General features: G+C 47.5%; 42 protein-coding genes, 1 tRNA gene and 7 pseudogenes (1 of these 50 running past the window's edge). 20 read left to right on the top strand and 30 right to left on the bottom strand.

The window, feature by feature from the left end; translation table 11 throughout:
- The 4 genes and pseudogenes from A2F46_RS05290 to hslU form a co-directional block, all read left to right on the top strand.
- On the top strand, nt 1-1283 hold the 3' portion of the coding sequence (locus A2F46_RS05290) for a M23 family metallopeptidase (protein ID WP_231867710.1). The gene continues 73 nt to the left of window position 1, outside the view; 1283 of the gene's 1356 nt are visible here — the last part of the coding sequence; its start codon lies off the left edge, out of view; the stop codon is at nt 1281-1283.
- Nucleotides 1284-1479: 196 nt separating this feature from the next.
- Nucleotides 1480-1761: a hypothetical protein gene (locus A2F46_RS05285; RefSeq protein WP_066567641.1), complete on the top strand. Its 282-nt coding sequence runs from the start codon at nt 1480-1482 to the stop codon at nt 1759-1761.
- 150 nt (nt 1762-1911) lie between these two features.
- On the top strand, nt 1912-2445 hold the full coding sequence (gene hslV / locus A2F46_RS05280; protein WP_066567638.1) for an ATP-dependent protease subunit HslV: 534 nt from the start codon (nt 1912-1914) through the stop codon (nt 2443-2445).
- A 77-nt stretch (nt 2446-2522) separates the two neighbouring features.
- Nucleotides 2523-3844: pseudogene (gene hslU / locus A2F46_RS05275) on the top strand (ATP-dependent protease ATPase subunit HslU).
- A gap of 49 nt (nt 3845-3893) precedes the next feature.
- Here hslU and A2F46_RS05270 read toward each other — a convergent pair.
- On the bottom strand, nt 3894-5096 hold the full coding sequence (locus A2F46_RS05270; protein ID WP_066567630.1) for a YadA-like family protein: 1203 nt from the start codon (nt 5094-5096) through the stop codon (nt 3894-3896).
- Between the two features lie 265 nt (nt 5097-5361).
- Here A2F46_RS05270 and nemA point away from each other — a divergent pair, with 265 nt between their 5' ends.
- Nucleotides 5362-6483 (top strand): N-ethylmaleimide reductase, encoded by a 1122-nt coding sequence (nemA, locus tag A2F46_RS05265; protein ID WP_066567628.1) that lies wholly within the window; start codon nt 5362-5364, stop codon nt 6481-6483.
- Between the two features lie 185 nt (nt 6484-6668).
- The gene (locus A2F46_RS05260) at nt 6669-8120 is read left to right on the top strand and encodes a YdiU family protein (protein ID WP_231867709.1); all 1452 of its coding nucleotides are present in this window, start codon (nt 6669-6671) and stop codon (nt 8118-8120) included.
- 124 nt (nt 8121-8244) lie between these two features.
- Here A2F46_RS05260 and A2F46_RS12290 read toward each other — a convergent pair whose 3' ends face one another.
- Nucleotides 8245-8421 (bottom strand): hypothetical protein, encoded by a 177-nt coding sequence (locus A2F46_RS12290; protein ID WP_156471567.1) that lies wholly within the window; start codon nt 8419-8421, stop codon nt 8245-8247.
- Nucleotides 8422-8431: 10 nt separating this feature from the next.
- Here A2F46_RS12290 and A2F46_RS05255 point away from each other — a divergent pair, with 10 nt between their 5' ends.
- Entirely contained in the window at nt 8432-9403 is a 972-nt protein-coding gene (locus tag A2F46_RS05255) for a bile acid:sodium symporter family protein (protein WP_066567626.1), read from the top strand.
- Nucleotides 9404-9461: 58 nt separating this feature from the next.
- Here the strand turns inward: A2F46_RS05255 and A2F46_RS05250 are convergent, their stop codons facing one another.
- The 4 genes from A2F46_RS05250 to A2F46_RS05235 all read right to left on the bottom strand — a co-directional run bounded on the left by A2F46_RS05250 (nt 9462) and on the right by A2F46_RS05235 (nt 13924).
- Nucleotides 9462-10772 (bottom strand): aspartate aminotransferase family protein, encoded by a 1311-nt coding sequence (locus A2F46_RS05250; protein WP_066567623.1) that lies wholly within the window; start codon nt 10770-10772, stop codon nt 9462-9464.
- A gap of 109 nt (nt 10773-10881) precedes the next feature.
- Nucleotides 10882-11928: an aromatic acid exporter family protein gene (locus A2F46_RS05245; protein WP_066567621.1), complete on the bottom strand. Its 1047-nt coding sequence runs from the start codon at nt 11926-11928 to the stop codon at nt 10882-10884.
- A 160-nt stretch (nt 11929-12088) separates the two neighbouring features.
- Nucleotides 12089-12553 (bottom strand): Spy/CpxP family protein refolding chaperone, encoded by a 465-nt coding sequence (locus A2F46_RS05240; protein WP_066567620.1) that lies wholly within the window; start codon nt 12551-12553, stop codon nt 12089-12091.
- A gap of 186 nt (nt 12554-12739) precedes the next feature.
- On the bottom strand, nt 12740-13924 hold the full coding sequence (locus tag A2F46_RS05235) for a phosphoglycerate kinase (RefSeq protein ID WP_066567617.1): 1185 nt from the start codon (nt 13922-13924) through the stop codon (nt 12740-12742).
- 261 nt (nt 13925-14185) lie between these two features.
- Between A2F46_RS05235 and A2F46_RS05225 the strand changes: the two genes are divergently transcribed.
- The gene (locus A2F46_RS05225; RefSeq protein ID WP_066567613.1) at nt 14186-14569 is read left to right on the top strand and encodes an MAPEG family protein; all 384 of its coding nucleotides are present in this window, start codon (nt 14186-14188) and stop codon (nt 14567-14569) included.
- Nucleotides 14570-14756: 187 nt separating this feature from the next.
- Here the strand turns inward: A2F46_RS05225 and A2F46_RS05220 are convergent, their stop codons facing one another.
- Both A2F46_RS05220 and A2F46_RS05215 read right to left on the bottom strand, forming a co-directional pair.
- Nucleotides 14757-15059 (bottom strand): helix-hairpin-helix domain-containing protein, encoded by a 303-nt coding sequence (locus tag A2F46_RS05220; protein WP_066567778.1) that lies wholly within the window; start codon nt 15057-15059, stop codon nt 14757-14759.
- A 141-nt stretch (nt 15060-15200) separates the two neighbouring features.
- Complete coding sequence (locus A2F46_RS05215; protein ID WP_066567611.1) at nt 15201-16616, bottom strand: PhoH family protein; 1416 nt, start codon at nt 16614-16616, stop codon at nt 15201-15203.
- 273 nt (nt 16617-16889) lie between these two features.
- Here A2F46_RS05215 and tkt point away from each other — a divergent pair, with 273 nt between their 5' ends.
- Nucleotides 16890-18872 (top strand): transketolase, encoded by a 1983-nt coding sequence (gene tkt / locus A2F46_RS05210; RefSeq protein WP_066567610.1) that lies wholly within the window; start codon nt 16890-16892, stop codon nt 18870-18872.
- Nucleotides 18873-18949: 77 nt separating this feature from the next.
- Here tkt and A2F46_RS05205 read toward each other — a convergent pair whose 3' ends face one another.
- Together A2F46_RS05205 and A2F46_RS05200 are read right to left on the bottom strand one after the other, a co-directional pair.
- Complete coding sequence (locus tag A2F46_RS05205) at nt 18950-19663, bottom strand: pirin family protein (RefSeq protein ID WP_066567607.1); 714 nt, start codon at nt 19661-19663, stop codon at nt 18950-18952.
- Nucleotides 19660-20547, bottom strand: coding sequence for a pirin family protein (locus A2F46_RS05200; RefSeq protein ID WP_082783583.1), 888 nt, complete (start codon nt 20545-20547; stop codon nt 19660-19662). Before A2F46_RS05200 ends, A2F46_RS05205 begins: the two co-directional genes overlap by 4 nt.
- A 160-nt stretch (nt 20548-20707) precedes the next feature.
- Here A2F46_RS05200 and A2F46_RS05195 point away from each other — a divergent pair, with 160 nt between their 5' ends.
- A complete protein-coding gene (locus A2F46_RS05195) occupies nt 20708-21106 on the top strand; it encodes a helix-turn-helix domain-containing protein (RefSeq protein ID WP_066567601.1) in 399 nt (132 codons plus the stop codon).
- 98 nt (nt 21107-21204) lie between these two features.
- Here A2F46_RS05195 and A2F46_RS05190 read toward each other — a convergent pair.
- The 4 genes and pseudogenes from A2F46_RS05190 to A2F46_RS05175 form a co-directional block, all read right to left on the bottom strand.
- Nucleotides 21205-22286, bottom strand: a pseudogene (locus tag A2F46_RS05190) (sulfate/molybdate ABC transporter ATP-binding protein).
- A 27-nt stretch (nt 22287-22313) separates the two neighbouring features.
- Nucleotides 22314-23177, bottom strand: a complete 864-nt coding sequence (gene cysW / locus A2F46_RS05185; RefSeq protein WP_066567598.1) for a sulfate ABC transporter permease subunit CysW — start codon at nt 23175-23177, stop codon at nt 22314-22316.
- Entirely contained in the window at nt 23177-24013 is an 837-nt protein-coding gene (gene cysT / locus A2F46_RS05180) for a sulfate ABC transporter permease subunit CysT (RefSeq protein WP_066567596.1), read from the bottom strand. Before cysT ends, cysW begins: the two co-directional genes overlap by 1 nt.
- A gap of 80 nt (nt 24014-24093) precedes the next feature.
- Nucleotides 24094-25166: pseudogene (locus tag A2F46_RS05175) on the bottom strand (sulfate ABC transporter substrate-binding protein).
- A gap of 252 nt (nt 25167-25418) precedes the next feature.
- On the opposite strand from A2F46_RS05175, the gene ppc reads away from it, so the two are divergent.
- Nucleotides 25419-28124: a phosphoenolpyruvate carboxylase gene (ppc, locus tag A2F46_RS05170; protein ID WP_066567594.1), complete on the top strand. Its 2706-nt coding sequence runs from the start codon at nt 25419-25421 to the stop codon at nt 28122-28124.
- 340 nt (nt 28125-28464) lie between these two features.
- Here the strand turns inward: ppc and aceK are convergent, their stop codons facing one another.
- Complete coding sequence (gene aceK, locus A2F46_RS05165; RefSeq protein ID WP_066567587.1) at nt 28465-30252, bottom strand: bifunctional isocitrate dehydrogenase kinase/phosphatase; 1788 nt, start codon at nt 30250-30252, stop codon at nt 28465-28467.
- A gap of 226 nt (nt 30253-30478) precedes the next feature.
- Here aceK and grpE point away from each other — a divergent pair, with 226 nt between their 5' ends.
- Complete coding sequence (gene grpE, locus A2F46_RS05160; RefSeq protein ID WP_066567772.1) at nt 30479-31036, top strand: nucleotide exchange factor GrpE; 558 nt, start codon at nt 30479-30481, stop codon at nt 31034-31036.
- A gap of 106 nt (nt 31037-31142) precedes the next feature.
- Here grpE and A2F46_RS05155 read toward each other — a convergent pair whose 3' ends face one another.
- From A2F46_RS05155 to cysS, 3 genes are all read right to left on the bottom strand, one after another.
- Nucleotides 31143-32117 (bottom strand): TerC family protein, encoded by a 975-nt coding sequence (locus A2F46_RS05155; protein ID WP_066567585.1) that lies wholly within the window; start codon nt 32115-32117, stop codon nt 31143-31145.
- A gap of 96 nt (nt 32118-32213) precedes the next feature.
- Nucleotides 32214-32429 (bottom strand): 50S ribosomal protein L31, encoded by a 216-nt coding sequence (gene rpmE, locus A2F46_RS05150; RefSeq protein WP_066567582.1) that lies wholly within the window; start codon nt 32427-32429, stop codon nt 32214-32216.
- A 120-nt stretch (nt 32430-32549) separates the two neighbouring features.
- Nucleotides 32550-33965: a cysteine--tRNA ligase gene (gene cysS, locus A2F46_RS05145; RefSeq protein ID WP_066567579.1), complete on the bottom strand. Its 1416-nt coding sequence runs from the start codon at nt 33963-33965 to the stop codon at nt 32550-32552.
- Between the two features lie 356 nt (nt 33966-34321).
- Here cysS and A2F46_RS05140 point away from each other — a divergent pair, with 356 nt between their 5' ends.
- Both A2F46_RS05140 and A2F46_RS13345 read left to right on the top strand, forming a co-directional pair.
- Nucleotides 34322-34939, top strand: coding sequence for a peroxiredoxin (locus A2F46_RS05140; protein ID WP_066567576.1), 618 nt, complete (start codon nt 34322-34324; stop codon nt 34937-34939).
- Between the two features lie 178 nt (nt 34940-35117).
- Nucleotides 35118-35776, top strand: a pseudogene (locus A2F46_RS13345) (OmpA family protein).
- A 192-nt stretch (nt 35777-35968) separates the two neighbouring features.
- Here the strand turns inward: A2F46_RS13345 and yidC are convergent.
- The 4 genes from yidC to rpmH are packed head-to-tail and all read right to left on the bottom strand — an operon-like array spanning nt 35969 to nt 38348.
- The gene (gene yidC / locus A2F46_RS05130; protein ID WP_066567574.1) at nt 35969-37639 is read right to left on the bottom strand and encodes a membrane protein insertase YidC; all 1671 of its coding nucleotides are present in this window, start codon (nt 37637-37639) and stop codon (nt 35969-35971) included.
- 19 nt (nt 37640-37658) lie between these two features.
- Entirely contained in the window at nt 37659-37871 is a 213-nt protein-coding gene (gene yidD, locus A2F46_RS05125; RefSeq protein ID WP_066567573.1) for a membrane protein insertion efficiency factor YidD, read from the bottom strand.
- A gap of 10 nt (nt 37872-37881) precedes the next feature.
- Nucleotides 37882-38214: a ribonuclease P protein component gene (gene rnpA / locus A2F46_RS05120; RefSeq protein ID WP_066567572.1), complete on the bottom strand. Its 333-nt coding sequence runs from the start codon at nt 38212-38214 to the stop codon at nt 37882-37884.
- Nucleotides 38214-38348 (bottom strand): 50S ribosomal protein L34, encoded by a 135-nt coding sequence (gene rpmH / locus A2F46_RS05115; RefSeq protein WP_004283944.1) that lies wholly within the window; start codon nt 38346-38348, stop codon nt 38214-38216. The genes rnpA and rpmH overlap by 1 nt, the downstream gene beginning before the upstream one ends.
- A 236-nt stretch (nt 38349-38584) precedes the next feature.
- Here rpmH and dnaA point away from each other — a divergent pair, with 236 nt between their 5' ends.
- From dnaA to gyrB, 3 genes and pseudogenes are all read left to right on the top strand, one after another.
- The gene (dnaA, locus tag A2F46_RS05110; protein ID WP_066567571.1) at nt 38585-40198 is read left to right on the top strand and encodes a chromosomal replication initiator protein DnaA; all 1614 of its coding nucleotides are present in this window, start codon (nt 38585-38587) and stop codon (nt 40196-40198) included.
- 22 nt (nt 40199-40220) lie between these two features.
- Entirely contained in the window at nt 40221-41324 is a 1104-nt protein-coding gene (dnaN, locus tag A2F46_RS05105; protein ID WP_066567569.1) for a DNA polymerase III subunit beta, read from the top strand.
- Nucleotides 41325-41533: 209 nt separating this feature from the next.
- Nucleotides 41534-43923: pseudogene (gyrB, locus tag A2F46_RS05100) on the top strand (DNA topoisomerase (ATP-hydrolyzing) subunit B).
- Between the two features lie 144 nt (nt 43924-44067).
- On the opposite strand, the gene galU reads toward gyrB, so the two are convergent.
- The 4 genes from galU to ampD form a co-directional block, all read right to left on the bottom strand.
- Nucleotides 44068-44937 carry a UTP--glucose-1-phosphate uridylyltransferase GalU gene (gene galU, locus A2F46_RS05095; protein ID WP_066567767.1) on the bottom strand — a complete coding sequence of 290 codons (870 nt, stop codon included), beginning with the start codon at nt 44935-44937 and terminating at the stop codon, nt 44068-44070.
- A complete protein-coding gene (gene ligA / locus A2F46_RS05090) occupies nt 44937-47333 on the bottom strand; it encodes an NAD-dependent DNA ligase LigA (RefSeq protein WP_066567567.1) in 2397 nt (798 codons plus the stop codon). Before ligA ends, galU begins: the two co-directional genes overlap by 1 nt.
- Before the next feature lie 147 nt (nt 47334-47480).
- The gene (locus A2F46_RS05085) at nt 47481-48791 is read right to left on the bottom strand and encodes a cell division protein ZipA C-terminal FtsZ-binding domain-containing protein (RefSeq protein ID WP_066567765.1); all 1311 of its coding nucleotides are present in this window, start codon (nt 48789-48791) and stop codon (nt 47481-47483) included.
- A gap of 115 nt (nt 48792-48906) precedes the next feature.
- Nucleotides 48907-49476: a 1,6-anhydro-N-acetylmuramyl-L-alanine amidase AmpD gene (gene ampD, locus A2F46_RS05080; RefSeq protein WP_066567565.1), complete on the bottom strand. Its 570-nt coding sequence runs from the start codon at nt 49474-49476 to the stop codon at nt 48907-48909.
- 270 nt (nt 49477-49746) lie between these two features.
- Here ampD and A2F46_RS05075 point away from each other — a divergent pair.
- Nucleotides 49747-49822: transfer RNA gene (locus A2F46_RS05075), tRNA-Phe, on the top strand.
- Between the two features lie 533 nt (nt 49823-50355).
- A complete protein-coding gene (locus A2F46_RS05070; RefSeq protein WP_066567562.1) occupies nt 50356-50550 on the top strand; it encodes a hypothetical protein in 195 nt (64 codons plus the stop codon).
- 811 nt (nt 50551-51361) lie between these two features.
- Here A2F46_RS05070 and A2F46_RS05065 read toward each other — a convergent pair.
- On the bottom strand, nt 51362-52135 hold the full coding sequence (locus A2F46_RS05065) for an exodeoxyribonuclease III (protein WP_066567560.1): 774 nt from the start codon (nt 52133-52135) through the stop codon (nt 51362-51364).
- A gap of 85 nt (nt 52136-52220) precedes the next feature.
- Between A2F46_RS05065 and pyrE the strand changes: the two genes are divergently transcribed.
- Nucleotides 52221-52859 carry an orotate phosphoribosyltransferase gene (gene pyrE, locus A2F46_RS05060; protein WP_066567558.1) on the top strand — a complete coding sequence of 213 codons (639 nt, stop codon included), beginning with the start codon at nt 52221-52223 and terminating at the stop codon, nt 52857-52859.
- A 237-nt stretch (nt 52860-53096) separates the two neighbouring features.
- Here pyrE and A2F46_RS05055 read toward each other — a convergent pair whose 3' ends face one another.
- The 3 genes and pseudogenes from A2F46_RS05055 to secA all read right to left on the bottom strand — a co-directional run.
- Nucleotides 53097-54257 (bottom strand): porin, encoded by a 1161-nt coding sequence (locus A2F46_RS05055; RefSeq protein WP_082783589.1) that lies wholly within the window; start codon nt 54255-54257, stop codon nt 53097-53099.
- Nucleotides 54258-54763: 506 nt separating this feature from the next.
- Nucleotides 54764-54904, bottom strand: a pseudogene (locus A2F46_RS13405) (SEC-C metal-binding domain-containing protein); the annotation flags it as partial.
- Between the two features lie 104 nt (nt 54905-55008).
- Nucleotides 55009-57517 (bottom strand): annotated as a pseudogene (gene secA / locus A2F46_RS05050) (preprotein translocase subunit SecA); the annotation flags it as partial.
- Nucleotides 57518-57671: the final 154 nt, after the last annotated feature.

The following is a 57671-nucleotide window of genomic DNA, read 5'->3' as shown; positions in this document are numbered from 1 at the left end:
ATTGGCATCGACGTCCTTGGCGCTGGTCGCTGCTGGTTATCGGCGTACCTGTGTGCAGCGTCATGACCGCTTATGCCGTCACTACACCCACACCGCAAAACGACGCTTATCAAGCCCGCAAAATGGTGCAAAATCTATCCCCTATTAACCTGGCAAAACAACAAATTGAAACCAGCTATTGGCAAGATGAAATGGTTCAGCCCGGCGACAGTTTGGCCAGCGTATTGGCACGCATGAATATAGACCCGAAACAAGTGCAAGCCGTGCTGCAAAACAACACCATCAGCCAACGCAACATGCAACTTAAAGCCAATCAAAATTTAAGCATCCGCGTCGACAGCGCTGGTCGCCTGAGTGACATCCAATTTTTCCGTGACGATGACAATGGCGAGCAAAATTTAGTGGCCTTCAAAAAAAATGGCGATCATTGGCGTGCCGATGTAGGCGCAGTAGACACGCAAACATGGCCCACATTTAAGGCTGTGGTCATCAAAACATCAGCCCGAGGTGCCATGGCTCAAGCAGGCATCCCCGTTGAAATTCGAGAATCACTGAATGAGATTTTCAAAGACAAATTGGATTTGGAAACCCTATCCTCGGGTGACAGCATCCGCTTAATTTACGATAGTCTCTATTATCGCGGTCAAGAGATCGCCACAGGCAATATTCAGGGAGCCGAGATCAGCCACAATGGCGTGCTCTATCAAGCCTATTATTATGATGACGATAATGAAGGCAATGGCCAATATTATGATGCTCAGGGCAAGCCTTTACGCAAAGGTTTTGCCGCTGTACCTGTGGACAATGCACGTATTTCCTCGCCATTTGGCATGCGCTATCATCCTGTCTTACACACCTTGCGCATGCACAGCGGCATCGATTATGCGGCGCCATCGGGCACGCCCATTCACGCACCTTCCGATGGCGTTGTCGAATTCATTGGTGTGAAGGGCGGTTATGGCAATGCGATCATGCTGCGCCATTCTGACAGCAAAGAAACCTTATATGGCCACATGAGTGCCTTTGCACCTTTACAAAACGGTGGCAATGTACGTGCTGGGGACATCATTGGCTATGTAGGGTCAACCGGCCGCTCTACCGGCCCTCATTTGCATTATGAAGTACGCATCAATGGGCAAGCCGTTAACCCCGCCAGTGTGGCCTTGCCCAACAAAACACTTAATGCTACTGAGTTGGCCAGTTTTAAGAAAAAACAACAACACTGGAATCATCTGCTGGCCGGCATACGCAATATCTCGGTCAACATTGCCCAAATGGATTAGGACACCACAACTCACCTGATTAACACGATGTCATGGCCGATACCTGTGTTATTGGTCACACCATTCAGGCAACCCATGAGCATAACAATGCTCTGCAAGCACGTTATACAAAGCGAGGAGCATGGCTTGGCTATGTTCAAATCCATCAACTAGATGACCTGAAAGCTGCATTTAAAACCAACCTAAGGAGTGTGTGATGCAATTATCTTCCTATCAAAGTCCATCACCTTTGGCGGGTGGCGACAATACCGCCATCATGCGTGTTCGCGACTGGGTATTGACGCTGATTGTGCTGGCCATCCCATTGGTCAACATCGTGATGCTATTTGTATGGGGTTTTGGCAGCGGCAACCCCAATCGCGCCAATTTCTGTAAGGCCTATCTGCTGCTGATATTGGTCATACTCGTCATTTATGGGGTCATTTTTGCACTGGTGGGTACGGCAGGCATGATGTCTCTGGCACCCCAAAACGGCTAAGCACTCTGTTTGCTTTGCCTGCAGCCGCCTTTGTGCGGCTGTATTTATATCACCCACGCTAACCATGCTTTACACTTGAAAGCATGAGCTGACGCCCTTATTTAATCAACAATTCGCTGTAACCACACAGCCAACCCTAAGGAATCTAGCATGCAACAATTCGACGGCACCACCATAGTGTCGGTGCGCCGCGGTGAAGCCGTTGCCATTGGTGGCGACGGCCAGGTCACTCTGGGCAATACCATCATCAAAGGTACAGCGCGCAAAGTACGCAAACTCTATAACAATCAAGTTCTGGCTGGTTTTGCCGGTGGCACCGCAGATGCATTCACCTTGATTGAGCTATTTGAAAGCAAACTGCAAAAGCACCAAGGCAAGCTGATGGTATCGGCCATTGAACTGGCCAAGGAATGGCGTACCGACCGGGCCTTACGCCGATTGGAAGCCATGCTGATTGTGGCTGACAAACACCACACGTTAGTGATCACCGGCAACGGCGATGTTTTAGAGCCGGAACACAGCATTGCGGCTATTGGTTCTGGCGGCCCTTATGCCCAATCGGCTGCGCGCGCCTTAATTGAAAACACCGAATTACCTTCAAGTGAAGTCGTCAAAAAAGCATTGGAAATTGCCGGTGACATCTGCATTTACACCAATCAAAACCACATCATTGAAACCTTATAATCTTTTCAGGCAGCCCATTGGGTTGTATTGGGCTGCCTGAAGCCCTTTGGGACATTATTTTTATGAGCACATCGGTCATGACCCCGCACGAAATCGTGCATGAATTAGACAAACACATTATTGGGCAACAACAAGCCAAGCGCGCCGTGCAGTGGCCTTGCGCAATCGCCACCGTCGCAATCGTGTCAACGAGCCACTGCAAAGCGAAATTGTCCCCAAAAACATTTTGATGATAGGCCCCACTGGCGTAGGTAAAACCGAAATTGCCCGTCGTTTGGCTCGCCTCGCCAATGCGCCATTTATCAAAATTGAAGCCACCAAGTTTACCGAAGTTGGCTATGTTGGGCGCGATGTAGACAGCATTGTGCGTGACCTGATTGAAATCGCGTTGAAAAATATCCGCCAGGAGTCCATTGGTAAAAACCGCGACCGTGCACAAGACGCAGCGGAAAACCGCATTTTAGATGCCCTATTACCTCCTCCGCGCCATGTGGGCTTTGCCGATGAACCCAGTGAAGCCCAACCGGAAAGCACCACTCGACAAAAATTTCGCCAAATGCTGCGCAAAGGCGAATTGGATGACAAAGAAATTGACATTGAAGTCAGCGCCGCCCCCAGCCCTACCATGTCCATCATGGGGCCGCCGGGCATGGAGGATTTCACCAACCAATTACAAGACATGTTTGCTGGCATGGGTAAAGGCAAAACCAAGCCCCAGAAACTGAAAGTGAGCGCGGCCATGAAGCTGCTTTTAGATGAGGAGGCTGCTAAATTGGTCAACGATGAAGAATTGCGCGAACAGGCCATCCATGCTGTAGAACAAAACGGCATCGTGTTTTTGGATGAAATCGACAAAATCGCCACCGACAGCAACCGCAGTGGTGGCGATGTATCACGCCAAGGCGTGCAGCGTGATTTACTGCCTTTGGTAGAAGGCACTACGGTACAAACCAAATACGGCATGATTAAAACTGACCATATTTTGTTTATTGCTTCTGGTGCATTCCATTTGAGCAAACCCAGCGATTTGATTCCGGAATTGCAAGGCCGCTTCCCCATCCGCGTCGAATTGGATAATTTGAGTGTAGATGACTTCAAAGCCATTCTGACCCGCACTAAGGCCAATCTCACTGAACAATACACCGCACTATTGGCCACAGATGAGGTTAACTTACATTTCACCGAAGATGGCATAGCCCGTATTGCCGAAATCGCATTTCAGGTGAATGAAAAAACCGAAAATATTGGGGCGCGGCGCTTGCACACAGTGATGGAAAAATTGCTGGAAGAAGTGTCGTTTGAAACCCCTGTAGGCGAAACCTTAATTGATGCAACCTATGTTAATCATCGCTTGGCTGACATTGCCGACAGTGAGGATTTGGCACGTTACGTCTTATAAAATGTACAAAAAAATCCGCTCAACAAAGTGAGCGGATTTTTTTAGTTTCTTAAAACTTAAAGCCCCAACTGATGCGGCCACCCTGTTTAGCATGCCCGCTTAACCCCGTACTGAGGGCTGCGCCAAATTTATATTTGCCTGAAGCAGATAAATAATGAGCACCCAAGGCCATTGCTGATTCACCATCATAAGTCCCCATGCCCACTCCGCCAGCCCAGCCATTGGGATCGGCTTCAGGCATGTCAATCTGCATAGCCATAGCTGCGGCGATCCCTTGAGAAGAAATTTTACGATTATCATCCACTTCATCAGCCAATCGATTGATGCGTTCATTATTGACAGCATTCACATTGCTGACTGCATCCTTCAATTGGCTAACATTCACAGCATCGGTATCTGCCTCGCCCGCAGCCACATTGGTAATTTTGCGCTCATTGCCCACGCTGCCCACAGATACCGTATTGTCTTCGGTGGCTACCGACCCGGCACCCAAAGCCACCGCATTGGCCGCTTTCACTTTAGCTCCGCTACCCAAAACCACGCCATTGTCTTGATAGCTATCAGCATCATTGCCAATCACCACCACATTATTGGCCTGAACACCAGCACTACTGCTCGTACCACCGTCCAAATGATCTGGATCAAAGGAGGTCACATCGGTTTGTGCAAAATTGCCCAACACCACATTGTTATTGCCTGAAGATTGGGCAGCGGCGGCCTTGCCAATGGAAATATTGCCATCACCCGTCATCTGGTTTGCCGAACCTAAACCTTGGCTAATGTTGTCATTTCCAGTCACCCCAATGCCAGATTTGCTACCTAAAGAAGTATTGTAGTTACCACTGGAAAAAGCACCGGCCCAATTACCGGTACCCACATTAGAATCGCCAGAGCTCCTATTTAATGCACTGGGCCCAATGGCCAAGCTATTATCACCCTGATACCATTGGCCCGCATAAGTACCAATAAACGCATTGCCATTGCCTACAGACTGATAGCCAGCCTGAACACCAAATGCGGCATTAGCAGTCCCATTCATTTCATAGCCAGTTTGAAAGCCATATAGACTATTGACATCACCCACCAGGCCACTGCCCGCTTGAGCGCCTGATGCGGTATTTAGATCCCCAGAAGCAATGGGACCCGCATTAAGTCCCAGTTCATTGGCCGCCCAAGCCAAGCTAGGCGCAAAAGCCAAACTGAGAAGAGAGGTCATCAAAAATAAATGCTGTTTTTTTGTTTTTACCAACATGAAAACTCCTTTTAAGTATCCGAGCTGTCTTCGCTCATCACTTCAAACATCATGAATCATGATGTTTTGAAAGGGGGCCATCATATCGAATGACGTTATCTTATACAAATTAAATTACCTCAAGTCTGGTAATAAGACCTGATTTTATGTAAAAATTTGATTTAATTTAGGTTTATTCAAAACAATGGTCATTATCATTTAAAGTCTTATCTGTCTTAAACATGCTATTTCAGCCCAATGGTCAGTTTTCCAAAGGATATCCCACATGCAACGTTTCTCTCACTTATTCAGCCCGTTAACCATGGGCAATGCCCACCTCAATAACCGCATTATTATGGCGCCATTAACGCGCTTGCGCGCCATCGAACCGGGCGACGTACCAGGCCCTTTTGCTGCTGAATACTATGCTCAAAGGGCCGAAGCAGGACTCATCATCACCGAAGCCACACAAATTTCATTCCAAGCCAAAGGCTATGCAGGCGCGCCCGGTTTGCATACCGACGAACAGCAAGCCGCATGGGCCAAGATCGTGGCGGCGGTTCATGCCAAAGGCGGCAAGATTGCGGTACAACTGTGGCATACGGGATTGGTGTCTCACTCCAGCCTGCAACCCGAAGAGCGAGCACCTATCTCGGCCTCCGCTGTCACTGGCTTACATGTACGTACCTCATTGCGTAATGCACAAGGCCAGACATACCGAGCAGAAACCACGCCGCCGCGCGAGGCCACTATCCAAGACATCAACAATGTGGTTGCTGATTATGCCGCCGCCACCCGCCGTGCTCGAGAGGCCGGTTTTGATTTTATTGAAATCCATGCGGCACACGGCTATTTACTCAGTCAATTTTGGGCTGAAGTCATCAATCATCGCACTGACGGCTATGGTGGCAATCGGGAAAAACGAGCAAAACTCATGCTGGAAGTCATTGATGCCTGCGTGGCCGCATGGGATAAAAATCACATTGGTATTCGAATCTCGCCTTTAGGCGCATTCAATGGTGTCGATTTTGGCTACCATGAAGACGATACCGTGTGGTTGGCGGCACAAATTAACCTACGAGGCATTGCGTATTTACATTTATCCGAACCGGACTGGGCAGGTGGCAAACCATTGACCCCAGCTTTTCGCCAACGCTTACGCGAGACATTTCAGCAAGCAATCATCACAGCGGGCGGCTATACCGCAGAAAAAGCCGAACAAGTGATTGAAGCAGGTTATGCTGATGCCGTGGCGTTTGGCCGCGCGTTTATTGGTAATCCGGATTTGGTTAACCGTTTCGCCATAGGAGCTCCGCTTCAACATTTCAACGAAGCTACCTGTTATGGAGGTGGCGCTGAAGGCTATACCGATTACCCTACATGGCCATCCAAGCAAACTGACCAATAAAGCCATACTGTATCGCCATGGCTGAGGCAACCTTTCATGCTGAATATTGCGGTTCCTGCCTAGATGGCATCTGCATGAAAGGTTCCTAAACAGCACGACCTTGATCATGGCTCTGTAAAGCCGCTGGCTGAAAAATAGGTGGGTGTTTAAGATGGAACCCATAAGAACCCATCAGGATAAAAGCCATGCACACACTACCACTGCAGCCGCCTCGTTTAACTACGCTGCCCGATGCCTATTATCATCCCGTTTTACCAACGCCACTCAACCACCCTTTTGTGATGGCGTACAACAGCGAATTGGCGCAACAACTGGGCTTGCCCGAACATTTTCTACAACAAGCCGATAATCTATTGGCGCTTTCAGGCAGCCTGACCCAATGGCCACACCCGCCATTAGCCACCGTATACAGTGGTCACCAATTTGGTGTGTATGTTCCCCAGTTGGGCGATGGTCGCGCGCTGATACTGGGTGAATCTACAGATACACAAGGTCACACTTGGGAATGGCAGCTTAAAGGCGCTGGACCCACACCATTTTCGCGGTTTGCAGATGGGCGTGCAGTGATGCGCTCCTCCATACGCGAATACCTTTGCTCTGAAGCCATGCAAGGCTTAGGCATTCCCACCACTCGCGCTTTGACACTCATTGGTAGCCCTGATCAAGCAAGACGCAAAGGGCTAGAACCCACCGCCATAGTCACCCGATTGGCACCAAGTTTTCTGCGCTTTGGTCATTTTGAGTATTTTTATCATCGGGGCGAGCATGCTTTGATACGGCCATTGGCCGATTACCTTATTGAGCATTATTTTGCCGATTGCGCCGAGGCGGATGAACCTTATTTGGCCTTATTTCAGGCCATCACTCAGCGCAGCGCAGCTCTGGTCGCATCGTGGCAAAGTGTGGGTTTTGTACATGGCGTCCTCAATACCGACAATATGTCGCTACTGGGTCTGACCATTGATTATGGCCCATTTGGCTTTATGGATCGCTACCAACCACGCTTTGAACCCAATAGTTCTGATGAGAATCGACGTTATGCTTATGACCAGCAACCTTATATTGTCCAGTGGAACTTATCCATGCTGGCTTCGGCCATGCAACCATTGGTGGCCACTGATGATTTACTCAGCACCCTCCAAGCTTATGTTGATTGGTATCTGGATGCATACCAACAGCGCATGCGCGCGAAGCTGGGCTTGACCACCACCCAAGCTGATGATGGTGCGTTCATTGAGGATTTATTGGATGAGATGCACACCAACCGCGTTGATTTCACCCTATTTTTCCGCTATCTCAGCGATTTCGACCCCACCCACCCCCATGTGATCCCGGCCCGTCTAGCACAATTGTGGCGCGACACTGCGACCTGCAAGCATGGTTACAACGCTATGTGCTGCGGTGGCAAGCAGAAAATTGCATACAGGCTGAGCGCAAGTGTGCAATGGACAGCGTCAACCCCTTATACGTACTGCGCAATTATTTGCTCGAGCAAGCAATTATCCAAGCACAGGAGCAACATGATTTTCGTGAAATTGAACGCTTACAAGCCTGCATGCGTACGCCGTTTACTGAGCAGCAACAATTTGCTGATTTTGCGGTTCCAGCTCCAGAATGGGCCCAACACCTGTGCCTGAGTTGCTCTAGTTGATGTTCGTGGCATGGTGCCATGCCCTCTTTATGATTGATGGTTGATGTTTTCAGGCAACTTAATTTGATGGTTGCCTGAAAACAGCTGGCTATCATTTCAACCAGCGTGCATCAATCCATCAGCAATGATGGCAACAAATACCCGGCAACAACATCAAAACCGCATACGGAAAAGCCGCTTTGGGTGATTTTAATCAAAATGAAATAGTCACACGCATTACTGATTACGATATGCGCTAAAATAGCCACTTCACCCAACGCAGCGTCAACCCTGGCGCCCACAGACATCGGAATTCGCATGAATGTACTGCAAAAATTACGCATCGATCCGTTTTTATTGATGATGTTGGCGGTAGTGGCTGTGGCCACTATTCTGCCCTGTGAAGGTGCCGCCAAAACCTTTTTTACCAACCTCACCACTGTGGCCATTGCCCTGCTCTTTTTCATGCACGGTGCTAAACTTTCGCGCGAAAACATCCGCGCCGGTATGGGCCACTGGCGCCTGCATTTACTGGTGTTTGCCAGTACCTTTGTGTTGTTCCCACTGATTGGTCTGTCCTTGCATTGGTTGGTACCACACTATTTGTCACCCACGCTGTATTTGGGCTTCTTGTACCTGTGTGCACTGCCTGCCACAGTCCAATCGGCCATAGCCTTTACTTCAGTGGCTGGCGGCAATGTGGCAGCCGCCGTTTGTAGCGCATCCGCATCCAGTATTTTAGGGGTATTTTTATCGCCCATTTTAGTCGGCATGATGATGCCCACCAGTGGCCAACACGTGGACACCGTGGCTGCCATTGAATCCATTTTATTGAAGCTGATGCTGCCCTTTGTCTTGGGCCATTTGGCGCGCCCTTTGCTGGCTAAGTGGATCAACCGACATAAAAATTTGGTCAATCGAACCGACCGTTCCTCAATTTTATTGGTGGTTTATGTGGCATTCAGCGATGCCGTCGTTGAAGGGTTGTGGCACAAAATTAATGGTACGGCCATCGCCACCATCGTGGCGTTGAGTTTGGTCATTTTGATGGTGGTACTCTTGATTAATATTTATGCAGCACGGTGGTTGGGATTTAGCAAAGAAGACGAAATCACCATTGTCTTTTGCGGCTCCAAAAAGAGCCTCGCCAATGGCGTACCCATGGCCAATGTGTTATTTGCACCTGCCATGGTCGGCGTCATGCTGTTGCCATTAATGATTTTTCATCAACTGCAATTGATGGTGTGTGCCATACTGGCGCAGCGATATGCGCGACGATTAACGCAATAAAATGTCCCCTAAAACACATTCAGGCAGCCCAAGGGCTGCCTGAAACGCATACAGGAGCTTATAAACTACTCAATGCCTTATCGTAAACAGCCAATGCCTCTTTAATTTCTTCTTCGCGCACAATACAAGGTGGCACCACATGGATGCGGTTTTCCGCCACAAAAGGCAGTAAGCCTTGCGACAACATACTGGCCTTTAATTGACCCATGGCAGCCGCCGACAACGGCGTTTTTTTACTGCGATCAGACACCAATTCCAGCGCCCAAAATACACCCAATCCACGCACGTCACCGATCACATCATGTTTGGCTGCCAAAGCACGCAACCCTTCTGCCAATACGCCATTACCCACATGTGCGGCGTTTTCAACGATTTTTTCTTCTCTCATCGCATCAATCGTAGCCACAATCGCCGCCATGGCCAGCGGGTGCCCAGAATACGTTAAGCCACCAGGGAACATTTTGTCGTCGAAGTAATCACAAAATTTTTCAGACACGATCACGCCACCGGCCGGTACATAGCCCGAATTCACCCCTTTAGCAAAGGTAATTAAATCCGGTATCACATCAAAATTTTGTAGTGCAAACCATTTGCCCGTGCGGCCAAAGCCAGCCATGACCTCATCCATAATCATGACAATCCCAAACTCATCACACAGCGCTCGCACGCCTTTCATATAGCCAGGAGGCGGCACCATAACACCTGCGGTACCGGGAATACTTTCGAGCAATACGGCTGCAATGGAGGCTGGCCCCTCGCTTTCAATCACTCGGCGTAAATGCTGCAATGCACGTTCACACTCTTCTTGCTCATTTTCAGCCCAAAACTCAGTTCGATACAAATAAGGGCTGAAAAAATGCACATGTCCGCGCGCATATTCATTCGGCCAGCGCCGCCAGTCACCCGTAGCCACCACTGCGGCGCCGGTATTGCCATGGTAAGAACGGTAAGAAGACAGAATTTTATCGCGACCAGTGTATAAACGCGCCATACGCATGGCGTTTTCGTCTGCATCGGCACCAGCATTGGTGAAAAAGACTTTTTTAAACCCAGCAGGTGCGAGCTCAACAATGCGTTTGGCCGCCTGATCGCGCGTCCAGTTGGCGGTTGCCGGCGCAATGGTGGTCAATACATCAGCCTGTGCTTTGATCGCCGCCACCACTTTAGGATGTTGGTGACCAATATTGGTATTGACCAGCTGGCTACTGAAATCCAAGTAACTTTTGCCATCATAATCCCACAAGCGACAGCCCTCGCCAGATTGAATCACCAGCGGCTTAACCTGGCCTTGCACTGACCAAGAATGAAAAACATATTCCCTGTCCATCAAAAACACATCACTGTTGTCGACTGTCTGCTGCTGAGCCATAAAACCACCTTTGCCTTGTCTAAGTTATCAATGAAAGTGCCCACGTTTCGTACAAGCTGTTTCAGACAGCCTGCATAAACAAAACATTAAGGTCTAAGCAATGGCTCTGTCAATGCGCATCGCTACCAGCAAAACGCTCAATGACGGCAATTGTGTCTTCAACCAAAGCCACACAATTTTGCCAAGCAGGCGCTGTAATAGGTGTTAAAGCCGCCAAGTGTTGCTGTATCTGCGCTATATCTGGCTGTTTCGAGGTATACAGCAACACCATGGCATTTTCACACACATCAGCCACATCACTAATGAGCTGAGGCATAGCGGCTGGCATGGGGGCGATTTCGTGATCCCATGATTTTCGGGTGGCATCGCTGATGGCTTCGGCCAACAATAATGTAGATGCATACAAACGAATACCTCGCCGATCAAATCGAGCGATTTTCTCATGCACGCTTTGTGCTTCCCACCGACCACGTATTGACCACTGCGCGGCCCGTCGAGCACTCACAATGGCTGTATCCAAGGCTTCTACCTGAACATGTGCGCCAGATATGCGTTGCACGCCTCGATGTAAAAGTGGGCTTTGCATCTCATTCATACCCGCGCAAATACTGCGCAATCCACCCGCCAATTGTGATAACAGACCTGTGGCTGCCTGATCCAATTGCCTCTTGGGGCTGGGCGTGAATACGATTTGGCTAAACAACAAACCCACTGCAGATCCCACCAACACATCCAGCAAACGGGCAAATCCAGCTGTTTCTGGCCCAAAAGCAATAATTAAAACGGCTGAAACGCCGGCTTGTATTGGCACCACGGCTGCAAAGCCCAAGCTGGCCGCCAAGATCATTGACACCACCGTGGCCAAACTAACCTTAATCAGCATCGGCTCAATCGGCAAGCGCAATACTACCTCACCCACCACCATGCCAATGGCCACCCCCACCACCACACTGATGCTCTGCAGACCATGGCTCGGCAAACCAGGCGCCAAACAAATAATGGCCGTAATGGCTGCAAACAAAGGCTTAGGTTGATCAAACCAGTATTGGGCCAATAACCACGCCACCGCTGCCGCCAGCGCAGAAACCAGTGCATCGGTACCGGCACTGCGTGCTCGCACCAACAATTGATCCAACCTAATGGCCTGTATCAGCATAATGCTCATCCTTATTCAATTCTGCGCTTCACATGAACATAAACCACCAATGTAACATGAACAGACCACCTTGTTTAACAACCAATAATGTGCATAAAAAAACCAAGCCTTAAGGCTTGGTTTTTAACAGAACCATTCATTCAATAATTGGTATTAAAAATTATTTATTTTCTGGTGCTGGTTTGGCACCATGTTTCATTGGTTGGTGTTTGCGATTGGCTTGCTCTTTAATCACTTGTTCTTGCTGTGCAGGTGTCAAAACCTGAAATACAGCATGTTCGCGTTCCAAATTTTTCAATTCGAATGCTTCGCGCTGTTGCTGTTGCTGCTGAATCAGAGCGCGAGCTTTGTTGGCATCAAATGTTTTATTTTTCAATAAAGCAGTACGGTCAGCTTGGAAATTTTTCCATGATTTTTCCATATCGGCATGATCTGGACGCTGTGCTGGACGATAAGACTCATTGATTTTTTTGATTTGTGCTTTTTGGGCATCGGTCAATTTCAATGATGCAAAAGCAGGATTAGGACCACGTGGGCCATCTTTCGGCTGTGCCATTGCGCTCATGGAAGCCATAGACAATGCAGCGGCAGTGGCTGCAACCAAAGTATGCTTCATCAATTTCATGATTTTGTTCCTCGCGTTGTGAAATTGCGCAGCTTTATTTATTTGTCTGCGCGATGAACGAATGTTAAGACGAAAAGCCGTTAATCATGGTCTATTATTCGTAAAAAATCCCGCCACAAATGTAAAGCGCATTAAAAACCGCGATTACACTCGCGGTTTCAGGCAACCTGCAACGCAGAAATTAATTTAAGCAGCGCACGCACACTGTGTTAATACTGCCACTGCAGGCAATGATTTGCCTTCTAAAAATTCCAAGAAAGCGCCACCACCAGTACTGATGTAACCCATTTTGTCGCCTACACCAAATTTAGCAATGGCAGCCAATGTATCCCCACCGCCGGCGATCGAAAATGCTTTACTATTAGCAATGGCCTGGGCTAAAACCTCAGTACCATGTGCGAAAGCATCAAATTCAAATACCCCAACTGGCCCATTCCACACAACGGTGCCTGCAGCCATAATCAGACCAGCCAAGGCCTGAGCAGATTGTGGACCAATATCCAAAATCAAATCGTCAGGGGCCACTTCATCAATACGTTTAATGGTCGCAGGTGCATCGGCAGCGAAGGTTTTGGCCACCACCACATCCACGGGCAAGGGTACTTGCCCACCTTTAGCCACAATTTTGGCCATGATTTTTTGCGACTCTTCCTGTAAAGCAGGCTCTGCTAAGGACAGGCCGATCGGGTGACCAGCGGCCAATAAGAAGGTATTGGCAATCCCGCCACCGACGATGAGCAAATCCACTTTATCCGCTAGGCTGTCTAGAATCGTCAATTTGGTGGATACTTTACTGCCCGCCACAATGGCAACTAAAGGGCGGCCTGGGTTTTTCAAAGCAGCACCCAAAGCATCCAATTCGGCCGACAATAAAATACCTGCACACGCTAACGGCGCGGATTTGGCCACGGCCACAGTAGAAGCCTCTGCGCGATGCGCGGTACCAAATGCATCATTTACATAGAGGTCACACACCGATGCATAAGCCTCGCCCAACTGCGCATTATTTTTCTTTTCACCTGGATTCAATCGTACATTGGGCAACATAGCGACTTGACCCGGTTGCACAATAGGCTTGCGCTCCCGCCAGTCATCCAAAACGGGCACATTCTGTTGCAACAATGCGCCCAATCTGGCGGCTATGGGCGCCACACTGTCTTGTGGCTTGGCTTCGCCTTCGGTAGGACGGCCCAGATGTGTCATGACAATCACTGCCGCACCATTGTCCAGACAAAATCGAATGGACGCCAAAGAAGCGCGAATGCGTGTATCGTCGGTAATCACCCCATCATTCATGGGCACGTTCATATCAGCACGAATCAATACTGTTTTTCCGGCAACTTGCTGGTCTGCCAGTTTATTAAAAGACATGGTAGGTATTCCTAATCAAACAGAGATAGCGCTTTTCAGGCAACCTCACTATCGGCATAAAATTGTTTTTATACTGCCTCGGCTGCCTGAAAAATTGTTACATTATCTTATAGTTGAAAGCCTCGGTAAAGCTGTCCGCAATGGCAAGTTCTATTCTCGCTTACAGAGAATTAAACCCACCGCTCTATTTTTGACTTCAGAGCCTGCTCAAGATGTGGTACTTTGTGCCACATCTTATGGTTTATATCAGGAGAAACTGACATGACTTTGGCTTACTGGTGTGTTTTGATTGCCATCTTCCTACCTTGGGGCTGTGCAGCCTATGCCAAAAAATCCGGCGGCTTTTCTTCCAATGACAATCATGATCCACGCGCTTTTTTGGCACACACTCAAGGTTCGGCCGCCCGTGCGAACGCTGCCCAACAAAACAGTTTTGAAATTTTTGCGCCTTTTGCAGCGGCCGTGATTATTGCCCACGCGACTGGACATGCAGCACAATTCACCATCAATCTCTGGGCGGTGTTATTCGTTATTAGCCGCATTATTTATTGCGTGTTGTACATCAAAGATTACTCATCTGCCCGTTCTCTGACCTGGATGGCAAGTGTGGTCTGCATCATTGCGCTGTTTATAGCCGCCATTTAACACCGATACGCCATTCCACACCCGATATCTCTAACTGGATCGTGCTTGCTGGTGGGTGACATGCAGAAATAACATTTTACTTTTGTTTGATTTGCGTCTGTTTGATGGCAACACACTTGTAGCCGCCACCCACAAAAACCGGCGTGGATATTCGCACGCCGGTTTCTTTGTACGCCTGCTGCCTATATTAAGGCGTAGCCGGTTTGGCTGCCTTAGGCTTTGGCGCGGCTTTGGCCGCCGAACCGCCCACCACAATCTCATTTTTCAATTTCTCATACGTGGCTTTGCCAATGCCTTTGACTTTGGTGATGTCTTCCGGTGTTTTAAATTGGCCGTTCTGTTTGCGATAATCTTCAATCGCCTTCGCTTTAGTCGGGCCAATGTGGGGCAGCGTTTGTAATTCCTGCACCGTAGCCGTATTGATATTTACCGCAGCAAAAGCCCAAGCCATGCTTAAGAAAGCCACCAGACTCAATAAAATCTTTTTCATCCCATGCGCCCTTTCTTCGTTAATCAAACTCATGAAAAAATGAATACCCATATAAATGCCATATGGGTATTAAATACTAGAGTGATCAACCTAAAAAATCAAACTATTTTTATTAACGCGCTAAGCTTCGCTTTCTGTTGACTACAAAATATCAATAGCGTAATCAGCCAGCCGGGACCGCTCTCCTTGCTGCATGGTGATATGCCCAAAATGTGGCCACCCTTTAAAGCGGTCAACCAAATACGTTAACCCACTGCTGCCTTCGGTAAGATAGGGCGAATCTATCTGAGCCAAGTTGCCCAAACACACTACTTTAGTGCCATTGCCTGCGCGGGTGACCAAAGTTTTCATTTGCTTGGGTGTCAGATTTTGCGCTTCGTCAATAATCAAAAATTTATTTTGAAATGTCCTTCCTCGCATAAAATTCAAAGACTTCACTTTTATTTTACTGTTAACCAACTCAAGTGTCGCTTTCCTTGCCCACTCGGTACTGCCAGCATCTTGACCCGTCAGCACATCCAAATTATCTTCCAATGCACCCATCCAAGGCGCCATTTTTTCTTCCTCGGTGCCAGGTAAAAAACCAATATCATCCCCAACGGGGATGGTGATGCGGGTCATGATGATTTCGTTGTAGCGTTTATGGTCAAATGTTTGTGCCAAGGCAGCGGCCAAGGTCAGCAAGGTTTTGCCGGTTCCTGCTTGGCCCAATAGCGTCACCAAATCCACATTGGGGTCCATCAAGAGATTGATGGCGTAGTTTTGTCCCCAATTGCGTGCTGTGATGCCCCAAATATTGTTTTTAACATGAGCATAATCTTTAACTGTTTGTAGTACGGCTTCCTGTCCATCAATTGATACCACCCGCGCGAAAAATTCGTCTTCCTGGCTGCGGTCACACAACAATTCATTGACCGTCCAATTGCGCACATCATCACCGCGAATGCGGTAAAACACATTGCCGCCTTCTTGCCATGAGTGCAAATCATGACCATTTCGCAACCAAAATTGACTGTCCAACGCTCGCCATCCGCCATACAGCACGTCAGAATCTTCCAAAACTTTATCAGTGGTGTAGTCTTCGGCATACAAACCCAAGGCACGAGCTTTGATGCGGATATTGATGTCTTTGGACACCAGCGCCACATGATCATAATCAGATATTTGGTTGGAAAGGGCCAATAAGATGCCCAGAATTTGGTTATCGGCTTTTTCGCCAGGCAAGCTATCAGGTAAATGGCTACCGGTTATTTCTGTTTGCAAGAAAAGCTTACCGCGGGCATCACTGTGTCCAGTGCTACTCAATAAAATTCCATTTTTCAAAGCAGAATCACCCGACGAAGTCAGTAATTCATCCAAAAAACGGCTGGTCTGGCGGGCATTGCGGGCTACTTCAGTGAGCCCTTTTTTATGTGCATCCATTTCTTCCAATGTAATGATGGGGATATAGATGTCATGCTCTTTAAACCGAAACAAACACATGGGGTCATGCAGCAACACATTGGTGTCAAGGACAAATAATTTGCGGCCATATTGATTGGATACATTGGGTGTCATACGCTTATCTCCGATGTGCCGCTGGCAGCGGCTTGATTCACAGATGCTGCCCCAGTGTGACTTGGGCAGGTGACGAAAAGATGACACGTGTGTCGGTATTCATGACACGCTGCTGGTATATTAGCCCACACAAGCCCCGCAAATGCGGCTTGAATCAAGAACACAAAGCAAGGATAATTTCGGCTTAACTTTACGTGTACTTATTGCTGTGCACAATTCTTTTTTCGCTGCTTTTTTCAGGCAGCCACACCAACCTTCCCAAAGGCACACCCAATGGCATCCCAGCTTGCAAATGCAATCCGCTTTCTATCTATCGATGCGGTGCAAAAGGCCAATTCAGGCCATCCCGGCGCCCCCATGGGCATGGCAGAAATGGCCACTGTATTATGGCGTGAGTTCTTACACCACAATCCAGCCAACCCCCATTTTTACAATCGTGACCGTTTTGTGTTATCCAACGGTCACGCATCCATGCTGCTCTACAGCCTGTTGCATCTCACTGGCTATCGGCTGAGCATAGACGACCTTAAAAATTTTCGGCAATGGCACAGCAAGACACCGGGGCACCCCGAATATGGTTACACCGATGGTGTTGAAACCACCACAGGGCCACTGGGCCAAGGCATTGCCAATGCGGTAGGCATGGCGTTGGCGGAAAAAATACTCGCCACTCAGTTCAACAAACCTGGTTTCAATATTGTTGATCACCACACCTATGTTTTCCTGGGTGACGGCTGCCTGATGGAAGGTATCTCACATGAAGTATGCTCTTTAGCAGGCACCTTAGGCTTGGGTAAGCTGGTTGTGCTTTATGATGATAATCATATTTCCATTGATGGCGACGTTCACGGCTGGTTCACGGAAAACATTCCCGAACGTTTTGCCAGCTATGGTTGGCATGTGGTTCCCCAAGTTGACGGCAACGATGAAGACGCCGTACGTGCCGCCATCAGTGCCGCCAAAGCAGAAACCAACAAGCCTTCGCTGATTTGCTGCCAAACCAAAATCGGCAAAGGCGCTGCACACAAGGAAGGCAGTCACAAAACCCACGGTTCGCCGCTTGGAGACGAGGAAATTGCCGCCACCCGCGAACACTTGAACTGGCCTTATGCTGCTTTTGAAATTCCACAAGCAATATACGATGACTGGAACGCCAAAACCGCAGGCGCCGAATTGGAAGCACAATGGGATGCCTTGTTTGACCAATACCGCAACCAGTATCCAGTGGAAGCGGCGGAATTTGAGCGTCGCATGAAAGGCCAATTGCCGCAACAATTTACAGCACACGTTCAGGCAGCCTTAGCCGATGTGTGCGCCAAAGGTGAAAAAATAGCCACGCGCAAAGCCAGCCAAAACAGCATTGAGGCTTTGGCTGCGGTGTTGCCTGAATTGGTGGGTGGCTCTGCCGATTTGACACCATCCAACCTCACCGATTGGTCCAACAGTCAAGCCATGACGGCACAACAGAGCGGTAATTACGTGCATTATGGTGTCCGTGAATTTGGCATGAGTGCCATCATCAATGGCATGACATTGCATGGCGGCGTCAAGCCATTTGGTGCCACCTTCTTGATGTTCAGCGAATATGCCCGCAATGCGTTGCGCATGGCGGCTCTGATGAAAATCAATTCCATTTTCGTGTACACCCATGACTCCATCGGCTTGGGAGAAGACGGCCCCACGCATCAGCCCATTGAGCAAATCGCTACGCTGCGCTTGATTCCCAATATGAGCGTATGGCGGCCTTGCGATTCTGCCGAATCGTTGGTAGCTTGGGCCGATGCAGCAGCGGCTACCGACCACCCAAGTTGCCTAATTTTCAGCCGCCAAGGGCTCCCCTTTATGACGCGAACCGCAGCACAACTGGCCAACATCAGCCGTGGCGGCTATGTACTCAGCGAAGCAAAAGGCAAGGCACAAGCTGTTTTGATTGCCACTGGTTCGGAAGTGGCTTTAGCCATGGCTGCGCAACAACAACTGGCTGCAGACGGGATTGATGTATGCGTGGTGTCTATGCCCAATACCTTCTTGTTTGACCAACAAGATGAGGCATATCGCAACAGCGTATTGGGTGAATCGCTACCCCGCGTCGCCATTGAAGCTGGGGTACGAGCAGGCTGGTATCAATACGTGGGCAATCAAGGGGCCGTGGTGGGCATCGACCACTTTGGTGAATCGGCGCCAGCAGAGCTATTGTTCAAAGAGTTCGGCTTCACCACAGAGCATGTGGTGGAAGTAGTTAAAAACGTGCTTTAATTGCCCATCCTAGGGTCAAAGCAGGCTGCCTGAACATTCAGGCAGCCTGCTTTATGTTGTGTTGCCTCGCCTATATTTCACACTGCCATTGGTACCTCCATCAACAATATTTCTGCAGCAACATCGACCTTCAGTCGGAATGAATCGGTTTCCCACACGCCCAAACCATCCCGCTTAGCCAAGGGAATATCGTTGACGCGGGCCTGTCCGTCAATCACAAACACATACACTCCATTTCCAGGCCGATGAAGCGTGTAGGTTTTTTCTACCCTACCTTGCCAGCGCGCCAGTGAGAACCATGCTTGCTGATGCAACCACACGCCAGCATCATCCTCTCTGGGGGACACGATTTGCTGAAAATCATTGGCTTGAGCCACGTCTGCCCAGCGTTGCTGTGCGTATCGTGGTTCAACATCCTGTTGATTGGGCAGTACCCATATCTGCAAAAACTGCACCGGTATATTCGCATTGGCATTCATCTCGCTGTGTACCACACCCGTTCCAGCCGACATGATCTGGACGTCGCCGGATCGAATCACACCAGCATGCCCCATACTGTCACGATGCGCTAAGTCGCCAGAAATGGGTAGCGAAATAATTTCCATGTTGTGGTGTGGATGCGCTTCAAACCCCTTGCCACCAGCCACTTCATCGTCATTGATCACCCGCAACGCCCCAAAATGCACTCGATTGGGATCATGATAGCCCGCAAAACTAAACGTATGATGGCTTCTCAACCAGCCATGATCAGCGACCCCACGGCTCTGGGCCACATGAAAAACCGTTTTCATGGTGCCTCCTTTCCAGAGTGGATGTGACCAAAACGCCCTTGATTGTAGTCTGCCAACGCAGTGCGAATTTCCGCAGCCGTATTCATGACAAAAGGCCCATAACCCACCACGGGCTCATCAATGGGCACGCCAGAGAGCAACAACAATTTAACGTCTTGATCACCAGCGGTAATAGACACAGAGCCGCCATCCTGCTCAAAGCCCACTAAATCACCAGCCACCGCCGTTTGTTTTTGATTAAAAGTCGCCTCGCCCCGCAACACCACCATGCTTAATTGGTGTGTCTCGGGCACAGCCAATGTGGCGGCAGCGCCTCCTTTTAACAAAATATCCCACACATTCAATTCAGTGAAGGTCTTAGCAGCCCCAGCCATCTCACCATATTGTCCTGCGATGACCCGCACCCAGCCTGCCTGATTGGACAAATCAACCCATGGAATGAGCGATTTAGGCAAATGCTGATATCGTGCTGGGGTGATTTTATGTTGGGCGGGCAAATTTACCCACAACTGCACCATTTCCAGCGTTCCGCCAGTTTGGCTAAACCCCACAGAGTGGAATTCTTCATGGACAATACCACTGCCTGCCGTCATCCATTGCACATCTCCTTCGTGAATCACGCCACCGCCGCCACTGGAATCGCGATGCGCCACTTCCCCTTGATAAGCAATGGTTACCGTTTCAAAGCCTTTATGCGGGTGCGCACCCACACCGCGTGGGTGACCTGAATGGGGCGCGAAGTAATGGGGCGCTCCATAGTCCAACAGCAAAAAAGGATTGGTGCCTTTGTCTTCACCCATGTGGGAAAACAAAGACTGAACCCAAAACCCATCTCCTACCCAATGGCGTTGATGATTTTGATAAATGGCACGAACAGCACGCATGTGATTCTCCTTATTCGAGACAGCAATTCTTCATCGGTTTCAGGCAACCTCTAAGCTACATTCAGATTACCCATTGAGACACTGTCATACTCTATGGGTTTATTATATAATCTACCCATAAAAATAAAAGTACACACATTTTTTATACTGTCAATTACCCATGAACCCAATAGAGAAAAACAAAATCGAAGGTATCACACCCACAAGCTGCCCTGTTAATCGTACTTTGCAAGTCATTGGCGGCAAATGGAAAGCCTTGATTGTGTACCACTTAATGGACACCACTCAGCGCTTCAATGAGCTGCGCCGCCTCATGCCAGACATCACGCAACGCATGTTGACTTTGCAATTGCGGGAGATGGAAACAGACGGCATTGTGCATCGAGAAGTGTATGCGCAAGTGCCGCCCAAAGTGGAATACTCACTAACACGGCAAGGCCAAAGTCTAATAACAGTGATCATGGCCATGCACGAATGGGGTATCCATCATGCCCCACCTTCGGCGACCACCGAGTCTAATGGCCACCCAACATCAGACCTGCCAAAAACATACCTTTAAGCAATGCTACCCGCGTATCTGGAGTGGTGGGAGGCTGCGCCCAAAAAATACGCCGCACGGTTGATTGAATCCAATGCGGCGCGCAAATACAGTCCGTTTTAGATCACGTATTCCACCATTTCAGGCAACTTAAACACCGTGAGCTGGCGCGGCAATAACCACACGGTTTGACCTTGGCGCGCATTCAGCTGGCGCCATTCCGCAGGCGAAAGCAATGCGTGTACGTGCTTGCGACCATCGTCATAATGCAAACCCACTCGAACTTGCGGTCCAATGGCTTGTACATCATCAATCACGGCTGCCGCAATGGCTTGGTGGGTTGGTTCAGCCAATAAGGCCAATTCCTGAGGACGCACATAAACCGTAACATTTTGCCGCTCAGCAGTCCCATTGCCTACCGGCTCATGATAACCACCAATATGCAGTTCACCCTGCTCAATACGCGCATCTTCAAACACATTGACTTCGCCCAAAAACTCGGTAACAAACACATTGCTTGGGCGCTGATACAGGGTGTCGGGGCTGCCGACTTGTTCGATTTGGCCATGATTCATCACCACCAGTTGATCCGCCATTTCCAACGCTTCTTCTTGGTCATGGGTCACCAAAATACTGGTGATGCCCAAGGTGTGATGGATTTCACGCAGCCATTGGCGCAATTCTTTGCGCACCTTGGCATCCAGCGCCCCAAATGGCTCATCGAGCAACAATAGCTTAGGCTCTGTCGCCAACGCCCGCGCCAACGCAATACGCTGTCGCTGGCCACCCGAAAGTTGTTGCGGATAGCTTTAGCCAACCAATCCAATTGCACCAACTTGAGTAATTCTTGAACCCGTTCTGCAATCTGGGCTTTACTGGGCCGCTGGCTGCGGGGCAGTACTTGCAAACCAAAGGCCACATTATCAAACACATTCATGTGCCGAAATAAGGCGTAATGCTGAAACATAAACCCCACTTTGCGATCACGCACATGTTCGTGGGTCACATTTTTACCGTCAAATAAAATATGACCGCTGTCGGCCTGATCCAACCCCGCGATAATGCGCAGCAGGGTTGTTTTTCCGCAACCAGATGGGCCCAACAACGCTGTCAACGAACCGGTAGGTACCGTTAAATTAATGTCTTTGAGCGCCGCAAAATCGCCAAAGTGTTTTTCCAAATGCTCGATTTGAATACTCATCGCAGTCTCATTTCTTTTCAGGCAGCCTTAAGCCGCACGCACATCACGTTTGGCAGCAGCAAGCAAGCGCTGCTGGCGCCAATTCAATAGGTTTTGCAACAACAGCGTCAACAATGCCAGCAACGCCAGCAGGCTGGACACGGCAAAAGCGCCCACAAAGTTGTACTCGTTATACAAAATTTCCACCAATAGCGGCATGGTATTGGTTTCGCCCCGAATGTGGCCCGACACCATACTCACCGCACCAAATTCACCCATGGCCCGCGCATTGGTCAGAATGATGCCATAGAGCAAAGCCCATTTGATATTGGGCAAGGTCACGCGCCAAAACATCTGCCACCCGCTGGCGCCCAAAATCAAAGCTGCCTGCTCTTCGCTGTCACCTTGGCTTTGCATGAGGGGAATCAGCTCACGAGCCACGAATGGAAACGTCACAAATAAAGTTGCCAACACCATGCCAGGGATGGCAAAAATCACTTGTACACCATGTGCTTCCAGCCAACCGCCAACAAGGCTGTGCGCGCCAAACAACAACACAAACATCAACCCCGCCACCACCGGTGATACCGAAAACGGCAAATCCAACAATGTGGTCAAAAATTGTTTGCCACGAAAATCAAAACGCGTCAGCAACCATGCAATGGCGATCCCCATTGCCGCATTCACAGGCACGACAATCGCTGCAATAATCAAGGTCAGCTGAATCGCCGACTGCGCTTCTGGGTCGGTGAGTGCTGCCACATACAATTGCCACCCTTTTTCCAAAGCGAACCAGAACACCGATACCAAGGGCACTACCAACATCAGCCCTAAAAATAACAAGGCCACCGCAATCAGAATAAAGCGAACCCAGCGCGGCTCCACAATCAATTCATTGGTTTTGGCATTCATCAATAGCGTCCCTGTGCACGGCGACTCAAGCGCCATTGCCATATATTCAAAGCAAACAAGATGGCAAACGAAATCATCAACATAAACAAAGCCACTGCAGAAGCGCCTTGAATATCAAAAAGCTCAAATTTGCTTGCGATAATCAAAGGCAAAATTTCCGATTTGAAAGGAATATTCCCCGCAATGAAAATCACCGAACCGTATTCTCCAGTAGCACGGGCAAAAGCCATGCCAGCTCCGGTTACCAACGCCGGTAGAATTTCGGGCAGCACCACCCGCCGCACCACGGTCAACCGCGAGGCACCTAATGTGGCTGCGGCTTCTTCATATTCGCTCGACAATTCCTCTAACACAGGCTGCACAGCGCGCACAATAAAAGGCAGGCTCACCACCACCAGTGCCACCCAAATACCAATGGGCGTAAACGCCACTTTGATGTTCAGTGGCGCCAATAGATGACCCAGCCAGCCATTGGGCGCATACAGTGTAGCCAAGGCCACACCGGTCACCGCAGTGGGTAAAGCAAAAGGCAAATCCACCAACGCATTCACCACCCCTTTGCCCCAAAATTGATAACGCACCAAAATCCACGCCACCAACGTACCAAACACCACATTCGCCAGCATGGCATAAAAGGAAATACGCAAAGTCAACCAGATGGCTGAGAGCGTTCGCGGCTCGGTAATTACTTTGAGCCAGCCTTGCCAGCCCAATCCGGATACCGTAATTACCAACATCACAAACGGCAACAATACCAGCAGTGATAAAGTCAGCACGCTGATGCCCAAGCTCAGCTTGAATCCCGGCAATACAGTTCGGCTTTTCAATAACAACATAACAGTCTTTCAGGCAGCCTTGGTTTCATGAACAGGCACGGGAATCCGTGCCTGTCGTTATACGCGCTCAATTGGCTGATTTACTTTTGGTAAATCTGATCAAACAAGCCACCATCCGCAAAGAAATTCTTCATAATTTCCGGCCAAGTACCGAATACATCATTGGGGCGGAATGTTTCCACTTTAGGGAAACGGTCAGCGTATTTCGCCAACACTTGCGGATTGCTTGGACGCAGATACAAATCTGCAGCTAAATTTTGACCCTCATCGCTCCACAAATAACCCAAATAAGCCTTAGCCACATCAGTGGTGCCTTTTTTATCGGTCACGGTCGTCACCACTGCTACAGGATTCTCAGCAGCCACCGAATATTTCGGATACACAATTTCAAACTGACCATCACCAAATTGCTTGGACACCACATTGGCTTCATTTTCAAAAGTAATCAGCACATCACCAATCTGACGTTGCACAAAGGTATTGGTGGCCGCGCGACCACCAGATTCCAAGGCTGTCGCATTGCCGAAGAATTGTTTCAAATAGGTTTTGGCCGCATCTTGATTACCGTTATTGGCTTTTAGCGCATAGCCATAAGCCGCCAAGAAAGTATAACGACCATTGCCACCGGTTTTGGGGTTGGTCATCACAATCTGTACCCCAGGTTTGGCCAAATCCGCCCAATCGTGAATGCCTTTGGGGTTGCCTTTGCGCACCAAAAATACCGTAGTACTGGTAAACGGTACGGCATTATCTGGAAAGGCCTTTTGCCAATCTTTGGCCACCAACCCTTTTTGTTCCAACAATTCGATATCGGATGTCTGATTCATGGTCGCAACATCTGCCTGCAATCCATTCGCCACTGCCAAGCTTGTTTGCTGGAGCCACCGTGTGACTGTTGCACACCAATCTGTGCGCCCGGATGTTCCGCTTGGTAATGCTTAATAAAGAGTGGATTAAACTCCTTATAAAAATCGCGCATCACATCATATGAGGCATTTAATAACTCAATTTTTTTACCACCGTCTGCCTGGTTGCCTGAAGCTGACGCCGTCGCTTGTTTTTCACCACCGCACGCACCCAGCATCAATACTGCGGCGGCGGCCAACCCCCAAGTCACCTGCTTCCATGACCCTAATTTTTGTACACGCAACATAACCATTCCTTGGTTTATTTTGATTGAATAATGGAGGCATACTAAAGCGCGGGCCGGTATTTGAGAAAGAATCAAATTTTTTATGCAAAGAAGCCAAAGTTATATACCAACCACACCTTGATTCGCGCACGTCATTCGCCAATCCACGCCATGAGGCCTGTTGCTCAACTCTGTTCAAATAATGCTATAGTTTGCTTACCTTATTGCAAAGCAACATCATCATTCAAATACCTTATCCATAGGACACACACCATGGCCACACCTCATCTGGATCAACACAAAGATGCCCCGCTTTCTGCCGATGTGGCCTTTTTGTCGCAGGCATTACTCAGCATGCTGGCCGACCAATGCGCACCGAAAGTGCAAACGATATTGGCCGAGCTACTCGATGGCGTGGATGCGCAAATCGTGATGGGCGAAGCCATTCCCCAGCTGAATGACGAACAACTAGAAGACCTCATTCGCGCCTGCAGTTTGTTTGCTCAAGTTTTAAACATCGCCGAAGACACCCACCATGAGCGCCGTCGGCGTATTCATGAGATCAGCGATGACGCCCCCAGTCGAGCCAGTTTCGCTCATGTACTCTCCTTATTGCGCACCCAAAACATCAGCGCCCCAGCTATACAAAAAGAGCTCGATCATACCGAAGTGGCCGCCGTTTTAACGGCCCACCCAACCGAAGTACAACGCCAATCCATTCTGCGCTTTCAACGCGAAATTCGCACCATTTTGGAAAAACGCAATCATCTTTCAGGCAGCCGCCATTTAGCAGATATCAAACAACAAACCGAAGCCGTTTTGTTGGCGCTATGGCAAACCAATGAAACTCGACCATTCAAACTGCATGTTGCCGATGAAATCAGTAACGGTGTGGCGTATTTTGATTTGAGCTTTTTTTGCGCGGTACCGGCACTGTATCGCAAACTGCAAAACGAGCTTCGTCAAACATACCCCGATGTTGTATTGCCGGACCTGCTGCACATTGGCGGTTGGATAGGCGGTGATCGCGATGGCAATCCGTTTGTGAGTGCGGATACTTTACATGAAGCATTCAAACAGCAGGCCGATGCCGTGTTTCATTATTATGATCACATGCTCGATGATTTGTATCAGGATTTGCCCTTGTCCACACGCCGCGTCGCCGTCAGCCAAGCGGTCTTGGCACTATCAGCACAATCGCCAGATACCGAGCGTGCTCGTGCCGAAGAGCCTTATCGCCGCGCTATTGCCTACATCATGGCCCGCATGAGCAGTACCGCACAATCGTTCGGAATTACCCTCAATAGCCGCTTTGGCACGTCAACGCCTTACGCCAACGCATCGGCCTTTATGAGCGATCTGCATACCTTACAAGATTCTTTACGCCATCACGGCAGTACCTTACTGGCAGAAGGCTTACTGGCAGATTTGCTGCGGGCCGTTTCCGTTTTTGGATTTTATTTAATGCCTTTGGATTTGCGCCAACATGCAGGCACCCACGCAGCCACGGTGGCCGATTTATTTGCGCATGCCGACTTGGAAGACTATTTGACACTAAGCGAATCGGCCAGACAGCGTGTGCTGCTGCGTGAGCTGGCAACCCAGCGGCCACTATTTAGTCCTTATGTCACTTACACCGAAGACACCCAAAAAGAACTGGCTATTTTTCAGGCAGCCGCCGACATCAAAAATCGTTTTGGTGAAACGGCCATCCGGCAAAGTATTATCTCCAATGCCGAGCAAGTCAGCGATGTTCTGGCGGTGGCGCTACTCTTGAAAGAAACAGGATTATTGTCCGTGCAGCATGGGCAGCCAGCAAGCCGACTCAATATCGTTCCACTGTTTGAGACCATCGAAGCTTTGCAAAACTGCATCGGCGTCATGGATGCCTTGTTTAACTTGCCTTGGTACCGCACACTACTACAAAGCCGCGACCACCTGCAGGAAATCATGCTGGGCTATTCAGACAGCAACAAAGATGGCGGCTATGTAACCAGCCAATGGTCGCTCTATCAAGCTGAAGCGGCACTGGTGGATTTGTATCAGCGACATGGCCTGCGCCTGCGCCTCTTCCATGGTCGTGGTGGCAGCGTAGGACGAGGAGGTGGGCCTTCATTTGATGCCATTCTGGCACAACCTGCGGGCAGTGTGGCTGGCCAAATCCGCATCACTGAACAAGGCGAAGTGATCACCGCCAAATACGCCGACGCCGCCAATGCGGAGCGCAATTTAGAAACTTTAGTCGCTGCCACGCTGGAAGCCAGTTTATTGCCACACAATACCGACGAGCCGGACATGGCCTTAATGCAGCAGCTTTCAGACAAGGCGTTTACACATTATCGTAAGCTCATTACCCATTCAGGCTTTATCGATTATTTTCTACAAACCAGTCCAATTCAGGAAATCGCCAGCCTCAATATAGGCAGCCGCCCAGCCAGTCGCAAGACCTTGGCACGTATTCAAGATTTACGTGCTATCCCTTGGGTGTTTTCATGGACACAAAACCGATTAATGTTGCCCGCTTGGTATGGCTTTGGCAGTGCCGTGGCCGCGCTTTTGCAATCGGATGCCCACAATTTGGCCAAATTGCGTCACATGGCCACCCACAGTGCTTTTTTTAATGCCATGTTGTCCAATATGGAGCAAGTCATGGCCAAAGCCGATTTATCGATTGCCCAAGCTTATGTGGGTTTGGCCTGCGATGACAAAGCTGCTGCCAATATTTTCGTCCTTATTACCGAAGAATTCACTCGCAGCCGCAACGCCTTGCTGGATCTGCTGCAACGCGATACGTTATTGACTGATAACCGTAGTTTGGCGCGCTCACTGGCTTTACGTATGCCGTATTTGAATGCCTTGAATTGGTTACAAGTGCATCTACTGGCCCAACTGCGCGCCCGTCCCCAAGATCAGCACTTACTGCAATTAATTCACCAAACGATTAATGGTGTAGCTCAAGGGTTGCGCAATACTGGCTAAGGGTAGACCACCACCTAGGCTGCCTGAATACCTTCAGGCAGCCTAGAGTATCCATGTTTGCAGAAGGGTTTAAATTTCAACCGGCTACCGAGTGATAAACCCATCAGCGTTCATCCACTTGACTGATTTAAGCCTTTGCCTAGTAGGTTCCATTATACTGGCGTGGCTGTCGTCACCGTTCATGGCAAAGCTGCAATGGATTTGGAGACATAGACGCCAACTGCTATGGCCAGTGTGATGCTTTTCATTTTTACCTGCGTGGCTTCCAGGATTGATGATTTCGAATTACACCACCGCAGTCGACATGGGCTTATTGGTCTAAGTTACATTTAGACCCCATTCAGGCGTCTGTGGCATCAACCAAACCATCTGGCAGTGCCTGCTGGCGAAAACGCACCGATTGAGGATAGGGGAAAAAATCTTCCAGAATGCCGGCTTGTAGGCGTTGCTTTTTCTGCTGCCAAAAAAGAGGCGTAAGCAAATCCCGGTGGTGTTGCAAAAACACTTGGCGCACATCGGGCTCACCCAACAAAAAAGGCCCAAATTCCTCTGGAAATACATCACCCTTGTGCACCGGGTACCATACCTCACCCGACATTTCCATTTCTGGATTGGGGGCTTCGGGAATCTCACGGAAATTACAATCGGTCATGTATTCTATTTCATCGTAATCATAGAAAATCACGCGACCAAAACGAGTCATGCCAAAATTTTTATACAGCATGTCGCCTGGAAAAATATTGGCGGAGGCCAATTCTTTCAGAGCATAACCATAATCAATGACCGCAGCGGCTTTGGCTTCTGCCGCGGCCGATTGCATAAATAAATTGAGCGGTTTCAGCCGATATTCCACATACACGTGTTTAATCACCACCCGCTCATCGCTTTCTTCAATCTGCGATGGGGCCAAAGTGCGCCACTCTGCCAATAAGGCATCATCAATGCGCGCTTTGGGCAAGGCCACATTGGTGTATTCCAAAGTGTCGGCCATGCGCCCCACCCGGTCATGCCGTTTCACCAAGAGGTATTTTTGGCGCACATATTCGCGGTCAAAATCCTTATTCGGACCAAATGTGTCTTTAATCAGCTTAAATACATAGGGAAATGACGGCAAAGTAAACACCGACATCACCAATCCTTTAACGCCCGGTGCCAAAATAAATTGATCGTGCGAATACGCTAAATGCTGGATAAATTCACGGTAAAAAATATTTTTACTCTGTTTTTGCAAACCCAGCATAGTGTATAAATCGGCAGCCGAACGCATCGGCAACATTGACTGCAAAAAGCGCACATATCCAGATGGCACCGGCATATCCACCAAAAAATAGGCGCGCGCAAAAGAAAACATGACGCCAATCTGTTTGGCATCAAACAATGCAGCATCCACCACCAAACCGGCGCTACCATCATCATGCTCCTCATGTACGATGGCAAAGGCAAAAGGATAGCGCATATTGCCATTGATGATTTGTCCAAAAATATAAGCACTCTTGTTGCGATAAAAAGCGCTATTGAGTACCTGCAAATGCAGATTCAAATCAGCCAAAGGCCAATCACCATGCAAATGCGCTCGAGCCGAACGCAGAATATTAACTATGTCGCGACGAAGATTGACAAAAGGAATTTGCCAATTGAAATGCTCTAAAATCCGTTTCAGGCAGCCACGCAAGCCTTGGTTATTGGGGTAAAAAGCTTCAAAAGTATGGGGTTCAGAATCAATGTATTCAGTGGAAATGGCTGGCTTCACAAAAATAAACTGATTGTTGTAATACTGTTTGTCGAGAATTTTGGTAGACACCGAATTAAAGAAAGTCTCTGCCAACTCCGGCTGTTTGTGATTAACCAACATGGCAATGTATTCTGTTTTGGCCAGCGACCACACTTCGTCATTGAGCAAATTGGCCATCACTTCTTGACGCAATACCTGCACTGCCTCTGCAACGCGATCATCATACATTTGGATGCGGTCGGCTACCAATTGCTGTATGCCATGCCAATCAGCAGCTTCAAAGAGCGCTTTCGCCAAACCACTGGCGGCACGAAACATGGTGTAATGCTTATTGAACCCCGCCAAAATAGTGTCGGCTACCAAGCTCGCCTGCTCTGCTTTTAAGCGTGAACTCATGATTTCTCCCCTAAACCACACTGCTTTATTAATTTTGTATTAAGGGGCGATTCGCCTACCCTTCGTATTACCATATCTTTTTTTAACCGTTTGAGCAATCAATGTGATCCAGTTTCAGGCAACCTCTTGTTGAACCCACTGCCATGCTAAGATATCCATGACCACCTTGAAAAAAAAAAACCTTAGCCCCACTTTGAAACGTGAATATTATGTGAAGGACAACACCATGCAACAACCCAACCAACCTGATACACCCCATACTGAAGCTACCCAAGATACCACCACCCAAACCACAGCCGAGATCAATACTGAAAGCCCTTCGTTAGAAAATCTAGAAGGACGCATTGAAGAATTGGAAGGCCAAATTAAAGACGAACAATTGCGTGCTTTGGCGGCAGAACAAAATCTGCGTCGGCGACATCAAGATGAGCTGGAACATGCACACAAATTTGCCGGGCAGAAATTTGCCACGGAAATGCTGCCAGTAAAAGACTATCTGGAAATGGCCTTGCAAGATCAGAGCGGCAACTTTGACGCATTGAAAATGGGTGTGCAAATGACCCTCAACGAGCTACAAAAGGCCTTCGACAATACACATATCAGCGAAATCAACCCGCAACCAGGCGATAAATTGGATCCACATCAGCACCAAGCCTTACAATCCGTAGCCAGCGACCAGGCGCCCAACACCATCGTCAATGTGATGAAAAAAGGATATGCTTTGTCTGACCGCATTCTTCGCCCTGCGATGGTCACTGTCGCCAAACAACCAGACGCCGAATAAGTAATAGTCTATTCAATACAGCCCAACAAAAAACCGTTGCTCAAAGCAACGGTTTTTTGTTGGTTATGATTCATAAGCACAGATGGCCACCCAAGGTATATGCACATTAGGCCTGCTTTTCCTGCTTCAACCACGATGCCAAAATCGACAACAACAAGGCACTGAATACCACCAATAATGAAATATGGGTAGGAATATGGTACCAACCAGCGATCAGCATTTTCACACCGATGAACGTCAGCACAAACGCCAAGCCAAATTTTAGATATGTGAATTTTTCCACCACATTGGCCAACAGGAAATACATAGCCCGCAAACCCAACACAGCAAAAATATTAGATGTCAGCACAATAAACGGATCAGTGGTCACCGCAAATACCGCCGGAATACTGTCGACCGCAAACACCACATCACTTAATTCCACCACGATCAACACCAACAGCAAAGGTGTACCCACGCGTTTGCCGTTTTCAATAGTGAAGAATTTTTCTTTATCAAAATTCTTGCTGATGTGGATGTGCCGAGTAAGCCACTTCACTGCGGGGTTTTCACCAAAATCGGCAGGCTCGCCTTTTTCAGGCAACATCATCTTGATGCCGCTGTATACCAAGAACACTCCAAATAGATACAAAACCCATTCAAACTCACTCACCAGTACCGCGCCCAACCACACCATAATCGCGCGCAATACAATGGCACCCAATACGCCATACAATAAAACTCTATGCTGATAAGCAGCGGGCACTTTGAAATAGCTGAAAATTAATACAAATACAAAAATATTGTCGACCGCCAGTGATTTTTCCAATACATAGCCAGTCAAATATGCCAATACCTTATCCTTAGCCACCACAGGGCCAACCTGCGGATTGCCCGCCAATTCGAAATACAGCCACACGGCAAAAGCCAATGAAACCGTGACCCAAACGATGCTCCACAGTAAGGCTTCTTTGGTACTCACCTTGTGCACGCCTTCTTTTTTCAAAGTAAGCATGTCTATGACAATCATCAATAAAACCACTGCGAAAAACACAGCGTAAAACAAAGGCGTCCCAACTGACGTGATATGGGGGTGTGGCATTTTGTATTCCAAACCTTCCTAAATATGAAAATCGACAATAAAAAAGACTGCATCTTAGCAGTCTTTTCATTGCGGAAATATCGCCATTTACAATAATTAGCGTTTAAACATATTGCCGTATTTTTGATTGAATTTATCCACACGACCAGCTGAATCGACGATTTTCTGTTTGCCTGTGTAAAACGGATGGCAAGCAGAACACACTTCAACGCTGAAAGTGTCTTTGTCCATGGCAGATTTGGTCACAAATGTGTTGCCGCATGAGCAAGTCACGGTCACATCATGATAGTTTGGTTGAATGTCTTTTTTCATGTCTTTGTCCTTTAGTCAGCGGGCACAGGGGTTTTGCCTATGCTTCTTAAACGGTTTAACCGAATCTGTGAATTATACGCTTTAATTTTGGGAAAGCAAGCAATTACATACACACTCGAATTAGGCTCGACGCCATGTGGTGCCTTGCGGCCCATCTTCCAAAACCACGCCGCTCTGGGTTAACTCATCCCGAATGCGGTCAGATTCCGCCCAGTTTTTCTCCGCGCGAGCTTGTCGCCGTGCAATAATTAAATCTTCAATTGCCTCATTGCTCAGCCCTGTCGCAGACGTAGCGGTGCCGCCTTGTAAAAAATCTTCGGCATCGCGCTGCAACAGACCCAGTAAACCACCCAAGGCGTTCAGGCAGCCTGCCAATTGTGCATCATGATTTTTGTTGACTTCATTAGCCAATTCAAACAATACGGCCACAGCCTCTACTGTATTGAAATCATCGTTCATGGCAGCAAAAAAGCGCTGGGTATAGGCATTGGTATCCGCAGAAACCACAACTGGATCAGCTGGTGTGTTTTTTAAAGCGGTGTAGAGGCGTGTCAACGCGCCTTTGGCATCGGTCAAATGGGCGTCAGAATAATTTAACGGGCTACGGTAATGCGCCCTCAAGATGAAAAAGCGCACGACTTCTGCATCATATTGTGTCAACACGTCGCGTATGGTGAAAAAATTGCCCAACGATTTTGACATTTTTTCATTATCAACGCGTATAAAACCATTGTGTAGCCAATATTTAACATGACTTTCAATGTGTTTTTTGGGATCGCAGCAAGCATGGCCATGACCTTCTGCACCACAACTTTGGGCAATTTCATTTTCATGGTGGGGAAACTGCAAATCTGCACCACCACCATGGATGTCAAATTCGGCCCCCAATAACTCTCGGCTCATGGCAGAGCATTCGATGTGCCAGCCCGGCCGCCCTAGTCCCCAAGGACTTTCCCAAGAAGGTTCACCTGGTTTAGCGGCTTTCCACAACACAAAATCGAGCGGGTCACGCTTGAACTTATCCACGCCAACACGCTCACCCGCACGCAAATCATCCAAACTTTTGCCACTGAGTTGGCCATATGCCGAAAACTCTCGAACCGCATAATACACATCACCATTTTCTGCCGCATAAGCCTTACCGTTGGCAATAATGCTTTCAATCAATGCAATCATCTGTGGGATATAATGGGTTGCTCGCGGCTCTTCGTCAGGACGGATGACGCCCAATGCATCGGCATCTTCGTGCATGGCTTGGATGAAAAAATCGGTCAATTCGCCAATACTGATGCCACGTTCATGCGCTCGTGCGATGATCTTATCGTCGATGTCAGTGATGTTGCGAACATAGTTCAGTGGATAACCCAATGCACGCAGCCACCTGGCAACCATATCAAACACCACCATCACACGTGCATGCCCTAAGTGACAGTAATCATAGACCGTCATCCCACACACATACATGCGCACCCGAGTAGGATCAATGGGCACAAATGGCTGTTTGTCACGGGTCAACGTGTTGTATAGGTGAAGCATGGTGTTCTCGCAAGTGGTGTTGATTCAAAATACCGTTTTAGAAATTCAGCATTGCCTAGGTATTCAATATTTAAGGTTGAAACTGCGTGTTTCATCCCCATTAAAATAAACGAATAGTTAAATGGTTAAGCTGGCATGTCATACTCATTTCATCAATGCCATTCATCATTTTAATATACCGTGTGCGACTGCCGCAAAACTAATTATGGTTGATCCCAAAGCTGCTACAGCAAGCTAATGGCCAACATAGCGAAAATCAATCAGCTTGGCGGTGGTTTTAAACTAGAATACACACATTGATTCAGTGGCAGCCGCCTCGGTTGTCGTTATTTTTAAACATGTTTTAGGAGACTATCATGGCTGTATTGGTAAATAAACCCGCTCCGTTTTTCCACGACACTGACAAAAAATTCGGTGCTGTATTGCCCACTGGCGAAGTGGTAGATAACTTTAACTTTGCGACTGCTGCCAAGGGCAAATACGCAGTATTGTTCTTCTATCCAATGGATTTCACTTTTGTGTGTCCGTCTGAAATTATTGCGCATGATCACCGTATCGAAGAATTCAAAAAACGCAATGTAGAAGTATTCTCTGTATCCATCGATAACCAATTCACTCATGCTGCATGGCGCAATACCCCCGTAAATGAAGGTGGTATTGGTCAAGTTAAATTTACCATGGTGGCTGACGTAAACCATGACATCGTGAAAGCCTATGATGTTGAAAGTTCTGAGGGCCCTGCTTTCCGTGGCTCATTCTTGATCGATAAAGATGGCGTGGTACAACACGAAGTAGTCAACAACATGCCTTTGGGTCGTAATGTTGATGAAATGCTGCGCATGGTGGATGCTTTGCAATTTACCGAACAATACGGTGAAGTATGTCCTGCCGGCTGGAAACACGGTGATAAAGGCATGAAACCGAGCACTGAAGGCGTAGCCTCTTACTTGGCTGCCGATGGCGACAAACTGTGATTAATATTGCTTAATGTTGCACAGACAAAACCGCAGTGGACGCTGCGGTTTTTTTTGCATTGCGTCTTTTCAAGCGCAATGTCCTGCCCTATAGTATGCACGCATAGGACAACACCGATCATCATGATGCATGATGATGCCTTGTTCGTATAATTATCTCCTAATGAAAGGAATGATCATGAAACTGATGAAACCGCTGGCTATTCTGTCTGCTTCGGCAGCATTGGTACTCACAGGCTGCGTTACCGACCCCACTACAGGTCAACAACACGTCAGTAAAACTGCCATGTATGCCTGGGTGCTGCTGCAACATGCGGCATCGTAGGCGCACTTACGCATGGCAGTAAAGGTGCGCGTAATTCTGCCTTGGCTTGTGGTGCCGTGGGTGCTGGCGTGGGTGGTTATATGGACTACCAAGAAAAATTATTACGGGATAAATTGGCCAATACTCAGGTACAAGTGAACCGTGTTGGTGATCAAATTAAATTGGTAATGCCTGAAAACATCACTTTCGCTACCAACAGTGCCCAACTCAGCGGCGCTGCCTCATCTTCATTGACTTCGGTAGCTGAAGTCTTGTCTACTTACACCGACACGACCATTACTGTTGGTGGCTATACCGACAACACCGGCAATGACAGCATCAATATTCCGTTGTCACAACGCCGCGCTCAATCCGTGGCTGGCTTCCTGACAGCTCGCGGCGTGGCCAGCAACCGCATGAATGCAGTCGGCTATGGCGCTGCCAATCCAGTAGCCACCAATGCGAATGCCGAAGGCCGCGCGAAAAATCGCCGCGTGGAAATCACCATCAATCCGGTACAGAATGCTTCATAAAACTAAGTGCGTTAAAAGGCTGCCTGAAACATTTCAGGCAGCCTTTTTTATGATCATATTACCTTGTTTTACAGCATAGCCATCAAATCAATATGTCCAATCAAGCAACAAAACAGCCCACTCATATCCACCTTTGTTTCACTGGAATGAGCCTTAAAAAAAGACGCTCCACAATGAAGCGCCTTTTTGATTTTAAGCCTCTAATCGATGATGCAATTTTTGTTGCTTCTCAATCCGTTTATTGATGTACCACTGCTGCGCGATGGTCAAAATATTGTTGGTCAACCAATATAAAACCAAGCCTGCCGGGAAGAAGAAGAACATCACCGAAAAAGCCACGGGCATGATTTTCATCATTTTGGCCTGCATCGGATCGGGTGGCGGTGGATTCAGGTGCGTTTGGATGTACATGGTGACCGCCATCAAAATCGGCAATACATAATAAGGATCTTGACGGCCCAAGTCGGTAATCCAACCAATCCAAGGTGCTTGGCGCAACTCTACTGAGGCAAACAAAGCCCAATACAAACCAATAAACACGGGAATTTGCAGCAACATGGGTAAACAGCCACCCAAAGGATTGATTTTTTCCTTTTTATACATGGCCATCATTTCTTGCTGCAACTTCATGCGGTCATCGCCAAATTGCTCTTTTAAAGCCTGCAAGCGCGGCGCTACCGCACGCATCTTAGCCATGGATTTATAAGATGCATTGGTCAGGGGGAACAGTACCGCTTTCACAGTTAACGTCAGCAAAACAATGGCCCAACCCCAGTTACCCACCAATTCATGCCATTTATTCAACAGCCAAAACAGTGGGGTGGCAAATAACGACGTCTTGCCATAATCCTTAATCAACTGCAAATGATCCGCAACTTGCGTCACCACAGAATACTCTTGAGGACCGGCATACAATTCCACTGGGAAATTGAGCGTGGCATTGGGTGCAATGGTGGGCAAAGGCACGCGCATACCTGCAGAATAGAGACCATCTGTGCGTTTGCGTACATCCAACTGGCAAGCACCATCACGACAAATACTCTGAGCACCTTTCGGCTGGATAATCCAAGTTGCCATAAAGTAGTGCTGAGTCATCCCAATCCAACCAGAGTCGGTTTTGCGCACATAGTCGGCTTGGTCACGCCCAGACGTATAATCCCCATCCAAATCGCCAAAACTAACTTTTTGAAATTTGCCTTCAGGGGTATAAACCACCGGACCTGTGTATGTATGATCGAAATAACCACTACCATCCGGCTCTTTACCATCGCGTAACACGCGATACGCCGCGTCCAACTGTAAAGGTTGGCTGGTCTTATTGGCCACATCATAGCGCACATCAATCAAATAGCTGCCTTTGGTAAAGGTGTATATTTTGCTGACTTCAATGCCATTGGTCGGCGGTGCAGTGAGACGGACTTCAACCTTGTCACCATTAAGCGTGTACTGTTTCTGAGGTGCAGTAAACGCCACATCTTTAAACAAATAATCACCTTGGCGGTTGAGAAGTGCCGTTTGCGCCATGTATTTGTAATTTTGACTGTTATCAAACAGAACAAAAGGTTTGCTGGCATCACTGGTGGCATTGAATTTCAACAGCACCAATTGGCGTAAATCACCCGTTTTCTCGTCAATAGTGGCCTTCAAGGTATCGGTGGTCACAACAATAGGCTGCTGCGAACCGCCCACGGCAGTTTCAGCTGTGGGGGTAACGGCAGTAGTGGCTCCGCTCTGTGGCTGACTGGCTTGTTGCGTTTGTGCGGCAGTCTGAGCATCAGGCTTGGGCGTAGGGAAAAAATATTCCCAACCCAGCAAAATCGCCATTGCCAGCGCAAAAAACATCAATAGTTTTTTCGATTCCATGGTGTTTTCCGAGTATCGATTAAGGAACAGGATCGTGCCCACTGCCGCCAAATGGATGACAGCGACAAATCCGTTTTAATGCTAGCCAACCGCCTTTAATGGCACCATATTTCTGTAGGGCTTCCACCGCATACTGGGAGCATGTTGGCGTATAGCGGCAGCGTGGTGGCAACATTGGACTGATGACATATTGGTAAAAACGCACCAGCATCAATAATATATTTCGCAGCATGCAAGTAGCTTCAGCGCAGTAAATCGCTCATGATTCGCCGCACCGCCTCCGCATCTTTGGCGGTAAAAGGCTGGCGCACACGAACCACGTAATCCCGTGGCAACAATGCCTGCTTGTGACAACGAAACCACTCCCGTACTACACGTTTCATGTAATTGCGGCGATTGGCTCGTTTGGCGGTTTTTTTGCCAACCACTACACCTAAGCGAGGATAATCCAAACCCTTATCTGCTTGTAACACATGCAAGCAGCCTCGGCTTCTCTGCTGGCGCAAAGCAAAAACGGATGAAAAATCATCCGTTTTTAAAAGACGATAGCGTTTACCAAAACGACAATCTGCCATTACACAGCTAAACGCTTGCGGCCTTTAGCGCGGCGAGCAGCCAAAACGGCGCGGCCACCACGGGTTTTGCTGCGAACCAAAAAGCCATGGGTGCGTTTGCGACGGGTAACAGACGGTTGATAAGTGCGTTTCATGGTGATTCCTAAAATTCTACTTTAAATAAACGCGGCATTACACCGCAAACAGGCTGTTTTGTCAATAAATATAATCCACTTGCGTAGACATTCGTGCACATTATCACCCTGACAGATACCATTATATTTGCGTATAATCGCACCCTTGCCATTGGCGTTGATGGGTCTTACTGTATATTGAACCATCGCCTAATAAATACCACCTTATTCTCCAGTTCAGGTAAAGCCTAATCAGTATGACCGTTGCAGAATTTTGGCCACAGTGCCTGTTAATACTCAAACAACGCTTATCTTCACAGCAGTTCCAAATGTGGATTGCTCCTTTGACCATCGTCGAAAATACGCAAGATGGGCAATGGGTGGTGTTGGCGCGCAACGCCTTTACCTTTAACTATGTACGTGACCGCTTTTGGTCTCTCATAGTCGAAACCGCTACAAAATTGGCCGGTGAAAATACAGCAGCACAGCTGGTTTTGCGCATAGGCCAAGGGCAATCCATTCAGGCAACCCATTCAAACAAAACAGCGGCGACACCATCGACAGCAGCAATACAACCAGCTCCACCACAGCCACAGCTTGGTAATGACGCCGAGGTCGGCCCATCGGTGAAACCCACTGATCCATTAATAACAGAACAGCCATCCCGATCCAAAAAAGAATCGGCTCAAGACATCATTGCCAAGCGATTACACGACCATAACCATCCCGCAGCCAATAACACAATTGCAGCAACTGCAACCGCGCAGACTACCAACGAAGCGGCCAAGCAATCTATGCATAACCCTGCATTGCCGGATGGTGAAATCAAGCAACAACAACGCTACAAAGACACCAATCTCAATCCTGAACACACCTTTGCCACTTTAGTACAAGGCAAAGGCAATCGAATGGCCCATGCGGCTGCGCTCTCGATTGCCGAAACGCCTGGCAACAGCATGTATAACCCTTTTTTCGTTTATGGCAGCACTGGACTGGGTAAAACCCATTTGGTGCAAGCCATCGGCAACCAGCTATTTCAAAGCAACAAGAAAGCACGCATCCGTTACATTCATGCAGATGAATTTATCCGCGGCATCATGAATGCGTTCCGCGCCAAATCATTTGATGCCATGCGGCAGCAATACCAACAGGTCGATTTATTGATATTGGACGATGTTCAGTTTATTGCCGACAAAGAGCGAACGATGGAAGAGTTCTTCTATGTCTACAACCACCTGATTGATGGCAAAAAACAGGTTATTTTGACGTGTGACCGCCTGCCCAGCCACATTGATGGCATGGACGACCGCCTAAAATCACGCTTTTCTTGGGGGCTTACCTTAGAGCTGGAACCGCCAGAATTGGAAATGCGCGTTGCTATTTTGCAGAAAAAAGCCGAATTAGCCCATGTGGAATTAGAAGAGGATGCCGCTTTTTTCATTGCCAAACACATTCGCAGCAATGTGCGTGAGCTAGAGGGTGCCTTCAAACGCGTAGCCGCTCAAAGCAAATTTGCCAAACGTCGCATTGATGTCGGCTTAGCCACTGAAGCTTTACAGGATATTTTAGCCGTCAATCACAAACCCATGACGTTGGAACACATTCAAAATACCGTGTCCAAATTCTACGGCATCACCATCAGTGATATGATGAGCAAAAAGCGCACGCGTAATTTGGCCCGCCCGCGACAAATGGCCATGACGTTAGCCAAAGAACTCACCAACCTGAGTCTGCCCGCCATTGGCAGCGGCTTTGGCGGACGCGATCACACCACGGTGATGCACGCCGTGAAAAGCATTGGTAAACTGCGCAAAGATGACGCGGAAACCGCTAAAGCATATGACACTTTGATAATGATATTGCGTGATTAACGTATTGCCCGAGGGATATAACATGCTGATTTTACAAGCCGAACGAGACAGTCTGCTCAAACCTTTGCAAGCCGTCACCGGCATTGTTGAACGCCGACATACTCTGCCCATATTGTCTAATGTGTTGTTGGAAAACCAGCATGGGCAAACCAATATTTTGGCTACCGACTTGGAAATTCAAATCAATACCGTTGGACCACAAAGTGATGCCAATGATTTTCGCATCACCACCAATGCCAAAAAACTTCAAGATATTTTACGGGCACTACCTGAAGGCGCCTTGGTTTCACTCGACTGGGACAAAGCCCGCCTTACCTTGAAAGCAGGCAAAAGCCGTTTCAATCTCCAAACCTTGCCTGCAGAAGACTTCCCATTAATGAGCGTAGGTGAAGAAGTGAGTGCTGCGTTTACTTTACCTCAAGAAGCCTTTAAAGAGATGTTGTCTGAAGTGCAATACAGTATGGCCGTGCAAGACATTCGTTATTATCTGAATGGTTTATTGATGCAAACCGAAGGCGATCAGTTGCGACTGGTGGCCACCGATGGTCACCGCCTTGCGTTTGCCGCAACCACCATTGACGCGGATTTGCCCAAAGCTGAGGTTATCTTACCGCGCAAAACCGTGCTGGAATTATTCAAGCTATTAAACCAACCCAGCGAACCAGTTACCATTGAATTACTCAATAACCAAGTCCGCTTCCGCTGCAACGATACGGTGATCGTATCCAAAGTGGTGGATGGTAAGTTCCCAGATTACAACCGCGTCATTCCAATGGACAATGATAAAATTTTCTTGGTTGGCCGCACGCAATTACTCGCTGCATTAGAACGTGCCGCTATTTTAGCCAATGAGAAATTCAGAGGCGCCCGTTTGCAAATCCAACCTGGCCTTTTGAGCGTGACTTGCAACAACAATGAGCAAGAAGAAGCCCGGGAAGAGTTGGAAATTGCCTATCAGGGAGAAGCACTAGAGGTGGGTTTCAACATCAATTATTTAATGGATGTGTTACGCAATGTACATGCTGATGATTTGCAACTGGCCTTCGGCGATGTCAATCGTTCCACCTTATTCACCATTCCCAATAACCCCAATTTCAAATACATTGTCATGCCCATGCGAATATAGTCGCATGAACTGATGTAAACAGGCTGCCTGAAAAAATTCAGGCAGCCTGTTTTGTTTCTGGCGTCAAAAATATGAAAAACAAAATAAAACATTGGTTTAAAGTGAATTTAAAACAGAAAAAGTGGGCTAAATCTGCTATAATTTTGCCTTTGGCAATTTGCTCATTTACAGCAACTTGCCGTGCTTTCACATAAGACAAAAGTATACTTATGACAGAACACAATTCAGAACAATACGGCGCCGACAGCATTAAAGTTTTAAAAGGTTTGGACGCCGTACGTAAGCGCCCAGGCATGTATATTGGTGACACTCAAGATGGTACTGGGTTGCACCATATGGTATTTGAAGTGTTAGACAATGCCATTGATGAGGCATTGGGCGGCTATTGCAACCGCATTACCGTCGCCATTAATGCAGACAATTCGATAACCGTCGAAGACAATGGCCGCGGCATTCCTACCGACATGCACCCCGAAGAACACCGCTCCGCGGCTGAAGTCATCATGACCATTCTGCATGCCGGTGGTAAGTTCGACAACAACAGCTATAAAATATCCGGTGGTTTACATGGCGTGGGTGTATCCGTGGTGAATGCTTTGTCAGACTGGCTAAAACTCACCATTTATCGAGATGGCAAAGAACATTTTGTGGAGTTTCACCAAGGCGACGTAGTGGCTCCTTTGAAAGTGATTGGTGCCACCGATAAGCAGGGTACACGCGTTCAATTTTTGGCCAGTACAGAAACGTTCGGCACCATTGAATACAGCTTTGATATTTTAGCCAAGCGCATTCGCGAATTATCATTCCTCAACAATGGCGTGGGCATTGAGCTTTTTGATAAGCGTGATGGCAAACACGAAAATTTTGCATTCAGTGGTGGCGTGGCAGGTTTTGTGCAATACATGAACCGCAATAAAACGGCACTGCACCCCAAGGTATTTTACTGCTTGGGTGAAAAAGACGGCATGAGCGTGGAGTGCGCCATGCAATGGAACGACAGTTACCAAGAAAATGTTCAATGTTTTACCAATAATATTCCTCAGCGCGATGGCGGTAGCATCTGACGGCATTGCGCCAAGCCATGACGCGCACCATTAATAATTATATCGAAGCCAATGAAGTGGCTAAGAAAGCCAAGGTAGATACCAGTGGTGATGACATGCGTGAAGGTTTGACCTGCGTGCTATCTGTCAAATTACCCGACCCGAAATTCTCCTCTCAAACCAAAGACAAATTGGTCTCCAGTGAAATCGGCCCTGTCATTAATGAAGTATTGGGCAAATCTTTGGCCGAATTTTTAGAAGAAAATCCGAGTGAAGCCAAAATCATCACCAGCAAAATTGTGGATGCCGCGCGCGCGCGCGAAGCTGCACGTAAAGCCCGTGAAATCACCCGTCGCAAAGGCGTGATGGACGGCTTGGGCTTGCCTGGTAAACTGGCTGATTGCCAGGAAAAAAATCCTGCCTTGTCTGAACTTTACCTAGTCGAAGGGGATTCGGCTGGCGGTTCAGCCAAGCAAGGACGCGACCGCAAATTCCAAGCTATTTTGCCTTTAAAGGGCAAAATTCTGAATGTGGAAAAAGCGCGTTTCGAAAAAATGTTGGCCAGCCAAGAAGTGGCAACACTCATCACCGCACTAGGGGCGGGTATTGGCAAAGAAGAATTCAACCCGGAAAAATTACGCTATCATCGCGTCATCATCATGACGGATGCCGATGTGGATGGCGCTCATATCCGCACGCTGCTGCTGACATTCTTTTATCGCCAAATGCCGGAATTGGTTGAACGCGGCTATATTTATATTGCTCAACCGCCGTTGTATAAAGCCAAATATGGCAAACAAGAGCGTTATCTGAAAGATGAATTTGAAAAAGACCAGTTCTTACTGAGTTTGGCCTTAGACAAGGCAAAAATTGAATCCGGCACCACGGTTTTGGAAGGCAATGCACTGGCCGAGATTGCCAAACAATTCTTGTTGGCTCAGGCGATGATACAGCGTGAGAGTCGTGTGATTGACCCAACCGTGTTGAAGCTATTGGTGGATATTAATCAAAATTTGGATTTATCCACACCTCAGCAGGCAGAAGCCACACTGACTGCTATTACGTCTCGATTACATGATGCTGAAGTGTCTTTAAGCGTGATCGGCGCTGCTGATGAAATCCAGATGATTAGAATCACCCGCAAATTACATGGCAATACAGCGGTCAGCTATTTGGATCAAAAATTTGTCGACAGCAAAGCCTACCAAGTGATCCGGCAAACAGCTGCCATGCTGGATGGATTGATTGGCACAGAAGCCGTTTTGGTTAAAGGTGAAAACCGCACCCCTATCAGCCGCTTTGATGAAGCTCTGGATATGCTCATGACTGCTGCCCAGAAAGGCTTAGCTATTCAGCGCTACAAAGGCTTGGGTGAAATGAATCCAGAACAACTGTGGGAAACCACCATGGATCCGAATGTACGACGCTTGCTCAAAGTGCGTATTGAAGATGCGATGGCGGCCGATGATGTATTTGTGACACTCATGGGTGATGAAGTTGAGCCTCGCCGCGCGTTCATTGAAAATAACGCGCTCAATGCTCAAGTAGACATTTAAGAAAAAAGCATCAACCTTCAATAAAAAGGATGGCATTGCCATCCTTTTTATTTGCGTCCAATCCATCTGTGCTGCGAATTTTATGCAGCATTGCTTCCATGACCACCTCCTCAATATCCAATCCCTTTCAGGCAGCCTTAGGGTCTACTCAACCCTCATTTTTTCCAACAGCAAAGCAAATTTTTCTCCCACTTCTGGGTGTCTCAATCCATAAGCCACCGTGGCTTTCAGATAACCTAATTTACTACCGCAATCATAACGGGATCCCTGAAATGGCAAAGCAATCATGGATTGTTCGCGCAATAGCCTAGACAAGGCATCGGTAAGCTGAATTTCACCACTGATGCCACGGGGTAAATCAGTCAGCAAATCAAAAATGCGTGCGGGTAATATATAGCGCCCCACTACCCCCATATCCGATGGTGCATCATCGGGATGCGGCTTTTCCACGATACTGCGTATGTATTCCCAGCCCTCACGGGTTTCAGTTTCCACAATGCCGTAAGAACCCGTATCGCGGTAATCGATGGTCTCAACCCCCAAAATTGCATGACCCGTTTGCTGATAAACAGCCATCATTTGCGCCAACGCACCTGGTTGGGCATCAATCAAATCGTCGGCCAAAATCACGGCAAAAGGGTCGTTACCCACTGCTGCCCGCGCACACAATACTGCATGACCCAAACCAAGCGCTTGTGGTTGCCGAATGTACAAGCAAGTGACGTTTTTGGGCAAAATATCTTGTATCAGATCGAGTAATTTCAGTTTGTTTCGATAGGCCAGCTCAGTCTCAAGCTCATATGCTTTATCAAAATGATCTTCAATACTGCGCTTGTTCCGCCCTGTAATGAAAATGAGCTCGGTACAGCCCGCTTCCACAGCCTCCTCTACCGCATATTGAATCAGTGGTTTATCCACGATGGGCAGCATCTCTTTAGGGCTGGCTTTGGTCGCCGGCAAAAAACTGGTTCCCAGCCCGGCCACCGGAAACACACATTTGCGTATGGGCTGAATCATGCTGTCTGCTCCAATAAAACCTGTAATTGTTGTTGATCAATAATGGCCACACCCAATGATTGGGCCTTTGTCAGTTTGCTGCCGGCCTCGGCGCCCGCGACCACATAATCGGTTTTCTTCGAAACACCACTGCTCACTTTACCGCCTGCCGCTTCAATCCGTTGCTGCGCTTCTTCGCGCGTCCAATCAGGCAATGTACCGGTCAACACAAATGTTTTGCCCACCAAGCTCGATGTACCAACGGGTGCCGATTCTGTATGTTCAAGGCGTGTATCAGCAAACTGGTGAATCAAGGCAAATGTTTGTTGAAGCAGCGCTTGGTTCTCAGGTTTACAACGCCAAATCTGCCAAGTTTCAGGCAAGGCCTGATCCGTCAACAAGCCAGCCAAAGTTTGCCCTGCCATTTGCCACAACTGCTGCGCACGCACGTCCGTCAATGAGATGCCAGGTAAATGGCTGAGGCACGCCACCGGATTAACATAAGCCGATACGTCCATGCGGCGCGTTTCCGCCTCCGGCACCACGCCCGCGCTCAATAACTCATCTACCTGCGCTTCCTGATCGGGTTGCCTGAAAAAATACGCCACCGAATGAGCCACCACGGGACCAATGTCAGGCAAACACGCCAAAACAGGCTCTGTCGCTTGACGCAGCAAGGCCAAGTCCCCGAATACCTGCGCCAATGATTTCGCGGTACGCTCGCCGACATGGCGAATACCCAAAGCAAAAACCAAACGCGACAATGGGCGCTGCCGACTCTGTTCAATTCCAGCCAAAATATTTTGTGCCCATTTGGTGGGCTGATGGCTGCTGCCTATGGCCGTTTTCACATCCACAGATTCGCCGCTAGACATTCCTTCAGCTTGGGCTTTCATGGCCAATAAATCAGCCAGAGTAAGTCGATAGACATCCGCAAAATGATGCACTCGGCCTTGCATAACCAACAATTCAATTTGTCGATCCCCCAGGCCTTCAATGTCCATGGCCTTGCGTGAGGCGAAATGAATCAGTGCTTGCACTCTTTGTGCTTTGCATAACATACCACCTGTGCAGCGCGATACAGCCTCTTCTCCTTCGCGTTCAATTTCATGACCGCACACAGGGCACGATGAAGGCATGCGAAAGGGCGGGAATTGCGGCGTCATCACAGGCTCTGCATCACCAAATAAATCGGTTGCCAGCGAAGTGGTTGCCCGCATTGGCCGCCGAGCCAATACCACGGAAACCACTTCCGGAATCACATCGCCGGCTCTGCGGACCACCACCGTATCACCTACCCGCACATCTTTACGCCTCACTTCACTTTCATTATGCAAGGTGGCGCTCGATACAGTAACGCCGCCCACAGAAACTGGTTGCAACTTGGCCACCGGCGTTACAGCACCCGTACGCCCCACTTGCACTTCAATTGATTCAATCGTAGTCAATACTTCCTCAGCGGGAAATTTATGGGCAATGGCAAAACGCGGAGCGCGTGCCACATAACCCAAAGCTTGCTGTTGCGACAGACTGTCTACCTTGACCACTACTCCGTCAATTTCAAAGGGCAAATCTGCTCGAACGTGGTGTATGTGCTCATAAAAGGCCAGAACCTGATGGATGTCTGCATGGGCACACAAAGTATTTTTTGGTGGAATAGGCAACCCCAGTTGCGCCAATAAGGCCAATTCCTGTGTATGCGTTGGTACCGCAAAATGCGCATCCAATTGAGCAATAGCATAAGAGAAAAAATGCAATCGGCGTTGTGCCGTTACATGCGAATCCAACTGGCGCAAGCTGCCTGCTGCTGCATTCCGAGGATTGGCAAAAACTTTTTGCCCTTGTTTCAATTGTTGCTGGTTCAAGCGCTCAAAATCTGCCTTGAGCATCAAGACTTCACCCCGAACTTCCAATACTTTGGGGACATTTTGACCGCGTAGCCGCAAAGGAATATTTTGCACAGTACGCACATTTTGCGTAACGTCTTCTCCTGTGTATCCATCTCCTCGGGTAGAACCTTGTACCAACACCCCATCTTGATACAGCAAACTGGTCGCCAACCCATCAAACTTAGGTTCAGCTATGTATTCCACAGCAGAGCCCAAGGATTCACGCACCCGCGCATCAAAAGCCAGCATTTCATGATGGTCAAAATGCCCCTGCTCATCTATAGGGGAAAAAGCATTATTGAGCGACAACATGGGGATGCGGTGGGCAACCGATTTAAATGATTTCTGTGCTTCCCCGCCCACACGTTGCGTAGGGCTGTCGGGTTGCCTGAATTGAGGATGGCTGTGCTCTAGAGCCTGCAATGCACGAAACAACCGATCGTATTCGGCATCGGGTACCGTTGGGGCATCCAAGTCATAATATTCATAAGCATAATGATTCAATTCAGCCGTTAATGCTTTCACTTGGCTTCAATGGATTGCGCCATGGTGCTTCCTTTAATCAGGCTGCCTGAAAACAAACTGGCAAACCCATCAATGGCTTGCCAGTTGTGTCAACACGACAATGTTAAAACTTAGAATACAGCGGGCATGGGCCGTATTAACTTCTCATCATGAAAATAGTCGATGTGCCAAATCACTGCCAGGCTCGATGTCAACCTGCTTCATTTCATGCTGCCGGTCCACCACATAGCGACGCACTTCCTTAAGCCACTGGGTCGACAGTTCTTCCACTTTATCGTTCACCAAGTCCAATCCAAGTTGGCTGGATAATTTAACCGCCATATCCATAAATTGATTGAAGGTTTTCTCCCCGTTGGGCACATGAACCACATCAAACAACATGCTGAAACCACGGTAATTCTGATTCGATAATAGCGTTGAAGTAAACGGCGTATTGTCGAGGGTTACGATGCTAAATAAAGGATCGCCTTTGTCATTATTGAAATAAAAGGCGCCATCATGCGCCAGCTCAAAACCCTGCCGCTCCACTGCTGCACGGAGCTCGGTGCCACTAATATTGCTACGCGACACCAAATGAATGGCAATGGTTTGATCTACCCGAGCGCACAACTCATCCAGTGGACGTGCCACATCCAAGAACATATCAACATCGGTAAGGAGCAATTCGCCATCCATTTGCTCAGCAAATTTATTCGCCTGCTCACCAAAATGCTCTAACTCTTCCTGAGAGGCCAACCCAGTCCGGCTAATGGCCTGCAAACCCACCACAAAACCTTGGTAATACACACTGGGTATGGGTTCTGCAACCTGAAAGCGGTCATCCATGGTGCAGCCCACAATACGAAATCGATGCCGACTACTCAAGCGCGGCATCGCATGCAGTTCCTTAGGCTCATACAAAGACACGTAAGCCAAGTAATCAAAGCGGTTGTCAAACCAGGGCAACGGTTGTTTGGCCATATCACGCACATTTAATAATGGCCGACGATCGCCGCAAGGAACCGACTGACTAGGTAATTTGGCTTTTAGTTTATTAAACTGGAACAGGCTACCCGCGCGTTCTGGCTCCACTTCTGGTTGCAGAATGGCCGCAGTCATCTCAGCAACGGGCTCAATCTCTTCTTGGGTATTCTGCCTTTCCCGCAATATGTCTACCGACTCACGCTCTACGACGGGTTCGATGGCATCGCCTACCTCCACAACGCCTTCATCCTTCAGAGCAACAGGCGGCTTTAAATCTGCCAAGTTGGTTTCCCGAAAAGGTTTGATGGGGACCGCCGACGCTTGCTGATCGGCAATGCCATTGTCACGCACCGAATCCACATCGCTATCCAGCAAAGCGTCTTTATTGGCGTGACCAAATTGATCGCGCAATTGCTTACGATATTGGTTTTCTTGATACATATTGTAGGCAATGACCGCCAAGATTACCAAGGCGCCCACCACCAACACAATCAAAACTGAGTCATTCATGGCGTATTCCAATGGCTGTTGTATCGCCCAACAACCCTAAAGGCAAATAGAAGTATGAAATTATAACCAAAAACCACCTTTCAGGCAGCCTTGATCCGCTTTAATCATATTGATACAAACAATTCACAGGCATATTTGCCTGCACCAGTCGATGCCAATTAAAGAAATGCCCAGGGTCACTCTTTCGTCCAGGGGCTATATGCTGATGGCCAGCCACCGCTTCAATCGGATATTCAGAGCATATTTGCTTCAACAAGTTCAATAATGCTTGATATTGTGCTTCCTCAAATGGCTCAAAATCACAACCTTCCAGTTCAATCCCTATCGAAAAAGCATTACAACCCGTGCGTCCCCTAAATCGAGATACACCCGCATGATAGGCTGCATTTTCACAAGAAACAAACTGATAGACAGCACCTGTGCGCTCAATGAAAAAATGACTGGACACATGTAAATCAGATAATGCGCGCATAAACACATCAGGTTCATCAGCGGTGATTCGATTGGCAAATAACCGTTGAACAGCGCCAGAACCAAATTCAAAAGGTGGCAAAGAAATATTATGAATCACCACCAAATAAGGTAATTCTGCACGGTTTCGCACATCAAAATTTGGTGAAGGCAACCATTGGCAACCTATTTCTTGCAGCCAACCTTTTTCCCAAGCCATGCTTGTGCATCCAATCTAAAAATTGTGCCTATTGTGTTCTATCCATTTCGATAATTCAATACAACATTCATGGCATATCAGAAAGTACCGGCCAAGTCGCATTGAGTCATATCCACACCAGATCAATACAGCAGCCAAATTTTGTTATAGAGCCTTTATCACTTGGATAAACAAAAACATAGACGAGGTCTTATTTCTACCACTTAAATAAATATTGATTTCCTCTTGCCAAACCGAACCAACTCTGATTAAATACGCATCTTTCCGAGTGGCCAGATAGCTCAGTCGGTAGAGCAACGGATTGAAAATCCGTGTGTCGGCGGTTCGATCCCGCCTCTGGCCACCACTAACCGCTTTTTTGCGGTTATTTTTTTACCTACCTAAAGTTCATCTCGGATCTACCGATATCCTAACTCTAAATCTTAGCGCACCGTGTTAGCACAGCGTCAATCAGCATCAAACATGAAACCACGTTAGCGTTGGTATTTCCCCAATCTATTTTATTATTGATATAGCAAGACAAATGGCAGCAATCCAATATCGGGTCAAAACGCCATGCAATCACCAGTTAGCTTTTCAAATTCGACTGAGTAACCAGTGTAGCTTAGCCAATTAACACAAGCGAATTGGCTAGACCAAAATGCAAAAATAAAATACTGAAAAGTATTGTATTTAACTCATCACATGGACTGTGGTCTTCACATTCAGCCAGATTCTAACTGCATCCGTCCTAAAAACCAAACAAACATCAATCAAATACTATTTCCAAATAAGAAATATTATATTTCTATTTTATGTATTTTATATCCAATTAGGAAATATTATTATACACACATCGAGCGACACATCGTCGCCGCAAACGCAAGTAAAGGAAGAAAAATGAAATCAATTAAATTGGCTGCTTTGGTATCTGTAATGGGTTTGGCTTCTGGTATCGTCTTGGCTTCTCCAGAACACGCAGTCACGGTGAATTACCAAAGCTATCAGGAAGGGGCTAACGCTCAATCGAACCAACAACAAAATAACGACGATCAAAATTTATACCGCACTATTAATTCACACTATGGTAAATAATTAGGTTTGGAATCGGATTATTGCAACCGCCCATTTGGGCGGTTTTATATTGAAACTATGACTGAAAAGGGGGAACAGATTCTAGGTTATTAGGCCAAATTTTTTTACGCATTTTCGCAGGATGAGAATTCGACCTTTTGCTGTATGGCGGTTGAACTATATCTCTATTCCATAAATACAGTTAAATCGCACTTTCGGTATACCTTTAAGCAAGCGTACGCTCATTTTATCGATTCAAAAATACTTAATTCATTGATGTGCTACTTTTTGCAAAAGAGGCAGAAATATATATGATTAATGGGAAATTCACTGATCTTCCTCTGGCCTTCAATAGATCATAGGTATTCTGATGTTTATATAAAAATACGATCTATATCATCTATTCATCACTAGAAGACAGCTGAAAGGGTTGGACATCGAGCACTATCACTGCATTTAAGACATTACTTATTGGCAACTTCGATACAGTAAGTACTCTCACACGCACGCATCCACATTTTCCTTTCCTGCATCATACAAAATAGCTTACATTCATTTCTGCACCAAATTTTTTCAGCTGACAACTATACTAAAGCACCATTCAAAATCAGTAATTAAGAATATAGGCAGTTATTTTTTACTTAGCCAAATCAATTCGGAATCCTTTTGCACTACCATTGCCATAAGCAGGACGATTTATCTCCTTAATTTAATCTACCTCGATAACTGCCGCCCATTGAGCCCTTCTAACTTGATGGTAAATAATGCTAGCCATCTGGACCCGCTTCTGAAATTAATAATGCCAAAACTGTGTACGTCACCTCAAATGTACCTATAAAGAATAGTCATAATCGACAACCAAAGGCGCATGGTCGGAAAATTTAATTTCTTTATACACTGCAGCCCGCATCACCTTAGTGCTCAAGCCGGGTGTTACCATTTGATAGTCAATGCGCCAGCCTACATCTTTTGCATAGGCTTGCCCACGGTTGCTCCACCACGTATAGCCAGGTACATCGGGATAAACCTTACGCCAGACATCGATCCACCCCAATTCCATAATCACTCTCGTCAACCAAGCACGTTCTTCTGGCAGAAATCCAGAATTTTTTTGATTCCCGCGCCAATTTTTCAAATCAATATTTTGGTGTGCGATATTCCAATCACCACAAATGACAACATCACGCCCCAAAGCATAAAGCTCATCCAGCACTGGCAAAAATAAATCTAGAAACTGATATTTGGCCACCTGCCGTTCTTCTGAATTGCTACCAGAAGGCAAGTAAACAGATACCACGCTTAAATTATCAAAATCAGCACGCACATAGCGCCCTTCATGATCAAATTCAGGCCAGCCCAAACCCACTTGAACGTGATCAGGCTCACGTTTGCTGTAAATTGCTACCCCGCTATAGCCCCGTCGTTCAGCCGTATGCCATACGCCATACATGCCATTCGGCCGCTGCATTTCCGCAGACATATCACTTCCCTGCGCTTTTAATTCTTGCACACATACTACATCGGCATTTGTACTCGCTAAGTAGTCAATGAAACCCTTTTTAGTGGCCGAACGAATACCATTCACATTGGCTGAGATAATCCGCACACACTGCCCTTTCGCTTGGTGTAAAATTTGGTCGTTTTGCCACGATAAGTGGCCTTTTGCCTATTCTAACCATTCAAGGAATACCATGTCAGACTTCCGACAGGATTTTTTGCAATTCTCGCTTGATCAACAAGTCTTAAAATTCGGCGAATTCGTTACCAAAGCTGGTCGAGTATCGCCCTATTTTTTTAATGCGGGCTTATTCAACAATGGCCAAAGTATATTGCAACTGGCCCGCTTCTATGCGCAGTCCATTCTGGATAGCCGAATTGAATTTGACATGCTGTTTGGGCCTGCTTATAAAGGCATTATTCTGGCTGCGGCCACTGCCATGATGTTGGCAGAAAAAGGATGTAACGTCCCTTTTGCGTACAACCGCAAAGAGGCAAAAGATCATGGGGAAGGCGGCACACTGGTTGGCGCCCCTGTTAAAGGTCGCGTTTTAATTATTGATGACGTCATTTCTGCTGGTACTTCTGTTCGTGAATCCGTTCGCCTTATACAGGCGGAAGGTGCCACACCAGCAGGCGTTGCCATTGCACTAGACCGTATGGAAAAAGGCACAGGAGCGTTATCTGCGGTTCAGGAAGTAGAACAACAATATGGCTTACCCGTCATTGCCATTGCAACATTGAAGGACTTACTCAGCTTACTGGCTAATGACAGTCGCCTTGCTTCACACCAACTCGCGGTGCAACACTATCGCCAGGAATATGGTATTTAAATACTTCTCTCAGCTCTTCTTAGAAAATGTACTGGGACTTCCTATACACTTCACCAGTGCATTTCATTGAGGGCATCACTATAAAAGGTTGCCTGAACTATCCAAGCAACCTTTTTATTCACATAACCTCAATACGTCTATCATGCCACGATAACTCAATCGAAATCCTTATTATTTATATAACACAATAAAAAAGCCCGCCGAAGCGAGCTTTTTCTAAATCAGCTTAAGCCAATATTAGAATACGTGTTTCAAGCCTACACCGAATGAAGTGGTTTTAGTTTTACCCAGATCAACATCACCAACTCGACCATTACCTTCGCTCAACCAACCTGCTTGTACGTTAGCAGTAGTGCGTTTTGAGAAGCTGTAGTCAGCACCCAAAATTACTTGGTCATATTTGGTGTTATCAAATTTTTCACCATTTGCTTTAACATTCCAGCCATGAGCGTAAGTCAATTTCGGGAATACATTACCGAAATGGTAGCCAACAGTCAAAGCAGCTTCTTTACCACTGTTATCAATACCAACTGTATGCGAACCAACAGTAGCTGATTCACCATTAACAGTAACGCTATCACTTACTGCATTTACAGCACGGTTGTAAGAAGAAGTATTCTTGGTAAATTGGAAACCAGCGCCAACAAATAGATTATTGGCATCATAACCACCTTCTAAACGATGAACTTGACCATCTTTCAATTCAGCAGAACCATCTTCATAGATTCGGGCAGCTGAATTTTTCAGATAATCAAAGCCATATTTAGCATAAAAACCTGAGTTTTGGTAAGTCAAACCAGCGCTGTATTTAGCACCATCACCAGTACCAACATCATATTCCGCATTGCGATCGCCACCATTTACATTATCCCGGGGTGAGAATAACAAACCGAAGCTGAAACCTGCCCATTCTGGAGATTCGTAACCAACACCAGCATAACGAGCATCTGTACGAGTAAATTTACCCAGACCCAAAGCATCGTTGCCATATTCCCAAGCATCAACATCATCCATATTTGCATTGATGTAGTTGCTCAAGTAACCAGCTTTAACAGTACCAAAATTTCCCTGCAAACCGATGAATGAATCACGAGTAGCAAAAGTATTACCAGAAGTACCGCCACCTGCCAAATTGGTTTTAGATTCAACCTGCCAAATAGCTTTCAAGCCATTGCCCAAGTCTTCATTTCCTTTAAAACCGATACGTGAACCATAATCAGCAATACCATTGGTATACGGAGAACGATCAAAATTAAATTCTTGGCCACCAACATTAACGTCGGAAACTTTTGAAGAAGTAGCTTCGTAACCAGCTTTGATTTGGCCGTACAAAACGACTTCAGCCATAGCGGCAACCGGCAAAGTGGTCAAAGCCAAAGCAATCAGGGTTTTTTTCATTGCTGTATTCCTTTTCTGTGTCGAAAAAACAAACTTTAAAAATGATAAAAATACTTTTAAAGTTTTTTGCGTTAATCGCCGCATTAGCGATTTCATGGAGGTCAATATAATGCCATCGTTGCAAAAAAACAAATCTATTTGCATTCACACAACACTCGCCCTCATGCAGTTTAGATCAATCCACATCCATTATCTAAATAATTTTATTTAAAACAAACAGTTGATAAAAATTTCCCTTGCATTCAGACTTCTTCATCCTCTACTTCATTACTGTTGTATTTTATTCACAACCTTCTTTTCTACTAAACAAGCTGAGCAGTCTGTCTCTCCGTTTCAAGCTGCATTTCCTTAGTTCTCTCAATCCATGTACTGCAAAGGCAGCGCAGCAAGGGTTTCCGGAATTTCAATTAATCTAACCACTCTTCAACTCATCCACTTAGAAAATAATTCAACCGAATACAAAACAGCCTGCAAATGCAGGCTGTTGCTCAGACAACATTATCAATTTAAGCCAGCTTACCGTGGCATTGTTTGTACTTCTTACCACTACCACAAGGACAAGGATCATTGCGGTGCACGACGATGCCGCGGGCTTCCAAAGCAGCGGGGCTGTAATCTTCCGCATCAGGAGAAAAAGCTGCCTGAACCATGATGTCATCGGCTTGAACGAGGTCAGTCATATCCGCAGGTTTTGCTTGTTGAGTTTGAATATTATCAGGCTCGGCTACGTTGATGTCTGCAGACATTTCTTCATTTTTTTCTATTTGCACCGAAATCAACAAAGAGGCCACCGTATAGTTAATGTTTTGCCACATACTTTGGAACATCTCAAAAGCTTCGCGCTTGTATTCCTGTTTCGGGTTTTTCTGGGCATAACCACGCAGATGAATGCCTTGGCGCAAATAATCCATATCCGCCAAATGCTCACGCCATCGTGCATCAATGATATTCAACATCACGTTTTTCTCAAACTGGCGCATGCCTTCTTCACCCACCAGTTCAATTTTCTCAGCATATTCTTGTTCAACACGAGCCAGCAAACGCTCACGTATATCCTGATTATCCAAAGTGCTGTCTTCTTTCAACCAATCCGCAATAGATAGGTGGATATTAAAATCAGTTGCTAATTTTTGCTCAAGCGCAGAAATATTCCATTCTTCTTCCATGCTTTCTGGTGGAATATACGTATCCACCAGATCATGAATCACTTCCTCGCGCACCTCTTTCAACATTGCACTGATGTTGTCACTATTAAGTATTTCAGCTCGTTGATGGTAAATGACTTTACGCTGGTCATTGGCCACATCATCATATTCCAATACTTGTTTGCGCATATCAAAATTACGATTCTCTACTTTCCGCTGCGCACCCTCAATTTGACGAGTCAACATCCCTGCTTCAATGGCCACTCCGCGCTCCGGCGCCAACCGATTCAGAATCGCAGCAGCGCGATCCAACGCAAATAAACGCAACAATGGATCTTCAAAAGATAGATAAAAGCGGCTCGAACCCGCATCTCCCTGCCGGCCGGAACGCCCACGCAATTGATTGTCAATACGACGACTTTCATGGCGCTCTGTACCGATAATATGCAAACCACCTGCCGCCAAAACGGCATCATGATCTTGTTGCCATTGCGCTTGCAGAGCGTTTATTTTTTCTTGCTTCTCGCTTTCAGGCAGCCTTTCGTCGGATAAAATAGCATCAATCTGTGGCTTAATATTACCGCCCAAAACAATATCAGTTCCGCGGCCAGCCATATTGGTGGCGACGGTAACCATCCCAGGACGACCTGCTTGAGCCACAATATCAGCTTCGCGCGCATGTTCCTTGGCATTGAGTACATTGTGCGCCAAACCCTGTTTTTTCAGCAGGTCAGACACCAGTTCTGAATTTTCAATGCTGGTGGTCCCCACCAAAACAGGCTGACCGTGCTCGTGGCGTGCTTTTATATCCGCCACCACTGCTTCGTATTTCTCTTCGGCCGTTCGATAAATTTGATCATTCAGATCCTTACGCACCATGGGGCGATTGGTCGGGATAATAACGGTTTCCAAACCATAAATACTTTGGAATTCAAAGGCTTCAGTATCGGCTGTGCCGGTCATACCTGCTAACTTGTCATACAACCGGAAGAAATTTTGGAATGTAATGGACGCCAGCGTTTGATTTTCCTTGTTGATCTGCACACCTTCTTTGGCTTCCACGGCTTGATGTAGGCCATCAGACCAGCGTCGCCCAGCCATCAAGCGCCCAGTAAACTCATCCACAATCACAATTTCGCCATTTTGCACCACATAATGCTGATCTTTTTGGTACAGCGTGTGCGCCCGCAGTGCTGCCATTAGATGATGCATCAACATAATATTGGCGGTGGAATACAAAGATTCCCCATCTTTCAACAAACCCATTTGCGTCAAAATTTCTTCCGCGTGTTCATGCCCTTCTTCACTCAACATGACTTGGCGATTTTTCTCATCCACCCAATAATCACCCTCACCTTCTTCTGTGGCTTGCGGCGTTAGCAATGGAGGAATTTTATTCATGACTTCATACAAGCTGACATTGTCGTCTGCCTGGCCTGAGATAATCAGCGGCGTACGCGCCTCATCAATCAAGATGGAATCAACTTCATCCACCACAGCATAAGACAATACACGTTGGACTTTATCTGCCACATCATTGACCATATTGTCGCGCAGATAGTCAAAACCGAATTCATTATTGGTACCATAGGTAATATCTGCATTGTAAGCCGCTTTTTTATCCTCACCGTCCATATTGCTGACGATCACGCCCACACTCATGCCCAAAAACTCATAAAGAGGCCGCATAATGCCCGCATCACGGGTGGCTAAGTAATCATTCACGGTCACCACGTGCACCCCGTTGCCCCCCAGTGCATTCAAATACACTGCCGTAGTGGCTACCAAGGTCTTCCCTTCACCAGTACGCATTTCGGCAATTTTGCCTTGATACAACACCATACCGCCAATCAGTTGCACGTCGAAATGACGCATATTTAAGACACGGCGGCTGGCTTCACGGCATACAGCGAACACTTCTTCCAAAATGCTGTCTAAAGTAGCACCGTCAGCTAACCGTTGTTTGAATTCAGCGGTTTTGGCACGCAACTCATCGTCATTAAGCGCCTGTATTTCCGGTTCGCGTGCATTGATTTTGGTGACCACTTTGCGGTATTGTTTGAGCAAGCGGTCATTACGGCTACCTAAGATTTTTTTGGCAATTTTGGTCAGCATAATTCAATAGTCCTGCCTCGTCGGGCACAAAAAGACAATAAACAGAGTATTTTAACACAGGCTTACCAGTCGCAGTGCGACTTTCCCCGAGCATCTCAAGTATTGACAGCCAATATCGTTGTTCTTCCATGACCTAGGCGTGTATATAATGCCG

Origin of the sequence: Snodgrassella sp. CFCC 13594 (genome assembly GCF_001590725.1) — a bacterium.
In the GTDB taxonomy this organism is placed as follows: domain Bacteria; phylum Pseudomonadota; class Gammaproteobacteria; order Burkholderiales; family Neisseriaceae; genus Snodgrassella.
Note: the sequence above shows the minus strand (reverse complement) of the source record. Positions and strands in the feature narration are given on the sequence as shown.

What these genes read in the sequence shown, in the direction of transcription:
- pyrE (WP_066567558.1), top strand. Translation starts at nt 52,221, where the DNA reads ATGTCAGACTTCCGACAGGATTTTTTGCAATTCTCGCTTGATCAACAA.
- tkt (WP_066567610.1), top strand. Translation starts at nt 16,890, where the DNA reads ATGGCATCCCAGCTTGCAAATGCAATCCGCTTTCTATCTATCGATGCG.
- cysW (WP_066567598.1), bottom strand. Translation starts at nt 23,177, where the DNA reads ATGAATGCCAAAACCAATGAATTGATTGTGGAGCCGCGCTGGGTTCGC.
- A2F46_RS05155 (WP_066567585.1), bottom strand. Translation starts at nt 32,117, where the DNA reads ATGCCACACCCCCATATCACGTCAGTTGGGACGCCTTTGTTTTACGCT.
- A2F46_RS05235 (WP_066567617.1), bottom strand. Translation starts at nt 13,924, where the DNA reads ATGTCTTTTAATAAACTGGCAGACCAGCAAGTTGCCGGAAAAACAGTA.
- A2F46_RS05260 (WP_231867709.1), top strand. Translation starts at nt 6,669, where the DNA reads ATGCACACACTACCACTGCAGCCGCCTCGTTTAACTACGCTGCCCGAT.
- A2F46_RS05225 (WP_066567613.1), top strand. Translation starts at nt 14,186, where the DNA reads ATGACTTTGGCTTACTGGTGTGTTTTGATTGCCATCTTCCTACCTTGG.
- A2F46_RS05250 (WP_066567623.1), bottom strand. Translation starts at nt 10,772, where the DNA reads ATGGCTCAGCAGCAGACAGTCGACAACAGTGATGTGTTTTTGATGGAC.
- yidD (WP_066567573.1), bottom strand. Translation starts at nt 37,871, where the DNA reads ATGCTGCGAAATATATTATTGATGCTGGTGCGTTTTTACCAATATGTC.
- rpmE (WP_066567582.1), bottom strand. Translation starts at nt 32,429, where the DNA reads ATGAAAAAAGACATTCAACCAAACTATCATGATGTGACCGTGACTTGC.
- ampD (WP_066567565.1), bottom strand. Translation starts at nt 49,476, where the DNA reads ATGGCTTGGGAAAAAGGTTGGCTGCAAGAAATAGGTTGCCAATGGTTG.
- A2F46_RS12290 (WP_156471567.1), bottom strand. Translation starts at nt 8,421, where the DNA reads ATGTCTGTGGGCGCCAGGGTTGACGCTGCGTTGGGTGAAGTGGCTATT.
- A2F46_RS05205 (WP_066567607.1), bottom strand. Translation starts at nt 19,663, where the DNA reads ATGAAAACGGTTTTTCATGTGGCCCAGAGCCGTGGGGTCGCTGATCAT.
- A2F46_RS05195 (WP_066567601.1), top strand. Translation starts at nt 20,708, where the DNA reads ATGAACCCAATAGAGAAAAACAAAATCGAAGGTATCACACCCACAAGC.
- A2F46_RS05245 (WP_066567621.1), bottom strand. Translation starts at nt 11,928, where the DNA reads ATGCTGATACAGGCCATTAGGTTGGATCAATTGTTGGTGCGAGCACGC.
- rnpA (WP_066567572.1), bottom strand. Translation starts at nt 38,214, where the DNA reads ATGGCAGATTGTCGTTTTGGTAAACGCTATCGTCTTTTAAAAACGGAT.
- grpE (WP_066567772.1), top strand. Translation starts at nt 30,479, where the DNA reads ATGCAACAACCCAACCAACCTGATACACCCCATACTGAAGCTACCCAA.
- A2F46_RS05285 (WP_066567641.1), top strand. Translation starts at nt 1,480, where the DNA reads ATGCAATTATCTTCCTATCAAAGTCCATCACCTTTGGCGGGTGGCGAC.
- A2F46_RS05055 (WP_082783589.1), bottom strand. Translation starts at nt 54,257, where the DNA reads ATGAAAAAAACCCTGATTGCTTTGGCTTTGACCACTTTGCCGGTTGCC.
- yidC (WP_066567574.1), bottom strand. Translation starts at nt 37,639, where the DNA reads ATGGAATCGAAAAAACTATTGATGTTTTTTGCGCTGGCAATGGCGATT.
- cysS (WP_066567579.1), bottom strand. Translation starts at nt 33,965, where the DNA reads ATGCTTCACCTATACAACACGTTGACCCGTGACAAACAGCCATTTGTG.
- dnaN (WP_066567569.1), top strand. Translation starts at nt 40,221, where the DNA reads ATGCTGATTTTACAAGCCGAACGAGACAGTCTGCTCAAACCTTTGCAA.
- dnaA (WP_066567571.1), top strand. Translation starts at nt 38,585, where the DNA reads ATGACCGTTGCAGAATTTTGGCCACAGTGCCTGTTAATACTCAAACAA.
- A2F46_RS05220 (WP_066567778.1), bottom strand. Translation starts at nt 15,059, where the DNA reads ATGAAAAAGATTTTATTGAGTCTGGTGGCTTTCTTAAGCATGGCTTGG.
- hslV (WP_066567638.1), top strand. Translation starts at nt 1,912, where the DNA reads ATGCAACAATTCGACGGCACCACCATAGTGTCGGTGCGCCGCGGTGAA.
- A2F46_RS05070 (WP_066567562.1), top strand. Translation starts at nt 50,356, where the DNA reads ATGAAATCAATTAAATTGGCTGCTTTGGTATCTGTAATGGGTTTGGCT.
- A2F46_RS05200 (WP_082783583.1), bottom strand. Translation starts at nt 20,547, where the DNA reads ATGCGTGCTGTTCGTGCCATTTATCAAAATCATCAACGCCATTGGGTA.
- A2F46_RS05215 (WP_066567611.1), bottom strand. Translation starts at nt 16,616, where the DNA reads ATGACACCCAATGTATCCAATCAATATGGCCGCAAATTATTTGTCCTT.
- rpmH (WP_004283944.1), bottom strand. Translation starts at nt 38,348, where the DNA reads ATGAAACGCACTTATCAACCGTCTGTTACCCGTCGCAAACGCACCCAT.
- nemA (WP_066567628.1), top strand. Translation starts at nt 5,362, where the DNA reads ATGCAACGTTTCTCTCACTTATTCAGCCCGTTAACCATGGGCAATGCC.
- A2F46_RS05255 (WP_066567626.1), top strand. Translation starts at nt 8,432, where the DNA reads ATGAATGTACTGCAAAAATTACGCATCGATCCGTTTTTATTGATGATG.
- cysT (WP_066567596.1), bottom strand. Translation starts at nt 24,013, where the DNA reads ATGTTGTTATTGAAAAGCCGAACTGTATTGCCGGGATTCAAGCTGAGC.
- A2F46_RS05140 (WP_066567576.1), top strand. Translation starts at nt 34,322, where the DNA reads ATGGCTGTATTGGTAAATAAACCCGCTCCGTTTTTCCACGACACTGAC.
- ppc (WP_066567594.1), top strand. Translation starts at nt 25,419, where the DNA reads ATGGCCACACCTCATCTGGATCAACACAAAGATGCCCCGCTTTCTGCC.
- aceK (WP_066567587.1), bottom strand. Translation starts at nt 30,252, where the DNA reads ATGAGTTCACGCTTAAAAGCAGAGCAGGCGAGCTTGGTAGCCGACACT.
- A2F46_RS05270 (WP_066567630.1), bottom strand. Translation starts at nt 5,096, where the DNA reads ATGTTGGTAAAAACAAAAAAACAGCATTTATTTTTGATGACCTCTCTT.
- A2F46_RS05240 (WP_066567620.1), bottom strand. Translation starts at nt 12,553, where the DNA reads ATGAAATTGATGAAGCATACTTTGGTTGCAGCCACTGCCGCTGCATTG.